General features: G+C 40.7%; 44 protein-coding genes, 1 pseudogene and 1 riboswitch (1 of these 46 running past the window's edge). Of the genes and pseudogenes, 25 read left to right on the forward strand and 20 right to left on the reverse strand.

Translation table 11 applies throughout. The features are described 5' to 3' along the window. Positions 1 to 199 (forward strand): hypothetical protein (locus OOA_RS20950; protein ID WP_008913524.1); only part of this gene is annotated, 199 nt, incomplete at its 5' end. Here the strand turns inward: OOA_RS20950 and murI are convergent. Further along, positions 196 to 1,059, reverse strand: a complete 864-nt coding sequence (gene murI, locus OOA_RS17625; RefSeq protein ID WP_008913525.1) for a glutamate racemase — start codon at positions 1,057 to 1,059, stop codon at positions 196 to 198. The genes OOA_RS20950 and murI overlap by 4 nt on opposite strands. Beyond that, positions 1,004 to 2,911 carry a TonB-dependent vitamin B12 receptor BtuB gene (btuB, locus tag OOA_RS17630; protein ID WP_008913526.1) on the reverse strand — a complete coding sequence of 636 codons (1,908 nt, stop codon included), beginning with the start codon at positions 2,909 to 2,911 and terminating at the stop codon, positions 1,004 to 1,006. Before btuB ends, murI begins: the two co-directional genes overlap by 56 nt. A gap of 72 nt (positions 2,912 to 2,983) precedes the next feature. Then, a riboswitch (cobalamin riboswitch) is annotated at positions 2,984 to 3,279 on the reverse strand. 121 nt (positions 3,280 to 3,400) lie between these two features. Here btuB and trmA point away from each other — a divergent pair. Then, positions 3,401 to 4,486, forward strand: a complete 1,086-nt coding sequence (gene trmA / locus OOA_RS17635; protein ID WP_008913527.1) for a tRNA (uridine(54)-C5)-methyltransferase TrmA — start codon at positions 3,401 to 3,403, stop codon at positions 4,484 to 4,486. A gap of 97 nt (positions 4,487 to 4,583) precedes the next feature. On the opposite strand, the gene OOA_RS17640 is transcribed toward trmA, so the two are convergent. Both OOA_RS17640 and fabR read right to left on the reverse strand, forming a co-directional pair. Then, positions 4,584 to 4,979: a YijD family membrane protein gene (locus OOA_RS17640; protein ID WP_008913528.1), complete on the reverse strand. Its 396-nt coding sequence runs from the start codon at positions 4,977 to 4,979 to the stop codon at positions 4,584 to 4,586. A 13-nt stretch (positions 4,980 to 4,992) separates the two neighbouring features. Next, positions 4,993 to 5,649: an HTH-type transcriptional repressor FabR gene (gene fabR, locus OOA_RS17645; protein WP_008913529.1), complete on the reverse strand. Its 657-nt coding sequence runs from the start codon at positions 5,647 to 5,649 to the stop codon at positions 4,993 to 4,995. A 442-nt stretch (positions 5,650 to 6,091) separates the two neighbouring features. On the opposite strand from fabR, the gene sthA reads away from it, so the two are divergent. Beyond that, positions 6,092 to 7,489 carry a Si-specific NAD(P)(+) transhydrogenase gene (gene sthA / locus OOA_RS17650; protein WP_008913530.1) on the forward strand — a complete coding sequence of 466 codons (1,398 nt, stop codon included), beginning with the start codon at positions 6,092 to 6,094 and terminating at the stop codon, positions 7,487 to 7,489. Between the two features lie 47 nt (positions 7,490 to 7,536). Here sthA and oxyR read toward each other — a convergent pair whose 3' ends face one another. The 5 genes from oxyR to argC form a co-directional block, all read right to left on the reverse strand. Further along, a complete protein-coding gene (oxyR, locus tag OOA_RS17655) occupies positions 7,537 to 8,445 on the reverse strand; it encodes a DNA-binding transcriptional regulator OxyR (RefSeq protein WP_008913531.1) in 909 nt (302 codons plus the stop codon). A 581-nt stretch (positions 8,446 to 9,026) separates the two neighbouring features. Beyond that, positions 9,027 to 10,403 (reverse strand): argininosuccinate lyase, encoded by a 1,377-nt coding sequence (gene argH, locus OOA_RS17660; protein ID WP_008913532.1) that lies wholly within the window; start codon positions 10,401 to 10,403, stop codon positions 9,027 to 9,029. 82 nt (positions 10,404 to 10,485) lie between these two features. Then, positions 10,486 to 11,703, reverse strand: coding sequence for an argininosuccinate synthase (locus tag OOA_RS17665; RefSeq protein ID WP_008913533.1), 1,218 nt, complete (start codon positions 11,701 to 11,703; stop codon positions 10,486 to 10,488). 77 nt (positions 11,704 to 11,780) lie between these two features. After that, positions 11,781 to 12,557, reverse strand: coding sequence for an acetylglutamate kinase (argB, locus tag OOA_RS17670; RefSeq protein WP_008913534.1), 777 nt, complete (start codon positions 12,555 to 12,557; stop codon positions 11,781 to 11,783). A gap of 38 nt (positions 12,558 to 12,595) precedes the next feature. Further along, entirely contained in the window at positions 12,596 to 13,600 is a 1,005-nt protein-coding gene (gene argC / locus OOA_RS17675) for an N-acetyl-gamma-glutamyl-phosphate reductase (RefSeq protein WP_008913535.1), read from the reverse strand. 102 nt (positions 13,601 to 13,702) lie between these two features. On the opposite strand from argC, the gene argE reads away from it, so the two are divergent. From argE to OOA_RS20185, 5 genes are all read left to right on the forward strand, one after another. Then, positions 13,703 to 14,857 carry an acetylornithine deacetylase gene (gene argE, locus OOA_RS17680; protein WP_008913536.1) on the forward strand — a complete coding sequence of 385 codons (1,155 nt, stop codon included), beginning with the start codon at positions 13,703 to 13,705 and terminating at the stop codon, positions 14,855 to 14,857. A gap of 343 nt (positions 14,858 to 15,200) precedes the next feature. After that, positions 15,201 to 16,085 (forward strand): methylenetetrahydrofolate reductase, encoded by an 885-nt coding sequence (gene metF / locus OOA_RS17685; protein WP_008913537.1) that lies wholly within the window; start codon positions 15,201 to 15,203, stop codon positions 16,083 to 16,085. 748 nt (positions 16,086 to 16,833) lie between these two features. Continuing rightward, a complete protein-coding gene (gene gad / locus OOA_RS17690) occupies positions 16,834 to 18,231 on the forward strand; it encodes a glutamate decarboxylase (protein WP_008913538.1) in 1,398 nt (465 codons plus the stop codon). A gap of 105 nt (positions 18,232 to 18,336) precedes the next feature. Beyond that, positions 18,337 to 19,905: a glutamate/gamma-aminobutyrate antiporter gene (gene gadC, locus OOA_RS17695; RefSeq protein WP_008913539.1), complete on the forward strand. Its 1,569-nt coding sequence runs from the start codon at positions 18,337 to 18,339 to the stop codon at positions 19,903 to 19,905. Between the two features lie 387 nt (positions 19,906 to 20,292). Then, on the forward strand, positions 20,293 to 20,508 hold the full coding sequence (locus OOA_RS20185) for an SDR family oxidoreductase (RefSeq protein WP_269078057.1): 216 nt from the start codon (positions 20,293 to 20,295) through the stop codon (positions 20,506 to 20,508). A 211-nt stretch (positions 20,509 to 20,719) separates the two neighbouring features. Here OOA_RS20185 and ppc read toward each other — a convergent pair whose 3' ends face one another. Then, complete coding sequence (gene ppc, locus OOA_RS17700; RefSeq protein ID WP_008913541.1) at positions 20,720 to 23,359, reverse strand: phosphoenolpyruvate carboxylase; 2,640 nt, start codon at positions 23,357 to 23,359, stop codon at positions 20,720 to 20,722. A gap of 1,052 nt (positions 23,360 to 24,411) precedes the next feature. Between ppc and OOA_RS17705 the strand changes: the two genes are divergently transcribed. Next, positions 24,412 to 25,116, forward strand: coding sequence for a hypothetical protein (locus OOA_RS17705; RefSeq protein ID WP_236611269.1), 705 nt, complete (start codon positions 24,412 to 24,414; stop codon positions 25,114 to 25,116). Between the two features lie 357 nt (positions 25,117 to 25,473). On the opposite strand, the gene OOA_RS17710 is transcribed toward OOA_RS17705, so the two are convergent. Both OOA_RS17710 and metB read right to left on the reverse strand, forming a co-directional pair. Beyond that, on the reverse strand, positions 25,474 to 27,915 hold the full coding sequence (locus tag OOA_RS17710; RefSeq protein ID WP_008913542.1) for a bifunctional aspartate kinase/homoserine dehydrogenase II: 2,442 nt from the start codon (positions 27,913 to 27,915) through the stop codon (positions 25,474 to 25,476). A gap of 11 nt (positions 27,916 to 27,926) precedes the next feature. Next, the gene (gene metB / locus OOA_RS17715) at positions 27,927 to 29,087 is read right to left on the reverse strand and encodes a cystathionine gamma-synthase (protein ID WP_008913543.1); all 1,161 of its coding nucleotides are present in this window, start codon (positions 29,085 to 29,087) and stop codon (positions 27,927 to 27,929) included. Between the two features lie 315 nt (positions 29,088 to 29,402). Here metB and metJ point away from each other — a divergent pair, with 315 nt between their 5' ends. After that, complete coding sequence (gene metJ, locus OOA_RS17720; protein WP_008913544.1) at positions 29,403 to 29,720, forward strand: met regulon transcriptional regulator MetJ; 318 nt, start codon at positions 29,403 to 29,405, stop codon at positions 29,718 to 29,720. A gap of 387 nt (positions 29,721 to 30,107) precedes the next feature. Next, positions 30,108 to 30,854, forward strand: a complete 747-nt coding sequence (locus OOA_RS17725) for a hypothetical protein (RefSeq protein WP_008913545.1) — start codon at positions 30,108 to 30,110, stop codon at positions 30,852 to 30,854. Between the two features lie 122 nt (positions 30,855 to 30,976). Here OOA_RS17725 and rpmE read toward each other — a convergent pair whose 3' ends face one another. After that, positions 30,977 to 31,192: a 50S ribosomal protein L31 gene (gene rpmE, locus OOA_RS17730; protein WP_006816263.1), complete on the reverse strand. Its 216-nt coding sequence runs from the start codon at positions 31,190 to 31,192 to the stop codon at positions 30,977 to 30,979. Between the two features lie 548 nt (positions 31,193 to 31,740). Here rpmE and priA point away from each other — a divergent pair. The 7 genes from priA (at position 31,741) to rraA (ending at position 40,492) form a co-directional block, all read left to right on the forward strand. Continuing rightward, positions 31,741 to 33,939: a primosomal protein N' gene (priA, locus tag OOA_RS17735; protein WP_008913546.1), complete on the forward strand. Its 2,199-nt coding sequence runs from the start codon at positions 31,741 to 31,743 to the stop codon at positions 33,937 to 33,939. A gap of 382 nt (positions 33,940 to 34,321) precedes the next feature. Further along, positions 34,322 to 35,350: a DNA-binding transcriptional regulator CytR gene (gene cytR / locus OOA_RS17740; protein WP_008913547.1), complete on the forward strand. Its 1,029-nt coding sequence runs from the start codon at positions 34,322 to 34,324 to the stop codon at positions 35,348 to 35,350. 336 nt (positions 35,351 to 35,686) lie between these two features. Further along, on the forward strand, positions 35,687 to 36,514 hold the full coding sequence (ftsN, locus tag OOA_RS17745; protein WP_008913548.1) for a cell division protein FtsN: 828 nt from the start codon (positions 35,687 to 35,689) through the stop codon (positions 36,512 to 36,514). A 134-nt stretch (positions 36,515 to 36,648) separates the two neighbouring features. After that, a complete protein-coding gene (hslV, locus tag OOA_RS17750) occupies positions 36,649 to 37,179 on the forward strand; it encodes an ATP-dependent protease subunit HslV (protein ID WP_008913549.1) in 531 nt (176 codons plus the stop codon). Between the two features lie 11 nt (positions 37,180 to 37,190). Next, complete coding sequence (gene hslU, locus OOA_RS17755; protein WP_008913550.1) at positions 37,191 to 38,525, forward strand: HslU--HslV peptidase ATPase subunit; 1,335 nt, start codon at positions 37,191 to 37,193, stop codon at positions 38,523 to 38,525. Between the two features lie 418 nt (positions 38,526 to 38,943). Beyond that, positions 38,944 to 39,864: a 1,4-dihydroxy-2-naphthoate polyprenyltransferase gene (locus OOA_RS17760; protein WP_008913551.1), complete on the forward strand. Its 921-nt coding sequence runs from the start codon at positions 38,944 to 38,946 to the stop codon at positions 39,862 to 39,864. 109 nt (positions 39,865 to 39,973) lie between these two features. Beyond that, a complete protein-coding gene (gene rraA, locus OOA_RS17765; protein WP_008913552.1) occupies positions 39,974 to 40,492 on the forward strand; it encodes a ribonuclease E activity regulator RraA in 519 nt (172 codons plus the stop codon). A gap of 336 nt (positions 40,493 to 40,828) precedes the next feature. On the opposite strand, the gene zapB is transcribed toward rraA, so the two are convergent. Further along, positions 40,829 to 41,068, reverse strand: coding sequence for a cell division protein ZapB (zapB, locus tag OOA_RS17770; RefSeq protein WP_008913553.1), 240 nt, complete (start codon positions 41,066 to 41,068; stop codon positions 40,829 to 40,831). A 303-nt stretch (positions 41,069 to 41,371) separates the two neighbouring features. Between zapB and OOA_RS17775 the strand changes: the two genes are divergently transcribed. The 4 genes from OOA_RS17775 (at position 41,372) to OOA_RS17790 (ending at position 49,356) form a co-directional block, all read left to right on the forward strand. Continuing rightward, positions 41,372 to 42,232 (forward strand): MIP/aquaporin family protein, encoded by an 861-nt coding sequence (locus OOA_RS17775; RefSeq protein WP_008913554.1) that lies wholly within the window; start codon positions 41,372 to 41,374, stop codon positions 42,230 to 42,232. Positions 42,233 to 42,256: 24 nt separating this feature from the next. Continuing rightward, positions 42,257 to 43,783 carry a glycerol kinase GlpK gene (gene glpK / locus OOA_RS17780; protein WP_008913555.1) on the forward strand — a complete coding sequence of 509 codons (1,527 nt, stop codon included), beginning with the start codon at positions 42,257 to 42,259 and terminating at the stop codon, positions 43,781 to 43,783. A gap of 202 nt (positions 43,784 to 43,985) precedes the next feature. After that, positions 43,986 to 48,464 (forward strand): hypothetical protein, encoded by a 4,479-nt coding sequence (locus OOA_RS19830; RefSeq protein WP_008913556.1) that lies wholly within the window; start codon positions 43,986 to 43,988, stop codon positions 48,462 to 48,464. A 439-nt stretch (positions 48,465 to 48,903) separates the two neighbouring features. After that, positions 48,904 to 49,356 (forward strand): DUF1097 domain-containing protein, encoded by a 453-nt coding sequence (locus OOA_RS17790; RefSeq protein WP_008913557.1) that lies wholly within the window; start codon positions 48,904 to 48,906, stop codon positions 49,354 to 49,356. A gap of 139 nt (positions 49,357 to 49,495) precedes the next feature. On the opposite strand, the gene mdlC is transcribed toward OOA_RS17790, so the two are convergent. Further along, complete coding sequence (gene mdlC, locus OOA_RS17795; protein WP_008913558.1) at positions 49,496 to 51,127, reverse strand: benzoylformate decarboxylase; 1,632 nt, start codon at positions 51,125 to 51,127, stop codon at positions 49,496 to 49,498. A 322-nt stretch (positions 51,128 to 51,449) separates the two neighbouring features. Continuing rightward, positions 51,450 to 52,634, reverse strand: a complete 1,185-nt coding sequence (gene emrD, locus OOA_RS17800) for a multidrug efflux MFS transporter EmrD (protein WP_008913559.1) — start codon at positions 52,632 to 52,634, stop codon at positions 51,450 to 51,452. 380 nt (positions 52,635 to 53,014) lie between these two features. Between emrD and fpr the strand changes: the two genes are divergently transcribed. Next, positions 53,015 to 53,761: a ferredoxin--NADP(+) reductase gene (fpr, locus tag OOA_RS17805; RefSeq protein WP_008913560.1), complete on the forward strand. Its 747-nt coding sequence runs from the start codon at positions 53,015 to 53,017 to the stop codon at positions 53,759 to 53,761. Between the two features lie 99 nt (positions 53,762 to 53,860). Here fpr and OOA_RS20955 read toward each other — a convergent pair. From OOA_RS20955 to OOA_RS17815, 3 genes and pseudogenes are all read right to left on the reverse strand, one after another. Continuing rightward, positions 53,861 to 54,337: pseudogene (locus OOA_RS20955) on the reverse strand (RNA-guided endonuclease InsQ/TnpB family protein); the annotation flags it as partial. A 75-nt stretch (positions 54,338 to 54,412) separates the two neighbouring features. Beyond that, a complete protein-coding gene (locus tag OOA_RS20960) occupies positions 54,413 to 54,631 on the reverse strand; it encodes a hypothetical protein (RefSeq protein ID WP_236611271.1) in 219 nt (72 codons plus the stop codon). After that, complete coding sequence (locus tag OOA_RS17815) at positions 54,594 to 55,016, reverse strand: DUF805 domain-containing protein (protein WP_008913561.1); 423 nt, start codon at positions 55,014 to 55,016, stop codon at positions 54,594 to 54,596. Before OOA_RS17815 ends, OOA_RS20960 begins: the two co-directional genes overlap by 38 nt. A 53-nt stretch (positions 55,017 to 55,069) precedes the next feature. Here OOA_RS17815 and OOA_RS17820 point away from each other — a divergent pair, with 53 nt between their 5' ends. Both OOA_RS17820 and tpiA read left to right on the forward strand, forming a co-directional pair. Further along, complete coding sequence (locus tag OOA_RS17820; protein WP_008913562.1) at positions 55,070 to 55,684, forward strand: DUF1454 family protein; 615 nt, start codon at positions 55,070 to 55,072, stop codon at positions 55,682 to 55,684. A gap of 464 nt (positions 55,685 to 56,148) precedes the next feature. Continuing rightward, complete coding sequence (gene tpiA, locus OOA_RS17825) at positions 56,149 to 56,919, forward strand: triose-phosphate isomerase (RefSeq protein WP_008913563.1); 771 nt, start codon at positions 56,149 to 56,151, stop codon at positions 56,917 to 56,919. A 353-nt stretch (positions 56,920 to 57,272) separates the two neighbouring features. Here the strand turns inward: tpiA and OOA_RS17830 are convergent, their stop codons facing one another. Next, positions 57,273 to 57,671: the end of a sulfate ABC transporter substrate-binding protein gene (locus OOA_RS17830; protein ID WP_040691906.1), read on the reverse strand. Its footprint extends 603 nt past the window's final position; 399 of the gene's 1,002 nt are visible here — the last part of the coding sequence; its start codon lies off the right edge, out of view — the gene reads right to left on this strand; the stop codon is at positions 57,273 to 57,275.

The raw sequence follows: 57,671 nt of genomic DNA on the forward strand, positions 1-57,671 counted from the left end.
ATCGAGAGTCAAGCTTTTTTTTTCGCTTATCTTTTCAGATTCTCTCGCTGACTACGTTGTGCCTGTTGGCTTGTCACCGCGTTTTGCGTTGACTCATCGTGGGTCAGTGGATGCGCATTATAGGGAGCTAAAAAAATCCCGCAACCCTTTTTTTGCATTTTTTTTTCGCTTGCTCAGCTTTCCAGCAAATTTAACTTAGATAGCTAGTTTTTGCAGCGAAATGAACCCTTCCGCCGCTAAAACAGGTTGTAACTCTTGGACTATTTCCTCCATAAGGAGGCAATATGCAAAATCTTTTTCTTCCGTAGGAATAATTTCGGCCTGATTATTGACCAACCAAACCGTTCTTCTCGCTATTGCTGAGCCTGAATCAATAAATCTTGTACCATTTGGCAAGACTTCCTCTAGTTCTTCTATTAATAGAGGAAAATGAGTACAACCCAATATAACAGTATCAGGGGGCTCAGGCATTCTGATCCAGGGCTTAACAGCTTGAATCACTTCCGCTAAGGGTATTTTTTCACCGTGAAGCTTTCTTTCTGCGAGTTGTACGAGTTCGGCAGAACCCAATGAAACGACTTTGCAGTCTGTCGCAAAGCGTTCTATCAGTTCCTTAGTATATTCACGATTAACCGTACCTTTTGTTGCTAGCAAACCCACGACACCATTGCGGGTCAGTTTAGTTGCGGGCTTAATCGCAGGAACGACACCAACGACAGGGAAACTGAAATGTGCCCTGAGATTAGGTAAGCTCACCGTACTTGCGGTGTTACAAGCAATAATAGCAATAGTCAGTGCATGTTTTTTCGCGATGGCATTAACGATTTGATAAACCCTATCGATAATAAACTCTTCACTTTTTTCGCCATACGGAAAAGCTTCGTTATCGAATGCATATATATAGTGTGCATTCGGAAGAAGCTTTTTGACTTCACGATAAACAGATAACCCGCCCACTCCTGAGTCAAACACAAGAATGGTCGGGCGAATAGATAGGTTGTTATTAGAAGTTGTAGCTTCCTGTAAGGAAATATTCTCTTCCAGCGGTGCGATAACCATATGCGGTCTCATAGTCTTTATCGAACATATTGGCTATTTTACCACGAATTGTTAAATGTGAAGTGATCGGATATGCAGCTGTGATATCCCATAGACTAACGCCGCCTAACTTTAATCGTTGCGAGCTACCATTATCATAGTATGCAGTGTCATAGCGAGAACCTATGTATTGATAAGTGACCCCCATATCTACACTATAAATAGGCCAGTCGAGTTGATACTTAACTTGTTGTTTTGCCCTACGAGCTAACACTTCATTAGTATCTTTATTTCGAGGGTCTACATATTGATAAGTTAATTGATGATGGAAAATACCTGTCTCTAATTCCCCAACCCATTCTATTCCTTTGATTTCAGCTTTCCCTATGTTTTCATAAGTGCTGATTGGATTTCCTGATTTGAATGCAATCAAGTTATCAATGTCATTACGGTAAGCATTTAGTTGCCAAAATAAAAGTCCCGTTGTGCCTTCTAAACCAATTTCCCACTGCTTGCTTTCTTCAGGCTTTAGGTCTGGATTTCCTTTTGTGTTCCAAGCGGGGTTATCTACATACAGCTGGTTTAAATTAGGCGCTTTGTAGGCTGTCGCATAAGATCCAATTAGCTTGTAACCATCATAAAATTCCCAAGCTAAACCTGATTGCCATGTGGTGTGCCAATCAAATTCGGAATGATGGTCGGATCGAACAGCAGCCTCTGCAGTCACTGAGTCAATAAATGCATATTGTCCTGTTATATAAATGCCCGTGTTGTTAACCGTTTCTTTTTTACTTGTCATTGTATAACCACCGGGTTCAATACTTTGACGTTGGTAATCAAGGCCTGCACTGATATTGCCTTTATCTAAGTGATAGTTGTTACCCCACTGAAGATTATATTGCTTTGACTCATCAAGATTTGAATATGAACCATACTGCCCATACCTAGGATCAAAATTGTAATCTTTTACGCGGCTATAACTTCCCATTAAGGATGTGGAGTACTTATCTTGGTGATACTTCACTCCTGCTTCATAGGTACGGCTATATAGCTTTCTTGTATCAACAAGATAGTTATTACCGTTTGAATAATCCTTACTGTAATAGCCATCATAACTGGTTCGATTGTCGTACCCATAAGCACGTGCGTAAGCTAATATTTCAGAAGATAATTGATGCTCAATCCCTAACCATAAAGTTTTACTGAGAAAACCATCTTTATCAGGTTGTGGATGCCCACCTGTATTTCCTCTAGCCTCCACATCAAATCCTGTTGTATGCGTATAAGCACCTGCCGCAGTAACTGTTGTGTTCTCACCTATTTTTTGTTGAGTAGAACCATTATAGTTTTGGTAGCCATAAGAACCGACTCCAGCATTTAGTGTTGTACCGTCATTGTCGCGACGAGTAATAATATTAACAACTCCACCCACTGCATCGGACCCATAAACAGCCGATCTCGCTCCTCGAATAAATTCAATTCGTTGTACTAAAGAAATAGGAATTTGGCTGAGGTCAGAAGATCCTGAAATACCAGCTTGATTTAATCGAACACCATCAATTAAAACTAATACATGTCGAGATTCAGTTCCTCTAATAAAAAGAGAACTTAATTGCCCAACCCCACCATTTTGGGCAACATCCACACCCGGCAGGCGTCTTAGAACATCAATCACGGTATTTGACTGCCAGTGATCAATTTCATCCCGTGTAACCACAGTAATAGGAGCGAGTACAGATGAAATAGGCTGTTCAAAACGGTTTGCAGTTACCACCATTTCATCAGATTGATTATTTGCATTTGCCAGAGAAGAAATACCACACAGCACTGCCACTGTAGCGGCCGATAACGGTAGCAACTTTTTATTATTCATTATGATAATACCCGGAAATCAATTTAATTAAGATTCCGCGAGGTTGGATATTAGATTCGCGCCAATATTCAACTAAGCGATAAAGTTGTGGCAGGTCTTCGGACTTAGAGGAATCCAATTATCTTTCAAAGAGTAGATATGTTGACTAGATTAAGCTGACTGACATATTTCTATATACTCAGGACTACCGTCACTGCCTACTTTCTTAGGCCTTGAATGATTTTATGGATATTTCGATATTTAGAAGCGACTTCCCATCTATTTGACAGTGTCATAGGCTTTCTTAATCCTCATTACCGCTGCGCGTCAGTCTCGGACTTTCACCGAGTTCCCTATTTTTTATTCAGACCACAACGTTATTATCCTAATGGGATTTAATTTTAGTGTCTATGGATGCAGAATCAAAACTGGACATCTGTACCGCTTGCCCTACAATTTCGCCCCTACAAATGCAATTTTTTACTGTTTTATGTTTATAGGGCCATATTGATGCACACTGAACACTATGAACTGCAACTTGCAGAAAAAGTAGAACGCTTGAAAAACATGATGGCCCCTTATGCGGCACCTGAACCAGAAGTATTCGAGTCTCCTGAATCTCATTACCGCATGCGTGCAGAATTTAGACTATGGCATGAAGGTGATGACTTGTTTCACATCATGTTTGATAAAAAAACGAAAGAACGCATTCGTATCGATCAATTTCCTGTCGCCAGCCAGCTCATTAATAATATCATGATAGAAATATTGCCTTTAATTAAGCAAAGTGAGCTATTACGCCATAAATTATTTCAAATTGATTATCTTTCAACACTCAGTAATAAATTAATTGTTTCTTTGCTTTACCATAAAAAATTAGGTGAAGAGTGGGCGGAAGAAGCTAAGCAATTAAAAGCAACGTTAGTTACCAAAGGTTTTGACCTACAACTTATTGGCCGTGCTTCAAAAACTAAAATCATGTTCGATAATGATTTTGTCGATGAAGTGTTGCCAATAAATGGCCGAGATATGATTTATCGCCAAGTCGAAAATAGCTTTACTCAACCTAATGCTCACGTAAATATAAAAATGTTGGAATGGGCAATAGCTGCAACGCAAGGCGCAACAGGTGATTTATTGGAACTTTATTGTGGAAATGGAAATTTTTCGTTGGCATTAGCGCAAAATTTCAATCATGTTTTGGCTACAGAGATAGCTAAGCCATCTGTTGCAGCTGCACAATACAATATCTCAGCGAATAAAATCGATAATGTGCAGATTATCCGAATGTCAGCAGAGGATTTTACACAGGCTATGCGCGGTATTCGTGAATTTAGACGATTAGAAGGTATTAATCTTGCCGATTATCAATGTAATACGATTTTTGTCGATCCGCCGCGTAGTGGGTTAGATGATAAAACCGTTCAATTGGTACAAGCATATGACAATATTCTTTATATATCCTGTAATCCAGAAACCTTGTGCGATAATTTGTCAGTCTTGAATGAAACCCACAAAGTCGAAAAACTCGCACTATTTGACCAGTTCCCGTATACCCATCATATGGAAAGTGGGGTTTTACTCACCCGCCGTTAATGCATTCTGCTTTTCTTGATAATACTACCGCCCTAAAAAACACTAACGCCGCTATTTTGACAACGCGGCGTTTTTATTTGGTAGATGTTGAGACTAACTAAACTTCAGCTTCAGCTTCATTCTCAGCCGCAAGTTCTAATTGCTCTTTTTTGCGCGCTTTCCAACTGGTATAAAGCCACAATGCAAGAATAACAATAATGGTTGCAGGGATAAAGTTAGAACCCACATCAGGATGTTGAACACGTAAAATTGCAGAGTAAGCAAAGAGCCCTAAAAAGAAATTACCCACCACAAACTTAGGTAAACCGATCGGCATTGCATGATTCAAGTAGCGTTGATGTAAGCAATAAACAGCTAATACCAAGCTAATGATTGGAAATATGGAAAATTCTACTAAGGAGTTAAACAGAGCAGAAAAAGTTCCGTGAGTCGATAAGCCTACTACCAATGCAAGTAGTAGTGTGCTTTTCTCATAGCGATTGTATTCCGTCATTTTTTCTCCTTTATTATTTAGTGAGATCAGGATTAGTTCGGTTTTGTTTTTCTTGTTCACGGCGGTACCAGTAATATGCACCTTTTGCGATCATACGCAGCTGTAGCACTAACCGTTCTTCAAGGTACTGCCTTTTTTCTTCATCGATATCAAGAGCTTCAGCGCCTGCACTAAAAACGATCGTGACCATTGACTCTGCTTGCATTTCAGTGAAATGCCGCGGCATACGACTTTCTTGCTCTAGGTAGTCCGCCAGTTCTGCAATGAAATGCTGGATTTCACGAGCTACCGCTGCACGAAATTCCGCTGAAGTTCCAGAACGCTCACGCAATAATAACCTAAAGGCGTTGGGGTTATTACCAATAAACTCCATAAAAGTCGATATTGACGTTCGGATCACACTACCGCCTTTGGCGATACGCTGTCTCGCTTGGCGCATAAGTTGGCGTAGCATTAAGCCGCTTTCGTCAACCATTGTCAGCCCAAGCTCGTCAACATCTTTAAAGTGACGATAAAATGAGGTCGGAGCGATACCAGCCTCCCGCGCAACTTCGCGTAAGCTAAGGCTCGTGAAACTGCGTTCGGCACTTAATTGGCTAAATGCGGCTTCGATGAGCGAACGACGTGTTTTTTCTTTTTGTTTTGCTCTAACGCCAATAATATTACTCACGGTAATCCTGATTTCTATGTCATTAAACGGTAATTAATATATCAAAATTATGAAATTACATTGTGAATGTTTCTTCCCTAGCATACCTGAAATTTATCGAACTGTTTGAGAGAAAAAGCGATTAAGTTTACAGATTGTCTTTTTTCAGAATTAAGCCAATCATTTTTACTATGCTTTTGTTTATTGGCTGGCTACCAGCAATACAGCATCCCCCATCTCGTGCCACATTTCAATTTATAAATAAATGAAAAATAATTTACGCTATGTATTTCGGATTGTGACAAGGCGATAAAGTGAGCTAATCCTTAGGAGCATACATAAGTATGTGACTTGAATAGCTAAATTCATGTCAACAGCGACACTTCTTGAAGTATGACGAGTAAATAACCAACTGATATGCTACCATCTTGGGGTCATTTTGTTTTAGAGCAGGTCTTACCTTATGCAACACATCCATTTTGATGCAATTGTTATTGGTTCCGGGCCGGGTGGTGAAGGTGCCGCCATGGGACTCGTGAAACAAGGAAAAAACGTCGCCGTCATAGAACGCTATGAAAGTGTCGGTGGTGGCTGTACCCACTGGGGAACTATCCCTTCCAAAGCACTCCGTCATGCTGTTAGCCGAATTATCGAATTCAACCAAAATCCACTCTACAGCGATAATTCCCGATCTTTACACTCATCCTTCGCTGAAATTCTTAAGCATGCTGAAAGCGTGATTAGCCAACAAACACGTATGCGCCAAGGCTTTTATGAGCGTAATGGCTGCCAAATGTTTTCTGGTGAAGCAACCTTTATCGATGAACAACATCTTAGTGTGCGTTATCCTGATGGTAGTTGTGATGTTCTCAGCGCAGATAAAATCGTTATTGCAACGGGATCTCGTCCTTATTCCCCATCTGATGTTGATTTCAATCATTCACGCATTTACAACAGCGATACTATCCTCAACTTAACCCACGAACCACGCCATGTGATCATATATGGTGCAGGTGTTATTGGTTGTGAATATGCCTCAATCTTTCGTGGATTAAGTGTCAAAGTTGATTTAATCAACACACGTGACCACTTACTTGCCTTTTTAGATCAAGAAATGTCAGACGCGCTCTCTTATCACTTCTGGAATAGCGGTGTTGTTATTCGCCATAACGAAGAATATGAAAAAATTGAAGGCGTCGAAGATGGTGTAATTGTTCACCTTAAATCGGGTAAAAAAGTCAAAGCTGACTGTTTACTCTACGCAAATGGACGGACAGGTAATACCGATAAGCTAGGTTTAGCCAATGTCGGCATTGAAGCTGACAGTCGAGGGCTTATCAAGGTTGATAAAGCTTATCGTACTACCAATGAGCATATCTACGCTGTTGGAGATGTCATCGGTTATCCGAGCCTTGCATCAGCAGCATATGACCAAGGCCGTATCGCCGCTCGTGCAATCGCTAACGATTTAGGTAATGCGCACTTAGTTGAAGATATACCGACTGGTATTTATACCATTCCTGAAATTAGCTCTGTTGGTAAAACTGAGCAGCAATTAACAGCGATGAAAATACCTTATGAGGTCGGTCGTGCTCAGTTTAAGCATTTAGCGCGCGCGCAAATTGCGGGCATGAATGTCGGCAGTCTGAAAATTTTATTCCACCGTGAAACATTGCAGATTTTAGGCATTCACTGTTTCGGGGAAAGAGCGGCTGAGATTATTCATATCGGCCAAGCTATCATGGAACAAAAAGGGGAAGGAAATACAATTGAGTATTTTGTGAATACGACATTCAACTACCCAACGATGGCTGAAGCATTTCGTGTCGCAGCACTAAATGGTTTAAATCGACTATTTTAGTCACCACGCATAGTGATCGCCGGAATAATCCGGCAATCACTATTAAATCAATTCACTTTATTACTGTAATAGCTATTCATTAAATTATAAATGGCTCCAGCAAGTTGCTGATAGCGGCCACGTAATGGTGATCCTGGGCGATAAGCTAACACTACTGAGCGCTTCGGCTCTGGATTAATACACTTCAAATAACAAACACCATCACGATACCTTTCACTTGGCACAGCCAAATCAGGTAATAGCGTAATACCACTTCCTGCTGCCACCATATTTCTCAGTGTTTCTAAGCTTGTTGCACGGAAATGAGTATCTTCTTTTGCTCCAGCTTGAAAACAAAAGCCCATTGCTTGATCACGAAGACAATGGCCATCCTCCAGCATTAGCAATTTTTCACCCGATAATTCGGCCATTTCGATAGTATCTCGGTCATGCCATGAGTGACCTTCATAAATAGCTAACTTCATTGGTTCTTCAAATAATGGCTCGATAATAAAAGGGTCTGTCTCTTTCACTTGCGCTAAAATTGCACAATCTAACTTACCGCTATCCAACTGGGCGAGTAACTGTTGGGTTTGTTCTTCGTGCAGGTAAATTTCAAGCTTAGGAAATAATTTGTGTAATTCCGGAATAATAAGTGGTAATAAGTAAGGTGCAATCGTAGGAATTAACCCAATATGCAATGGGCCTGACATACTCTCACCTTGTAACGCAGCCATTTCTTGTAATACTTTAATTTCCCGTAGAATTGTTCTTGCTTGTTCAACAAGAAGTAACCCTTGTTGAGTGAATAAAACCTTACGGCTGGTTCTCTCCAACAACATAACACCAAGCTCTTCCTCTAACTTACGGATTTGGCCACTCAGTGTTGGCTGACTCACATGACAAGAATCAGCTGCTCGGCGAAAATGTTTATGCTCAGCCAATGCAACTAAATATTCCAAATCGCGAATGTTCATTTTTTAAGCCTTTTTAATATGAATTGCCAATCAGTATAACAGATACCTAATGCTTATAACTATCAAACAGCATTAATTCGTTCACTTTATCTGCATTTTTTATATTTTACACTTTCATTTTTTATATTTTACACTTTATTGAAACCTATAATAAATAACATGTAAAAACCATGTAAAGACAATAAAATCAATAAATTATAATTACATTGATAATGGTCATGGTATTAATCTTTCAAATGATTTAATCAAAATAGTGCACTATGTCATCAACAATGAATATTGATGATGACATAGTGCAAATAAAACCAGAGATACGACCAATCATAACCGCGAGGAATTCTTCACCATTCGATAGTTGAGAATACGCAATTCAGTCTTTTGATAATTTGAAGATACCCAAAATAATTCGAGTATTGTGTGAGCTCCTCGCAAAGCTAATCCTATAAAAAGTTAAGCTTTCGAGTAATTGAATACGGCGCTATACCTATAACACACGTGAGATGACTTGATATATTGCAGATGTATACCGAAACAGGGCAGATATCATCATGGCGTGGGAGAATCCCACACCATGTTTAACATTATAATCCTAAGCGTGCTTTAGCGTCAGCAATCGCCTTTAATACTTGATTCTTCGATACACCGCCTTTCGCTAAGCGCTTATCTAGACATGACTGCAATGATAGAATTTCATAAACATCTAGCTGGATCGTATTGCTAAATTTTTGTAAATCACTCAGAGCCATCTCTTCGAGCGCTTTACCTTGGCTAATTGCTGTTACCACTGCTTCGCCAACAATATGATGGGCCTCTCTAAATGGAACGCCTTTTGCCACTAAGTAATCAGCAAGTTCTGTCGCGTTTGCATAGCCTTGTTTTGCAGCTTCTTCACAGCGACTATTACGGATTTGAATACCATCAAGCACAAGTACGGCCATATGCATACAGTCTAACCAGGTATCCAATGCATCAAACAAGCCTTCTTTGTCTTCTTGCATATCTTTATTATAAGCAAGTGGCAAGCCTTTCAAGGTCATCATCATGCCAGTTAATGCGCCTTGAACACGACCACATTTTCCACGAATAAGTTCTAATGCATCTGGGTTTTTCTTTTGTGGCATCAATGAAGAACCTGAGGTTACTTTATCTGAAAGCTCAACAAAACCGGCCTCACCGCTATTAAAGAAAATTAAATCTTCTGCAAAACGAGATAAATGCACCATACCAATGCTCGCATCAGATAACAGCTCTAATACATGATCTCTGTCTGAAACGGTATCTAAACTATTACGAGTTGCTGATGCAAAACCTAACCAAGAAGCTAGCTGCTCGCGATCAATATCGTAAGCGGTTCCGGCTAAAGCGCCACAACCTAATGGACTAACATCAAGGCGTTTTAAGGTATCTTGTAGACGACTTTCATCACGCGCTAACATTTCGCTGTAAGCCAAACACCAGTGAGCAAATGTCACAGGTTGTGCACGTTGCAAATGGGTATAGCCTGGCATCACTGCATCTTGGTTATTTTCAGCTGTTACTACCAAAGCTTTTTGTAACTCAGTAACCGCTTCTAATAACAACACAACTTGGTCTTTACACCATAATTTCAAATCCGTTGCCACTTGGTCATTACGGCTACGACCCGTGTGCAATTTTTTACCCAGATCACCTACTTTATCAATCAGTTTTCCTTCAACCCAGCTATGGATATCCTCGGCATCACTTTGTAGAATAATTTCTGGGTTGTCTTGAACTTCTTTCAACAAACTATTCAGCGCTTGCTCTAGAGATTGTTGTTCACTGTCCGATAGCACTCCAACTGTGACCAACGCTTTTGACCATGCAACCGAACCAATAATGTCCTGTTGCGCTAAGCGGTAATCAAAACGCAATGAATCATTAAATTGCTTAAACCGCTTATCGGCTTCTTGACTAAAACGTCCACCCCAAAGTGCCATAACTGATCCCTATCTGATTGATAAAATAAATTTTGCTCCCGGCAGCTAATCGCTGCCGGGGGTCGTACGCTAACAATAATACTTATGCTTTGTTTTGCTCTTTTAACGCACGGATACGCGAAGAAAGAGAGTACAAACGAATAAAGCCACCAGCATGGCTGTGATCATAAACGTCATCTTCACCGAAAGTTGCAAACTCTTCAGAGTATAGGCTGTTGTCTGCTTTTTTCTGGATAGCGGTCACTTGACCTTTATACAGTTCCAGCACAACTTCACCTGTCACATCTTGCGCTAAAGATTCTGCTGCGGCTTGCAGTGAATGACGCAAAGGTGCAAACCAACGTCCGTCATAGACGACATAAGACATCTCAAGACCTAACTGCTCACGCCATTTAAAGCTATCACGGTCAAGAACGAGTTGCTCCACGCCACGCAGTGCTGCCATCATGATGGTACCACCTGGGGTTTCGTAGCAGCCACGAGATTTCATACCCACTAAACGGTTTTCTACGATATCAATACGTCCTACACCATGTTTTGCACCCAATACGTTCAATGTATCAAGGCAACCTAATGGAGAGAGTGCGTTACCATTTACAGAAACAACTTCACCATGTTTAACACCGACTGTGACTAGTTCAGCTTCATCTGGTGCATTTTTAGGATCAACCGTCCACACCCAACAATCTTGGTTTGCTGCATTCCATGTGCTTTCAAGTACCCCACCTTCGGTAGAGATGTGCCATGCGTTCTCATCACGGCTATAGATTTTTTCAAGGCTTGCCGTTGTTGGAATATTACGCTCTTTCAGATAATCCAATAATGCTTCACGTGAACGTAAATCCCACTCACGCCATGGTGCAACCACTTTTAGTTGTGGAGCTAATGCAGTATAAGTGCTTTCGAAACGGACTTGGTCATTTCCTTTACCAGTTGCGCCATGAGCCACTGCATCTGCACCGACTTTCAGTGCAATTTCAACTTGCGCTTTAGCGATAATAGGACGAGCCATTGATGTACCCAGTAGGTAGCTACCTTCATACAGAGCACCTGTTTTCAATACTGGGTAGATATAGTCTTTGATAAACTCTTCACGTAAATCAACGACATAACATTCAGATGCACCTGATTGTAGTGCTTTTTGCTCTACACCAACTAAATCTTCTCTGTCTTGGCCTACATCCGCGACAAATGCAATCACTTCACAATCATCATAGTTTTCTTTCAACCATGGAATAATTGCTGATGTATCTAGACCACCTGAGTATGCTAATACAATTTTTTTAATGCCCTTTTTCATAACTTACCTATCCCAATTCTGCTTAATTAATGAGTTCATTTGTACGGTGTCGGCACTGCCGACCAAGCGCATCATGATTATGATGCTAAAATTCTAGTGCCTATCGCTGTGCCATTGAACAGCGCAGGTAATTGATCAGCATGACGCCAGCTTGCAATATCTACAGGACGCTGGAGTGTTGCAGCAGCGTCTAGCGCAGCATTGACTTTCACTATCATGCCATCGGTAATAATGCCCTGTTCAATCAGCTTTTGCGCTTTTACTGTTGTCATTTCGTCAATTTTTTGGCCTTTACCATCAAGGATGCCGCTCACATCTGATAACAACACTAAATCTGCATTTAATACTTGTGCAATTGCAGTTGCTGCTTGGTCTGCATTCACATTCATCAATAAACCATCTTCAGTGACGCCAATTGAACTAATGATAGGTAAATAACCCGCCCCAAGTAGAAGTTGCAATAATTTTGCGTCACCCGGCTTTGCATTTCCGACATGACCAAGCTCGTCATTCAATTGAGTCACAACAGCACTTTGCCCATCACCTAATGATAATCCAACGGCTTGTAACTGGTATTTGGTCGCCCATGCCAATAATGTTTTGTTAGCCGTTCCTGCTAGTGCACCCGTGATAATGTCTATTTGATCAGCAGGTGTCACACGAAGCCCCTGTTTTTTGACAACAGGTAATTGCAGTTTCTGCATTAATTCATCAACTAAACAGCCACCACCATGCACGATCACCAATGGTCTTTGATGAGACTGACGATAGGTCTGTAATGCCGTAAACAATCTTTCAAGCGCTTCTTCACTATCGAGTAACACACCACCCAATTTAATCACTAATGGTTGCACGGGATTTATCCTTAATAAGTTCATTGACCATGATGGCACTAAAGTAATGATTGTGTTTCGTTAAAATCGAAACGAATGTTCATGCACTGCACCGCTTGTGCAGCTGCGCCTTTTAATAAGTTATCTTCTGTACCGACCAAAATCAGATGTTCGCCTTTTAATACAAAGCCGATATCACAAAATGGTGTGCCGACAACAGCTTTCAGCGCAGGGACGCCTTTATCATATAAACGCACTAATGGCTTATGTTGATAAGCATCTTTGAATGTTTGACGTATTTGCTCATCCGTTACACCTGACTTCACTTTACAGGTGATAGTTGCCAAGATCCCACGAGCAAAGTTACCTAAGTGTGGGGTAAAAATAACTTCTCTACCTAAATGAGTCGCGATTTCAGGCTGGTGGCGATGAGTGAAGATGCCATAAGGTTGTAAACTTACCTCGCAAAAACTGCTCGTCATTGATGCCTTACGACCTGCACCAGAAACACCACTGGTTGCATTAATCACGGGCCACATTTGCTCATCAAGCAAGTTTGCTTCAATAAGTGGTTTAAGCGCCAATTGAGAAACAGTTGGGTAACACCCAGGTACTGCAATGAGCTGCGCTTGGCGAATTTTATCAGCCTGCCACTCAGCAAGACCGTAAACCGCTTGATTTAGCCATTTAGTATTTGTATGTTCGAAGCCGTAATATTGTGGGTAGAAATCTGCTTCTTGAACACGATAAGCGCCAGAAAGATCGAATACGACACACCCAGCCTCTAGAAATTGAGGCGCGATGTCATGACTGACTTCATGTGCTGTCGCAAGAAAGACAACATCAATACCTTGTGCCGCAGCAGCAACATCCGTTAATGGTTGCACAGGAATATCGATAATTCCTTTATACTGGGGATGTAAATCGGAAAAGCTTTTGCCTGCATCAGCACTTTGTGCTGAAACCATCAATCCCTGAAGGTTTATTTCAGGATGACGTTGCAAATAAGCTGCCAATTCTGCTCCAGTATAGCCACTGGCCCCGATAATGAGTGTGTTCAACATAAGCTTTCTACCTTGTACTCGTGACCTAAAAAGTTTAATGTGTATTTTTATTCAAATAAAGTGCATGAATATTGATACTATTAAGGATAAAGGCTGTCAACAGTGAATATTAAATTACCTGCATTTATTGAGATTTATCGTCAATTAATTGCCACTCCATCGATTAGTGCGATAGATTCGCAACTCGATCAGAGTAATAAAGCATTAGTTGAGTTGCTTGGCGGATGGCTAGAAACACTTGGATTTACGGTAAATATTCAGCCCGTACCGGATACTCGTGATAAATACAACTTGTTAGCATCGATCGGTGAAGGTAGCGGGGGTTTAATGCTCTGCGGTCATACCGATACTGTGCCATTTGATGAAGGGCGTTGGAGCAAAAATCCTTTCACACTCACCGAACACGATGGCAGGCTGTATGGTTTGGGGACTGCCGATATGAAAGGTTTCTTTGCCTTCATTGTTGATGCATTACGTGATATCGATACTCGCAAACTGACCCGTCCACTGCATATACTCGCAACTGCGGATGAAGAAACCTCAATGGCTGGTGCGCGTTACTTTGCAGCAAGCACGCATTTACGCCCTGACTTTGCTATTATCGGTGAGCCAACCTCATTACAGCCTATCCGTGCCCATAAAGGACATCTCTCGAATGCCATTCGTATTACTGGGCAGTCAGGGCACTCTAGTGACCCATCACGAGGTGTTAATGCCATCGAATTGATGCATGAATCAATTTCACACTTAATGGTACTGCGTAATACATTAAAGGAACGTTATAACAACCCTGCCTTTATGATCCCCTATCCTACAATGAATTTTGGTCATATTAATGGCGGTGATGCGGCTAACCGCATTTGCGGGTGTTGTGAGTTACATATGGATATTCGGCCACTTCCAGGGCTGACATTGCAAGATTTAGATGAGTTATTAAATGAAGCTCTCGAACCTGTTAGTGCGAAATGGCCGGGTCGCTTATCCATTGAATCAATGCACCCTCCGATTCCAGGATATGAATGCCCAACTGACCATAAAATGGTCGCGGTAATTGAACAGTTACTTGGGCAAAAAGCCGATACCGTAAACTACTGTACTGAAGCACCGTTTATTCAGGAACTCTGCCCGACGCTCGTATTGGGACCCGGCTCTATTGAACAGGCTCATCAGCCAGATGAATATATCGATATGAAATTTATTGAGCCAACTCGTGAGCTGATTAGTCAACTCATTGAGCATTTTTGTCTCACTGAATAAAAATGCGCTTTGTGTAAGATATAAATAGTTCGAGTTGCATCTTGGTGATAAGTAAATGAACACCATCAACAGGGATGCAACTTGAAATATCACCCGCATATTAGATACACCTCCCTGTATAAATATCTTCTCTTCTTGAATACCTATCACATATCTAAGTGAATTTTTCTCCTGTTACTCCTGAAGAACTCTCAATCGTTTATTTAATTTAAGTCTTGACTCTCTATAAATATTTAGTAATCTCTATTTAGACGTCTAAACGTATAGGCGTATATATGGACATAGTAATATACCGATAAATCCATAGTCTTGTTAATAGATCTAAAGTTATGAGGTGCAGGATATGAGTTTTTTTCACGCAAATCACCGCGAGGCACTTAATCAAAATCTAGCCGAGCTAGATGGGCAAATTAATGTCTCTTTTGAATTCTTCCCACCGCGTACTGAAGAGATGGAACAGACTCTCTGGAAATCTATTGATCGACTAAAAACCCTCAAACCAAAGTTTGTCTCTGTTACCTATGGTGCGAATTCAGGTGAACGCGATAGAACTCATACCATCATTAAAGACATTAAAGATAAGACAGGTTTGCTTGCTGCACCGCATTTAACCTGCATTGATGCAACCCGTGATGAACTCAGAGAAATTGCTCGTGACTACTGGAATAGCGGTATTCGCCAAATCGTTGCATTACGAGGTGACTTACCAAATAGCAGCAAAAAACCGGATATGTATGCGACTGATTTAGTTGAATTACTCAAAACGGAAGCAGACTTTGATATTTCAGTTGCGGCTTACCCAGAAGTACACCCTGAAGCAAAAAGCGCACAAGCAGACTTAATTAGTTTGAAAAAGAAAATTGATGCAGGCGCAAACCGGGCTATTACGCAATTTTTCTTTGATGTAGAAGGTTACTTGCGCTTTCGTGATCGCTGCGTTTCAACTGGAATCGATGTAGAAATTGTTCCCGGTATTTTACCTGTCTCGAATTTCCGCCAGTTAGAACGCTTTGCCAAAATGACCAATGTGCGTATTCCTTCATGGATGAGCAAGATGTATGAAGGGCTAGATAATGACCCAGAAAGCCGCAACTTAGTCGGAGCATCTATCGCTATGGACATGGTGAAGATACTCAGCCGAGAAGGTGTAAAAGATTTTCATTTTTACACTCTGAATCGCTCCGAGCTAACTTATGCTATCTGTCATACATTGGGCGTTAGACCATAAATCACTATTGACGTATCGAAACAAAACCCGCTATCACAAGATCTCAGTAAGGCGGGTTTATTTGGTTAAATTATTATTTCCTTCCAGATATACTACTGCCACCGAATGCTCACCATCCCCCCATTTAAACTGCCGTGACTCGGAGAAGAGAGTAATAAACCATCTTATTGCTCATTGTGACAGATTAATAATAGTTAACTTATGGAACGTGACAATAATAAAGATTATACATCGCTAAAACTAGTCAGATATTGCTCCATCAATAAGCGATTGATACTGAAATATTATAATGAAATTTCCGTATACACGTTCAATATACTTAAAAATCACATTACAAAAAAATCAATTTAAATAGAATTCTATTGATGTAAAAAATCAATTTAAAGATCATGATATATTACAATATTCCTAATAAAGTTAATAACCAAACTTTAATTATCTTATTATGTCTATCACTATGTTACCAATGATAAACAGAAATACCTAATGTTAACCAACTGAAATAAAATTAATATTAAAGTTAAAAGCCAAAAACATAACCAACTGAATTATAATAAAAATATCATCACATTGAAATTAAAAAACCCATTTAAAATATACCAAAATCGCACATAAACACATCTAAATTAGACAATCAATTTAAAATTTAAATTATTTTTTGGTCAAATTTGATTGTATGGTTTATATTTAAAAGGAACTTTCATATTAACGCCGATAATTAACACATCGTTATTAAGGACTTTAAGATATGAGTAAGAATTCATTGACACCAAATTATAGTGAACTGGATGATGTTTACGCTTCACTCGACTTATCTCAGTCATTACCAAAAACTCAATTTCCACAAAAAGAACGGGACCCACGTAATGTTTTTAGCGCTGTACGTGATGAATTAATGCTTGATGGTAATTCAAGGCAAAATTTAGCAACTTTTTGTCAAACTTGGGTTGATGAAGAAATTCGTGAATTAATGGATCTCTCTATCGATAAAAATATGATCGATAAAGATGAATATCCACAAACAGCAGAGATCGAAAACCGCTGTGTGCATATGATTGCTGACCTTTGGCATTCACCCGATGCAGAAAACACTCTCGGCTGTTCAACTATTGGCTCATCAGAAGCAGCTATGTTAGGTGGATTAGCATTAAAATGGCAATGGCGCAAAAAACAAGCCGCTAAAGGCAAACCAACAGATAAACCAAATTTAATTTGCGGTCCTGTACAAGTCTGTTGGCATAAATTTGCTCGCTATTTTGATGTCGAATTACGCGAAATTCCACTTGAAGGCGATCGTCTCATCATGAGCCCAGAAGAAGTGCTTAAACGTGTTGATGAGAACACCATTGGGGTTGTCCCCACTCTTGGTGTGACATTCACTTGCCAATATGAACCCGTAAAAGCAGTCCATGAAGCTCTAGACAAACTCCAAAAAGAAACGGGGTTAGATATACCTATTCACGTTGATGGTGCTAGTGGTGGTTTTCTCGCACCATTCTGTGCTCCAGATTTAGAATGGGACTTCAGTTTACCGCGCGTTAAATCTATCAACTCTTCAGGCCATAAATTTGGTTTGGCGCCACTTGGTGCAGGTTGGGTAATTTGGCGTGAAGCGAAAGATTTACCTGAAGAACTTATTTTCAATGTGAATTATTTAGGCGGCAATATGCCGACATTTGCCCTGAACTTTTCACGTCCTGGCGGCCAAATCATCGCGCAGTATTACAACTTCCTACGCCTTGGTCGTGAAGGCTATACAAAAATTCATAATTCTTGTTATGCAACCGCACAATACCTTGCGCGTGAAATCGAAAAATTAGGTCCTTTTGAAATGCTCTTCGATGGCGATAGCCAAAAAGGTATCCCTGCCCTTGCATGGAAACTTAAAGATGGCGCCAAAAGTAATTATTCACTCTACGACATTGCGGATAAACTACGCAGTCGCGGTTGGCAAGTACCAGCTTACTCTATGCCAGCAAACCGTGAAGACTTGGTTGTACAGCGTATTCTTGTTCGCCATGGTGTCAGCTTAGATCTCGCGGCCTTATTGATTGAAGATTTCAAACGTACCTTAGCCTATTTCGATAAACATCCAGTCAGCAAACCACTATCTGAAGAAGAAGGTGGTGGTTTCAATCATAGCTAATTTTTTATATCAATAAATCAGTCAGAGGTATCGAAAACCTCTGGCTGGTCTATGTATCAGTATCATACTGATTAATTTAGCTAAACGTACTTCAGGAGAACGCGTATGGCGACGACAGCAACGGCCCCAGCAGCTAAACAGCTGACCTTACTGGGCTTTTTTGCGATCACTGCGTCCATGGTAATGGCGGTGTATGAATATCCGACATTCGCAACCTCGGGCTTCAGTTTAGTTTTCTTCTTATTACTAGGCGGTTTGTTATGGTTTATTCCTGTTGCGCTCTGTGCTGCTGAAATGGCAACTGTAGAGGGCTGGGAAGAAGGTGGTGTTTTTGCTTGGGTATCCAATACATTAGGTGAACGTTGGGGATTTGCTGCTATTTCATTTGGCTATCTACAAATTGCCGTCGGCTTTATCCCTATGCTCTATTTCGTATTAGGGGCGCTATCTTACATTCTGAATTGGCCAGAATTGAATACTGACCCAATTATTAAAACTATTGCTGCTTTAATTATTTTATGGGCTTTAGCATTTACCCAGTTTGGTGGTACAAAATATACCGCGACCATTGCTAAAGTGGGCTTCTTTGCCGGTATCTTATTGCCTGCATTGATTCTTGCAGGATTAGCAATTAGCTATCTAGCGAGTGGTGCGCCACTGGCAATTGAAATGAGTGCATCAACATTTTTTCCTGATTTTACACAGATTGGGACTCTTGTTGTCTTCGTGGCCTTTATATTGAGTTACATGGGTGTAGAAGCATCAGCAACACACGTCAATGAAATGAAAAACCCGGGTAGAGATTACCCTGTGGCAATGTTTTTATTGATGATAGCCGCGATTTGTTTGAGTTCGATTGGTGGGTTATCTGTTGCATCTGTCATTCCAAATAGTGAAATAAACCTTTCTGCTGGTGTCGTTCAAACCTTCAATGTGTTAGTCCTACATTTCAATTCGACATTTGAGTGGGCAGTGCGCATTATTGCTGCATTACTGTTACTTGGTGTCCTAGCAGAGATTGCCTCTTGGATTGTCGGTCCTTCTCGAGGAATGTATGTTGCGGCACAAAAAGGCATACTCCCTAAAGCCTTTGCTAAAGTTAACAAAAACGGCGTACCTACCACACTAGTCATTTCTCAGTTATTGATTACGACTGTGGCAATCATTGTGCTAACAAATACGGGTGGTGGCGGTAATATGTCATTCCTTATCGCGTTAGCGCTGACTGTTGTCATTTATTTATGTAGCTATTTCATGTTGTTCTTAGGCTATATCCACTTAATTCGTAAACAACCTGAGAAAAAACGTGCTTTCAAAATTCCGGGTAGTAAAGGTTTCAAATTAGCGGTTGCTTCGGCAGGTTTGATTATCTCTATTCTGGCATTTATTGTATCGTTTTTCCCACCAAGTTCTTTACCGAGTGGAGGAAGTGATGAGACTTATGTCACTCTGCTTGCGGTAAGTTTTATCATTATTTTCTTACTGCCATTTGTTGTCTATGCATTCCATGATAAACGCGGTAAAACAACCAACGTATCATTGGTGCATATCAAAACACACAATGCTCCAGCTAATCACTTCTTTATTCATCCACGTGCGCGTTCGCCCTATCATCTTGTTCATGATGATAAACAAGCCGATACCGTAGCAGGTAAACACAAGACTGAAAAATAACTCATTTAGTGTCTTAAGCAATAAAGGCTGCCAAATTGGCAGCCTTTCTTTTTATCACCACGCCTCAAAATACATCCCATAAGTGACTGTCTACATAGCTCTGAACAATCGATTTTGGCATGACTCAATTCTATTTTTTTAAACACAGCATTTTTTTGTAATCCCTGTGTTAAAAGCGAGCATAAACGGATGAAAATAAATAAAAACAAACATGCTGATATGCTTTTGATTATGCACGCTTCTGACTGATTACGATGAGTTTGAGTCAGAGAGACCAGTAATATTGAGGGAGATCTGTCAACATAACACCGCGATTGATTGCAAACCAGATGAATGGCGCAAAATTATTGAGGTTAATTTAAAAGGCATTTTCTTTGTTGCCCGAGTATTCGCGTCAACTCAATTAGTCCTGGATATATCAGAACTGAGATGACCGCAACTGTGAGACAAGATTGGCAAGATGAGTGGATTAATATGATCCCATTCAAACGCATGGGAACGTCAGAAGAATTAGCAGGCGCAGTTATTTATTTACTATCTGATGCGGCAAGTTATACCTCAGGTGCTGATATCATCATTGATGGATGCTTCACTGTCGTCTAATCCAGATAAATAAAAAATACGCCATGGTTAATTTAATACTGGCGTATTTTTATTCGCTATTTTAGATGAGATAACAATCAAGACTCTCACACTGAAATAGATATCTCATCAGAAAAAAATCCGCGATATTAAAATCAATATCGCGGATTTTCGTCTATCAAGAGGCCAGTTTCTCTTGGGTTAAGATTAGCCGGCCTTTGTTAAATACTTTTTAGCCCGTATTACGCATACCTGCCGCAACACCAGCAATTGTCACCATCAACGCTTGCTCAACACGCGGATCCGCTTGCTCTTGTTGACGTGAACGGTGCAACAATTCAGCTTGCAATACGTTTAATGGATCAGTGTAGACATTCCTCAAGGCAATCGACTCTGCAATCCAAGGCAAATCAGCCATTAACGCTTCATCTTTAGATACCGCCAGCACACTCTTGATATCTTCTGAAAGCTGCTCACGCAATTTTAGACCTAATGGCCACAGACGCTCTTCAACCAAGCGATGGTCATAATATTCCGCCAACCATAAATCTGCCTTTGCATAAACCATCTCTAACATCGCAATACGCGTGTTAAAGAATGGCCATTGTTGCCACATTTCATCCAATACCGCTTGTTTACCTTCTTTCCCAATAACATGTTTCAATGCAGCACCTGCGCCTAACCATGCTGGTAACATTAAACGGTTTTGTGTCCATGCAAAAATCCATGGAATGGCGCGCAATGTTTCAACACCACCGGTTGGGCGACGTTTTGCAGGTCGAGAGCCTAACGGTAGTTTTGCTAATTCCAATTCAGGTGTTGCCGCACGGAAGTAAGGTACAAAGTCAGGTTGTTCGCGAACATAATCGCGATACATATCACAAGAGACCTCTGACAATGAATCCATCACTGATTTCCACTCTTGTTTCGGCTCTGGCGGTGGAAGTAAGTTCGCCTCTAAAATCGCACTGGCATATAACGCTAAACTGCTAATAGCGACTTGTGGCAAACCAAATTTAAAGCGGATCATCTCGCCTTGTTCCGTCACACGCAGGCCACCTTTCAAACTTCCCGGTGGTTGAGACAGTAATGCAGAATGCGCTGGTGCACCACCGCGACCAATTGTGCCGCCGCGACCATGGAATAACGTTAACGTCACACCTTCTTTATCACATAATTTGATCAGGGCATCTTGAGCGCGATATTGTGCCCATGATGCAGCCATCACACCCGCATCTTTCGCTGAGTCAGAATAACCAATCATCACCATTTGGCGAGAATCAATCAGTTCGCGATACCACTCGATGCTCAATAATTTTTTCATCACACTTTCAGCGTTATTTAAATCTTCGAGTGTTTCAAATAGTGGAGCGACTGGTAAGCGGATACATGCGCCAGCTTCTTTTAGTAGTAACTTAACAGCAAGTACATCAGATGGTACTTTTGCCATTGAGATCACATATGCTGCAACTGAATCATTTTTAGATTCGGCAATCACCCGACATGTTTCAAAAACTTCTTCCGTTTCTGGACTTGGTTGCCAGTTACGTGGTGTTAGCGGACGGCGAGATTGTAACTCAGTCAATAAGAACTCTTGTTTTTCATCTTCCGACCAAGCCGCATAGTCACCTAAACCGAGGTATTGCGTTAACTCAGATAATGCTTCCGTATGGCGAGTGCTTTCTTGGCGCACATCGATACGCACCAGTTGTAAGCCAAAACTGCGTATACGACGCAATGTATCAAGCAGTTGACCATTCGCAATAATCGTCATCCCACAAGCGGTTAATGACTGGTAACAGGCATACAACGGATCCCACAATTGTGCGTTATCAGTCAGTAAATCAGCAGGAGGTAGTACTTGCTCGCCTTTTACGCGAGCTTCTAAATATTCCAACGTTGAATATAGCTGGCCGCGGAGGTTTTTAGCTATTTGACGATAAGGTTCATCGACTTCATCACCACCCGCAAGTGCGCGTAATTCTGGGGTAGCTTCAGTCATTGATAGTTCAGAAACGAGGATCTGAATATCTTTTAAAAATAGATCCGCAGCTTTCCAGCGGCTGAGCAGTAATGCATGGCGGGTGACTTCTGCGGTCACATTTGGATTGCCATCACGATCTCCCCCCATCCATGATGTAAAGCGGATAGGATTCGCTTCAACAGGCAACATGATCCCAACGGACTCTTCTAATTGCTCGTTAAATTCACGCAGAAAAGCAGGCACACCTTCCCACAATGAATTTTCAACAACAGCAAAGCCCCACTTAGCTTCATCAATTGGTGTTGGACGTATTTTGCGGATCTCATCCGTGTGCCATGACTGTGCAACAAGTTGACGCAAGCGACGCATAATATTGTTACGTTCATAATCTGCAATATCATCATGATCGAGCTGAGATAAACAGGTATTTACCTCAACCAATTTATGGATCAAGGTACGACGTGCGATCTCAGTTGGGTGAGCAGTTAGCACTAGCTCGATCGACAGTTGTTCGACGGCTTTATGGATATCGCCATTGGTGAAATTCTTATCTTTTAAACGACTAAACAGATTTTTGAGCGCAACCGGATTACTCGCGGCTTCACCATGAGGTGAAATGCTGTGATATTGCTCTGCAACGTTTGTCAGATTTAAAAATTGGTTAAATGCTCTTGCGACGGGTAATAGCTCATCATTAGAGAGATTTTGCAGCGTCATTAATAGCTTTTGACGTTGCACTTCATTGCCTGCACGGGATGATTTTGAAAGCTTACGAATAGATTCAACTTTATCGAGGATATCCTCCCCTAAAGCTTCCTTGATTGTGTCGCCAAGTAGCTTACCCAACATACTAACATTACTGCGCATTGCGGAATATTGCTGATTCATGAGACTCCTGACCTTGTGCTTAGGCAGAATGCCGTACCCTTATCTAGAACCCATCATAATTCAAGTCGTGTCGTTGTTGACTTCATTAGCTCTAGCGTTTTTTATCGATGTAGCTTCACTTGCCGCTTAGATGCATCTTGAATTTATTTGGGTGTAGCTAACAGTTAACAAACTGCAATTCAAATATCCTGTAATTAAATTTCAGCCTACTGCGATGGAGTTGTTGTTTTGTGATACAGCAGCCAAATTTTACCCTTGTGTCTATATAGATATCAGAAAAAAAACAATTTGGGGGATTTTTCTGAAATTTAATTACAGCCCTATTTTTATTAGTTTTGCTTATTTAAGTATTGTTTCAGCGCAATATATTGTCGATTCAGCGCTTTCAAGACATGAATATTGCTTAAGAATTAAATCATCAGAATAAAAGTACAAAAAGTAGTTAACTGAGTGATGCCTTTTTGCCATTTGAACTATTTATTCTCGTCATTAAACTCTTTAGCTTTAGCGTTATTTCACCATATCAGATTCTATTCTCATCTTTTACTCGATGTATGACCATTTACCAATAGTACAAAAATTGGGCTTTTACCAATCAGTAAGCGAAACCCGCGCAAATGCTCGTATATTGGTGCTTAGGATATCCAATCTTTATAGAGGTGAATGGCTGCTCACTAGATAACACAAAAAACTCAGTAATTTAATTAAACAATTAGAAAAGTGACTAAATAAAAACACCCATTATGATTCTGTGCATTATCATTCATTTACTGAAGTATCATTAAATAACGGAATATCCTCTATATTTACGATGATTTTGACGAAAACAAAACAATTAAATATCATTAATTATATTTATGATACTCTTCATTCATTCTCATAAAACTTGGTAACAATAAAAATAAAATTAAAAAAATGAAGAGGCATTGATGATAAAAAAATCCTAAGTGTGTTAATAACATCATTCTTAGTTAACGTTACCGTTAAAGCCGATATTACAGCTCCAATTATTTATCTTGATAATGCGATTCCTACCGTATCGTTGAATATTAATGGAAAAGAAATTAATAAAATCGCAATTGATACTGGAGCATCCAGTGCTCTCTATATATCTCCATCCCTTTTTGATTCAATTTTTTTTGAGCAAAGCCCTCGTTAGATCCAGTGATATTTTTGGTACAGAAAGCTCTTCTATAGCAGCGAAAGAAACCAATATTATTGTTAACGGCAAGAAGATTTTCTCAGTTGATATTGAGGTTTTTAAACCTTGGGGAAATGGGATGGTAGATGATAAAGGCATACCTATCATCAATGGGGTATTAGGTCTGGGGATTATCAAAAATAAAATACTGATTATCAATTACATATCGAAGATGCTGACAATAGCCGATGATTTTAACTCTCTTCCAGAGAGCTACCATTGGAAAACCATCCCCTTTACTCGAACTGAGAACGGAATAGAACTTAATATCTCTTCTGCTGATGATAAGAAAGTCTATCGTATGCTTATTGATACAGGTGCAAGCCATACGCTACTGTTTACTCGTTCAAAAGTTGGATGTGTTGAGCTTTCTCTAGCTTGCCCTAAAAAAAACCTGATTACTCCGGATGGGAATAAACTCTCCGCTCTTCTTTTTTTTATTGATGATAACCGAATAAATTTTGATGGGCTGCTAGGTGAAGATTTTTTTTCTAACAAAATTATTGTCATATCAAATGATAAGCTATTAATTAGCTTAAATAATAAGCTTAATTAAAAATTATAATGACAGTTGATGTGAGAGTTAGACGACTAACCGCTTTACATATTTATCAAATAATTGGAATTTAAATCATGTCACAATAATTTAATCTTGCATATGGTTAGAAAGAAAAACTCAAAAAAACGTAACGTACTGAAAAAAATAAGAATAATTCCCAATTGAATATAAATTCACAATGATAATAATAATTTTTCACTGAAAAACGTGACATGTCACGCTGCGTATTTATTTATAAAATTGTGTTTTTTACATCAATATTTTGATTTCAATCTCTCACAGTTTCATTCCAAGTATAACAACTGAAAAGCTGCTGACCTTTCAAGATCAACAGCCCCTATACTAGGCAAAGAATTACAGCAACTGTGAAAGGCGATTAAGATCTGATTGAATAGCGCCCGCTGTGACATCACGACCTGCGCCTGGACCACGGATCACAAGTGGGTTATCACGATACCAACGGCTTTCTATGGCGAATACGTTATCACCGGGTAATAGTGATGCTAACGGGTGATCAGGTTTAACGGCCTCGACTCCAACACGTGCACGACCTTTTACTGCATCATAGCGTGCCACATAGCGTAGTACCATGCCCATCTCTTGGGCAGCCTCTAAACGCTGTTCCATTTGTTCGTTGATTAATGCACTATTTTCAAAAAACTCATCCAATGAACCCGCTTCTGCTTCCGCAGGTACTAGTGACTCAACACGAACATCACTTGGCTCAATTTCATAACCCGCCTCACGCGCCAATATAATCAACTTGCGCATCACATCTTGACCCGATAGGTCAATACGTGGGTCGGGTTCAGTGAGACCTTGTTGCCATGCTTGTTCCACTAACTCGCTAAAGGGGACTGAGCCATCAAACTGTAAAAATAACCAAGATAATGTGCCAGAAAATATCCCGCTAATCGCTAGAATGGTATCGCCACTCTCTTTGAGGTCACGTACCGTATGGTTAATCGGTAATCCGGCTCCAACTGTCGCATTGTATAACCAGTGACCCCCTGTTTTCGCGAAGGTATCGCGAATTTGCCGATATCGCTGTGTTTGCGCAGCACCAGCAATTTTATTTGCGCTAATCACATGGAAACCGTAGCTAGCAAAATCAACATAGCTATCAGCAAGTGTTTCACTCGCCGTGACATCTAGGATAATCAAATCATCGTAAGGGTGTGAACGCATCCATAAGAATAAATTTTCATCTTCATGTTCAACCGCCTCATCATCAAAGAAAGCTAAGGCGCGGCTTGGGTTGATACCTTGGTAATTCAGCAAGCTGCGGCGACTATCAACCACTCCTGCAAGCACAAAATCAAAATCACTACGCGCAGACAAATTGGGCTGTTCTGTAGCAAATAATTCCAACCAACGAGCACCAATGTTACCTTTACCAAATAACATTAATCCAATACGTTTTTCTGCACGAAATAGGCTTTTATGCATGCCTTGAATTAAATGGTCAGTTTGATTAGTACGCAATACAGCGACTAAGCTAATACCATCTTCCGAATGCCAAACAAACTCAACAGGTTGCTCTTTTAACTCTTCATAAAAGCGATGGCTATGCAGTGGGTTTTTACACACACCTGCGCCCACTAAAGCCACCAGCGAAAAACCTTCTCGAAGGGATAATGTGCCGGGAAGTGCCGCCTCTTCAAGTACATTCAACGCGCTTTCAACAATTTCCGCAGTATAGCAAAATTGTAATAGGTGCCTATCATGGTGAATACCCTGAGCTAATGGGCGTAGCTGAACACGCTTAAGTAATAAATCGATATCTTTATAAATCTGATGAAAATTGCGGTCCGGTGAAATTCTGAGTTCAATTATGCATACTTCATCATGACTGGTAACTATCTTAGCGCCAGACCCTGATGCTAGAACGCGCTCAATTTTTGTTGAGCCTTGCTCTGGTTGATAACTACATCTTAATTGCAATTCAATATTACTGACGGAAACCGGTTGCAATGTGCGAGTATGCAATACAGGAGCTGCAAGGCGAGCTAATTCACTTGCCTCATCGAGTCGCAATAACGGCAGTAAACACGCATCCTTGATTTTACGTGGGTCGGCGCTATATACACCTGCGACATCGCTCCAGATAGTTACTTTTTCAGCATCCGCCAATGCCCCAACTTGGGTTGCGGAATAATCGCTACCATTACGACCTAAAAGGACGGTTTCGCCCACTTGGTTACGCGAAATAAATCCTGTGACAACAATACGATGCTTAGGATATTGAACTAAAATTTGTTGCAATAATTGGCGTGATTGAGTTTCATCAATTTGAGGCTGAGCCGCTCTTTCCGCACGTAAAAAAGTACGTGCATCCAGCCAAGTACTGGTCATATCCGCTTCTTGTAATATTGCAGACATCAGACGTGCAGACCAAATCTCACCATGGCCTACCACCTCAGCATAAGAAGCATCATTGATCGGTTGATCTAACAAGCCACTTAAACGCTCTAAATCCTCAACAAATAAGCGTTTTAAATTATCCGCTTTATCCGTTGGTAATAATTCAGTAATTAAATCTTGTTGATAGCGGCGTAAATATTGCTGAACTTGATGAGCTGAAATGCGATCAATTTGGCTCAATTTCAACCAATTAATCAGTTGATTGGTCGTACTACCCGCGGCGGAAACTACCATTAAGTCGCCCGGTTTACTGTAACTCGCCATGATATTAGCGACTCGCTGATAACATTTTGCATCAGCTAAACTGCTACCACCAAATTTATGTAACTGGCGGTGACATGGCTCCGCCTCAACTGCTGTCAGTACACTCATCAAATACTCCGCTAGTGTTGCGCTGCTATCTTAAATGCATTATCTAAGTCTGCGACTAAATCTTGAGAATCTTCAATACCTACAGACACTCTTAATAAGCTATCAGTAATTCCTGCTGCTGCCCGAGCTTCTGCTGACATGCCAGCATGTGTCATGGTGGCGGTATGTGAGATTAGTGTCTCAACACCCCCCAATGACTCTGCAAGTGTAAATAATGTTAATGTACCGAGAAAATGTCGCAACTGTTGCTCGTCACCATTAAATTCAAAACTCAACATAGCACCGAAACCTTTTTGCTGTTTCACTGCGATTTTATGACCTATATGATCTTTTAACGAAGGATAATATAATTTTCCAACCAAAGGCTGTGTTTTAAGATAATTTACGATTTCCTGTGCGTTACTTTGTTGCTGCTTTATTCGTGGAGATAGCGTTCTAATTCCTCTTAACAACAAATAACTATCAAATGCCCCCCCCGTCACACCGATATTATTGGCCCACCAAGTTAACTCTGTTGCCCATTTCTCTTCTTTGGCAATCACCGTACCTGCAATAATATCAGAATGCCCATTAAGATATTTTGTACAAGAGTGCACGACAAAATCAGCACCAAGCGCAATAGGTTGCTGTAAAATAGGGCTTAAAAATGTGTTATCTACCACCACAAGTGCACCTGCATCATGAGCCAATCGAGCTATTTTTTCGATATCATAAATGCGTAGCAATGGATTACTTGGAGTTTCAATCAAGATTAGCTTTGGTTTTTTATCTAATGCAGCTTGCAGTTCAGCTTCATTATTTTGATCAACAAATTGAACCTGATAGGCTCCACGCTCATGTTGACTATTGAATAAACGATAGCTTCCACCATAGCAATCATGAGGAGCAACCAGCAAGTCTCCCGGCTGTAAAAAAACGGTACATAAAAGATGCAAGGCTGACATACCACTGTTAGTCACTACCGCACCACTACCGCCTTCAAGCTGTGCAAGTGTCCTTTGCACAATGTCACGCCCAGGGTTTCCTCGACGAGAATAATCATGACTGCGTGGCTCATTAAAATCAGTAAAATTATAAGTACTCGATAGATAAATGGGTGGGACGACGCAGCCAAACTGCGAGTCTTCATTTAGCCCATTATGAATGGCGATAGTTGACGGTTTGTGAGCCATGAACGCTTCTCCTGGTAGATGATAAGCCAAATAATACCCATCAGAAGTATAGACGTCAACCTATCTAGACGTCTAAACCTCTTTACGTTTATATAAAGTAATGGAATAATCATCCTTAATGATTATGTGTAAATTAATTGCAATTTACACAAAGTAAATTAACTCATTAATTTCAATACGAAATTATGATAATTTATGTAACGCTTATTCTAACTTATATGTCGGTTTTAAATCTTAAGTAACAAATATTTTGTTTCTCAGAAAGATTACAGACATATTATTTTTTATTATTGATGAAAATAATCAAGGTAACTCATGGCTGAATGGAACGGTGAATATGTCAGTCCGTATGCTGAACATGGCAAAAAAAGTGAGCAGGTAAAAAAAATTACAGTATCGATTCCATTAAAGGTACTGAAAATTTTAACTGATGAGCGTACTCGCCGCCAAATCAACAACTTGCGTCATGCAACTAACAGTGAACTACTCTGTGAAGCTTTTTTACATGCATTCACTGGACAGCCGCTGCCAAACGATGATGATTTGCGCAAAGAACGCAGTGATGAAATTCCTGATGCCGCAAAAGATATTATGCGCGAGCTTGGCATTGATCCTGATACTTGGGAATATTAATCTTTGCTGCCTTCTTTTCATATTAAATCGGGAAGCTTTCCGCTATCGGCGAAGATAAACCAGTAATTAATAAAGACGTTAGTAATTACTCGGTTAATGCAATGCTAGTGCATAAATAATTTCGGCGACAAGTGCCGCTATTCCGATAAAAGCCCGATGAACATAGCTCGATTTATGTGATTCGGGTAATGAATAGCGATCAGTGACCATACTCTTGGAGTATGGGTATCGTTATTCATTTAACATATTGAAACTAAAAATTTTTAGGATGGGAAGATTATTCCTATTTGTTTTTATTTCGGATTTCCCCTCAGGCTTTATTGCTTGTCTTTATTTAAACTTCAGATCATATCTGCACTGAAAATAGAATAAATAAAGGTTAATGCGATGAATTTATACCCCAAAATTACTATAGCCCTACTCGGTGGAGCATTACTGCTTACCGCAGGTTGTTCTACTTATCCACACCATTCAGTAGACTCCAAAGATAAAGTTGAGAAAACATCTGCTCCAGCAGCAAGAATACTTGGTACGAAATGGGGGGAGAATATTAATTCTTCTGTCAATAATGTCAGTGCAACCCGACTGACCCAAACCCCTCATGATACCGTCACTATTCATTACCGTGGGGAGCGTATTCCAAGTCATGTTTATACCCAATCTTATATTCCTTTATTACCGATTGAGGTGAAAGTGATTGGTGAGAATGGGCAACCAATGCCAATTTATCGTGATCGCGAAGGTCAATACATCCTGCCAGCGAATGAAGGCATGCGTTATGCCTTGCATATTACGAACAACGATAAAATAAAAAGCTTTGAAGTGATAACTACCGTAGATGGTCTTGATGTTCTTAATGGCCAAATAGGGTCTTACCAGAATAGCGGCTATTTAATTCGCCCCGGTAAGCAGCTTGAGATCGAAGGTTTTCGTAAGAATAGTAACCAAGTCGCCGCATTCCGTTTTGCCGCACCTGAAGCTTCATATGTGAATCAAAACATACAAGGTGACGAACGTAATATTGGTGTGATTGGTGTTGCTATTTTTGAAGTGCGTGAAGAGTTACCGGATTGTGAAGCTAATCCATTTCCAGCAGAAAATGATTATGCTCCTGTACCATGCCGCAAACGCTAAAAGCAAAAAACCCATTCAAATTGTGAATGGGTTTTCCTACATAAGACGCCGAATTAACTTCGGCGCTTACATTCAGCTTATCCAAAAAGAGGTCACTTACGTGCCTTTTTTCGCAGGCTTGATTACTTCTTAGCGCCTGGGATACTGAAACGCTGATTAAAGCGATCAACACGACCACCAGTAGCAACATCACGCTGTTTACCAGTATAAAACGGGTGGCAGTTACCACAAACGTCCAGGTTCAGTGAGTGACCTGCAGTTGAATTGATTTTCATAACGTTACCGCAAGAACAAGTTGCAGTAATTTCTTCGTATTTAGGGTGAATACCTTTTTTCATGGGAAAACCTCTATTAAGGCCGTGTCGCCATTCCAGCCCTGACGCCGGACACCACACGTCGTGTTGATTAGAAATTATTACTCTTCATAATTGAAGCTGCATAGATGTTATCATCACTTAGCTACCCGAATCACATACTTATGTATGCTCAACAGGACATCTTCGCTTGATGACCACATGCAACCCGAATTATTTTGAGTAGCTATTGGTAAAATCGTTACCAAAGGCGGCGGATCATACAGAAAATCCATTTACCGTGCAATGAAAACCGCATGCTTTTTATGGTACTCTATAGGCAGATGACGTTTACTTATTATTTTTAAAGCAATTTGTTTGATTAAAAAAGACTCAAAATGGTTATTTTACGTATAGGCTAATTTTAATTATCATTCTTTAAAATAATAACTTTGATTAAAAGGCATTCCATTCATTTTTCTCTACGCTGAAAGTGCCTCGCCTAAGTTACTAAGGACTGTTGACCTTTGAGGGTCAACAAACCTAAAAATAACTTACCCATAATCGCACAAAAAAAAGACGGAAATACAGCTATGATCGTCGTTCAGGTGGCTTTACCTGTTCCTTTAAATCGAGTATTTGATTATCGGTTATCTGATAATATGCCCATTCCCCCGATTGGTAGCCGAGTCATGGTTCCTTTTGGCAAACGGCAAGCACTAGGCGTTGTTGTCAATCATAGCCACACAAGTGAACTTTCTGAAGATCAATTAAAAACAATTGAACTTGTGCTCGATAGCGAAACATTATTTCCTGATGACTTGTGGCAACTCCTTCTATGGTCTTCACGATATTACCATTATCCAATTGGTGAAGTCCTTTTTCACGCGTTACCCATTTTGTTACGCCAAGGTAAACCTGCTGAGTTTTCCCCTATTTGGCAATGGCAAGTTACTCAACTTGGGCAAGAAGCTGATATTAATGAATTAAGGCGTTCACCTAAACAACAACAAGCACTTGCTTTAATACGCCGCCGTGCTGTTTATCGCCACCAAGTGAGTGAGCTTGAATTAAGTGAAAGTGCATTACAGGCACTTAAAAAGAAAGAATACATTGAGCTTCACCCAGTACAACCTATCACCGAAAAATGGCAACCTCATTTTTCAGTCAGCGGCGAGCGTTTGCGCCTTAATAGTGAACAAGCAACAGCCGTCGGTGCCATTCGTGCTGAAGATGATACATTTTCACCTTGGTTACTTGCTGGTATTACTGGTTCAGGGAAAACTGAAGTCTACCTTACCGTTTTAGAAAACATTTTAGCGCAAGGCAAACAAGCATTAGTTTTAGTACCTGAAATTGGTTTAACACCACAAACGATTAGCCGTTTTCGCGAACGCTTTAATGCTCCCGTTGATGTTCTACACTCAGCCCTTAATGATAGTGAACGCCTCGCCGTTTGGTTACGAGCAAAACAGGGGGCAAATGCTATTATCATTGGTACACGCTCAGCTTTATTCACGCCTTTTTCCTGTTTAGGCATCATCATTATCGATGAAGAACACGACAGTTCCTATAAGCAACAGGATGGCTGGCGCTACCATGCGCGCGACCTCGCAGTTTTTCGTGCAAAGAAAGAAAATATTCCGATTATTATGGGAACCGCTACGCCTTCTTTCGAGACATTGTGCAATGTTCAGCAAAAAAAATATCGTCAGCTGAATTTAACACTGCGCGCAGGTAATGCACGCCCAGCGACTCAACACCTAATTGATCTTAAAGGCCAACCGCTAAAATTTGGTTTATCCCATTTATTAATTAAGCATATCCAAGACCACCTAGCGCAGAATAATCAGGTTATTTTATTTTTAAACCGCCGAGGTTATTCACCTGCATTGATTTGCCATGAATGTGGCTGGATAGCAGAGTGTCAGCGTTGCGATCACTACTATACATTGCATCAAAATTTCCATCAGTTACGGTGCCATCATTGTGATAGTCAGCGTCCTGTACCACGTCAATGCCCAACGTGTGGCTCGACTCACCTAGTCCCTGTCGGTATGGGAACGGAACAGTTAGAAGAAGGTATCAAGGAACTGTTTCCGAACACCCCTGTAACCCGTATTGACAGAGACACGACTAGTCGTAAGGGTGAGCTTGAGCAGCATTTAAATGAAGTACATGAGGGAGGAGCTCGCATTTTAATTGGTACACAAATGCTGGCAAAAGGGCATCACTTTCCTGATGTAACATTAGTGGCTTTATTAGATGTTGATGGCGCGTTATTTTCTAGCGATTTCAGGGCTGCTGAACGTTTCGCACAACTTTATGTGCAGGTTTCTGGTCGTGCTGGACGAGCGGGCAAACAAGGTGAAGTATTCTTACAGACCCACCATCCTGAACATCCACTCCTAATGACGTTATTAGAGAGCGGTTATGACGCATTTACCCATGAAGCGATGGAAGAGCGCCGTATAGCAATGTTACCGCCCTTCACCAGTCATATATTGATTCGCTCGGAAGATCATAATAATCAGGATTCACGCCAATTTCTTCAAAAAGTCAGGCAATATATTTCTGAACATCCAAAAAGCGATTCCCAGCTATGGATTTTAGGTCCTAGTCCTGCTGTGCAAGCTAAACGCGGTGGTCGTTTCCGTTGGCAGTTATTATTACAGCACCCGTCTCGCGCTTATTTACAGCAATTTGCAGCACACATTTTACCTGAGTTACAAAGCCAACCAGAAGGCCGAAAAGTAAAATGGAACATTGACGTCGATCCAACAGATGGCTAAGTACCGAGTGTGGTTATTACAAAGGCTAATTTTATCGTTTTTATTCAACAGACCTGTATATAAGCTCGATGATAATAGATGAATATCAGCTTCGGGCAGCTAATACATATCATTCATTTTATTATTATCTATAAATAAATCATCTGTTATCACTATAAATCAATAGTGATAACTCTTTTCGTGGGTATTGATAAATGCGTTTGATAATAACTATTTTCAATATTTGAGAACCAGCTCTAAAAAATGATGCAAGTCACAGTTTTTATGCAAACTAGGTAACAGATATTATTGATGAACTCTTTAAAATAACCTGACTTGAAATGATGACGTCTTTACGCCATTCAAAAAAAGCAATCGATTAACTAAAAGTAAGGAAGGCGTTGTGGAAGAACAAAAACAACATGGCTCTGCGACCATGAAAGATGTTGCTAATGCCGCGGGCGTATCGACAGCGACTGTTTCCCGAACATTAATGAATCCTGAAAAAGTCTCTTTGCAAACACGCCAAAAGGTAGAGCAAGCCGTTATGGATGTTGGTTACTACCCTCACAACCTTGCAAGAAACTTTAAACGCAATGAATCAAAAATCATTTTGGCGATCGTTCCAGATATCAGCGATCCTTTCTTTAGTGATGTGATCTGCGGCCTTGAAGAAGTGGCGGCTCACGAAGGTTATTTTGTGTTAATCGGTGACTGCAAACATCAGCAAAAACAAGAAAACGCATTTATTAACTTGATCATAACTAAGCAGATTGATGGTATGGTGCTACTAGGATCAAATCTTCCGTTTAGTATTTCAGCTGAAGAACAAAAAAACCTGCCGCCTATCGTGATGGCCAATGAGTTTTCACCTGAACTCAAGTTGCCAACTGTGCATATTGATAATCTAACCTCAGCCTTTAACGCTACACATTATTTGCAAAAACAAGGTCATAAACGTATTGCTTGTATTGCAGGACCTGCACATATGCCTCATAGCGAATACCGTTTAGAGGGCTACAAAAAAGCGATGCTACGTACCGGTGAAAGATTACGTGAACAGTATATTATGAGAGGTGATTTCACTCATAAAAGTGGTGCTGAGGCGGCAAAAACCTTACTATCACTTCCAGAGCCACCTACTGCGATTTTTTGTCATAGCGATATTATGGCGATTGGCGCCATGTGGCAGGCTAAGAAATTAGGATTAACGCTACCTGATGATCTTTCTATTGTCGGTTTCGATAACTTAGAACAAGCTAAGTATACGCTTCCGGCATTGACGACGATTAACCATCCTCGCAATGAAATAGGTCGTCAAGCAATGTTATTATTGCTTGAGCAACTACAAGGAAATAATGTAACGCCAGGTTCCCGTCTCCTAGATTCTGATCTAATCATCAGAGAGAGTACAAAAGCACCTAAGAGTTAGGGGTTGTTGACCTTTGCTGATTATTTTTACTGCATTAAATGATCAAAATAACAGCTGTTTCATCATATTATGTCTTGGCGTGATTAAAAAAACATCACCCCAAACCCAAACTATGAACGAAAAATGCCCTTCGAGTTCGATTAAAAGCGATTTTTCGCTGTGTTGAGCGGTTCGTGCCTAGCCCGCTAGGCGAACCACTTACCTTGGTCAAAAGACGTTTGATTCGAATGAAAATTGACCTTCAAAGGTCAACAGCCCCTAGGCAAAATCGTTCAGGTTAAGTAACATGTGAAACTAAATGATAACGGACTCTCAATAACTTAGTGAATTAACAGCGTGGCACAAAAAGATTATGTAGCTCGCGGGCAATCATCTGCTCGCCGTAAAACAAGTAAAGGCAAAGCGAAGAAAACGCAAGGGCTTCCAATACCGACATTAGTCGCCGCTATTGCTGTTGTCGCTTTATTTGTTGGTGGCCTTTTCTATATCACTCAAAATAAAAAAGAGTCGCCACAAAGTATCAGCACTCATCCACCTTCAGCGCCGGTAAATACATTACCGCCAAAGCCTGAGGAGCGCTGGCGTTACATTAAAGAACTTGAACGCCGTGGTGTTGATGCACCTAATATTCCGACGCAGAATAGTGGTGGTAATATTCTAGGCCAATCTGATCTAACCGCAGAGCAACGTCAATTACTCGAACAAATTGATTCTGATAGACGTCAACCTGTGACAAATTTGCAGGAAGTTCCTTATAACGGGCGCTCAGTACCTCGCTCACAAGTCATTATCAATGAGCCGACTCAACCAGTAAGCCCACCTGTACAACGTAAGCCAACAGCTCCTGTAGAACGAAAACCAGAGCAACGTCCTGTACAATCAACGCAACCGGTAGCATCAACTCCGTCTGCGCAACAAGAAAGTAAGCCAGCAAATAATTTACAAAATATGTTAGTTCAGTGTGGCTCTTTCCGTGAAGCTGAACAGGCAGAATCTGTTCGAGCGACACTTGCTTTCTCCGGAATTGAAAGCCGAGTTACTGCTGGTGGTGGTTGGCATCGTATTGTGCTTGGCCCTTATTCCAAAGCGACTGCTGAAAAAATGCGCGATCGTGCAAGTAGCGTTGGTGTTTCTGGTTGTATTCTTCGTGCCTCTGGGGGTTGAAAAGTATAATCCCCTCCCCCATGTACTACTTTAACGTACTATCAAGAGTGGCAACTTCAAGTTACCGATTAACAAAGTCGGTAACTTGAAAAATAAAACGCCGCATTTTTTGTAATAAAACCAGGGGCTAACTCATGACAACAATCGTAAGTGTTCGCCGTAATGGCCAGGTCGTAATTGGTGGTGATGGACAGGCGACGATGGGTAATACCGTCATGAAAGGCAATGTCCGCAAAGTTCGTCGCTTATATAACGATAAAGTCATTGCCGGATTTGCCGGTGGCACCGCAGACGCATTTACACTTTTTGAACTGTTTGAGCGCAAGCTTGAACTACATCAAGGCCATTTGACTAAGGCCGCTGTCGAGCTAGCAAAAGATTGGCGTACTGATCGTATGCTGCGTAAGCTCGAAGCTTTGCTAGCTGTTGCTGATGAACACACATCTCTTATCATCACTGGGAATGGCGACGTCGTTCAACCAGAGAATGATTTAATTGCTATAGGTTCAGGTGGTCCATATGCGCAATCTGCCGCACGTGCTTTACTTGAAAACACCGAATTAAGTGCACGTGAAATCGCTGAAAAAGCACTCGAGATTGCAGGTGATATCTGTATCTATACCAACCATAATGTCAACTTTGAAGAAATTTCTTCAAAATCATAAGGATTGTAAGTATGTCCGAAATGACTCCACGCGAAATTGTTAGCGAACTCGACAACCATATTATTGGTCAAAATAATGCTAAACGCTCTGTTGCGATTGCCTTGCGTAACCGCTGGCGCCGTATGCAGTTGAATGAAACATTACGCCATGAAGTTACACCAAAAAATATTCTGATGATTGGCCCAACTGGTGTGGGTAAAACTGAAATTGCTCGTCGTCTAGCAAAATTAGCTAACGCACCTTTCATCAAAGTTGAAGCAACAAAATTTACTGAAGTCGGTTATGTCGGTAAAGAAGTCGACTCGATTATTCGTGATTTAGCTGACTCCGCAATCAAAATGGTCCGCCAGCAATCCATCGAAAAGAATCGTTATCGTGCAGAAGAACTTGCTGAAGAACGTATTCTTGATGTGTTGATCCCACCCGCTAAAAATAACTGGGGTCAATCAGAGCCTGTTGATGAACAATCACCTGCTCGCCAATCATTCCGTAAAAAATTGCGTGAAGGCCAGTTAGACGATAAAGAAATTGAAATTGAAGTTGCGGCATCCCCAATGGGTGTTGAGATCATGGCTCCTCCAGGTATGGAAGAGATGACTAATCAGCTGCAATCTATGTTCCAAAATCTTGCTGGGCAAAAACAAAAAGCTCGCAAGATGAAAATTAAAGAAGCTTTTAAACTATTAGTGGAAGAAGAAGCCGCTAAACTGGTTAATCCAGAAGAGTTGAAAGAACAAGCTATTGAGTCTGTTGAACAGCACGGTATCGTATTTATCGATGAATTCGATAAAATCTGTAAGCGCGGTGGTCAAAGCTCTGGCCCTGATGTTTCTCGCGAAGGTGTACAGCGTGACCTATTACCACTGATTGAAGGTTGTACTGTTTCAACTAAGCATGGCATGGTCAAAACAGATCATATTCTGTTTATTGCTTCTGGTGCATTCCAAGTTTCCAGCCCATCAGATTTAATCCCTGAATTACAGGGGCGTCTGCCTATTCGTGTTGAGCTGCAAGCACTGACCACTGAAGACTTCGTACGCATCCTTACCGAGCCAAATGCTTCGTTAACAGAACAGTACAAAGCGTTGATGGCAACTGAAGGTGTAACAATTGACTTCACGACAGATGGTATTCGCCGTATTGCAGAAGCTGCATGGCAGGTTAACGAGTCAACCGAAAACATCGGCGCACGTCGTTTACACACCGTTTTAGAGCGCTTGATGGAGGATATCTCCTATGATGCGAGCGAATGCAGCGGACAAACGATTCAAATCGATGCGGAATATGTTAAGCAGCATTTAGATGAACTGGTTGCCGACGAAGACCTAAGCAGATTTATTTTATAAGCTTATTAATTATCAGGTTTTCATGTATCCTTAATGAATCTGTTATAAAGTGCAGCGACTTATTATATATCCGTTATTATTGAAAGGGCTTGATTTTGAACATTTGAAGATCACGCCTTCTACTTTAAATAATTCAAGATGCAGCTCGGTAATAAAGATATGAGTCACTCGTTAAATACATAACTACGTGGCTCTTTTTAGTAAACCGAAGCAACTACACTGCAACTTGATGAATAACGGGTATCGCTGTACTTTATATAGAATACAAAAATATTTAGCCTATCGTTTCGAAACCACTACTATACGATTGATGAGCTGGCGCTTGATTCAAAACGCAAACTCATTAGCAAACTATGAGTAGCCTCGAATCTGAAGGTCATTAATGATACTGAACATAACAAACCTGTGAAATTATTGAATGAGCTCATCTACCTCAATTAGCCGTAAGCAGGCCTGGCTAGAAAGTTTACGCCCTAAAACCTTACCTTTAGGGGTTATTGCGATTATTACTGGCTCTGCACTAGCGTATTTAACTGGCAATTTTAAATGGCCTGTCGCCCTATTAGCACTTATCACCGCAGGTTTACTTCAAATACTGTCTAATTTAGCCAACGACTATGGTGATGCCGTAAAAGGCTCTGACACTGCCGAACGTATTGGCCCTTTGCGTGGTATGCAAAAAGGGGTTATTACTCAGGAAGATATGAAAAAAGCCTTAAAAATTAATATCATCGCTGCTTGCATTTCCGGTGTATTGCTCATTGTTGTTGCTTGTGAGAAACCTGAAGATGCCATTGGTTTCTTAATGCTAGGTCTAGTGGCAATTGTTGCCGCAATCACCTATACCGTGGGTAAAAAGCCATATGGCTATCTTGGGTTAGGCGATATTTCAGTTCTGATTTTCTTTGGTTGGCTCAGCGTTATGGGTACCTATTACCTGCAAGCTAACACATTAAATATGTTTACGTTCTTGCCGGCTACTGCGTGTGGATTACTTTCTGTTGCCGTGCTCAATATTAATAATATGCGTGACATCGTGAATGATGTAAAAGCCGGCAAAAATACATTCGCGGTACGTTTAGGCCCACAAGGTGCGAGGATCTACCATACAATTATTATTATTGTTGCTATCCTTTGCCTAGCCTTCTTTAATTTACTGTATCTTCATGGCTGGACTGGCTGGTTGTTTTTACTCGCAGTCCCAATGCTAATGAATCATATTCGACGTGTTCTTAGCGATCCAACACCTGAGGGCATGCGTCCGATGCTAGAAAATATGGTCAAAGCGGCACTATTTACTAACGTTCTCTTTTCCATCGGTGTAGTATTAAGCAAATAATTGCTTATTTTTTGACTTAACCCCCTTCTTTTTGGGCGGTGAATTTTGCCAATCACCGCCCAAAAGGGCTATACTCTCTCTCTCTGGCAGCAAATAAAGACCTAATCCTATGAAATATGATACATCCGAACTCTGCGATATCTATCAAGAAAGCGTTAATGTGGTAGAACCACTTTTCTCCAACTTTGGTGGGCGTACTTCATTTGGCGGTCAGATCATTACGGTCAAATGCTTTGAAGATAATGGCCTACTGTATGATTTGCTCGAAGAAGATGGCCAAGGCCGTATTCTATTAGTTGATGGCGGTGGCTCTGTACGCAAAGCGCTTATTGACGCTGAACTCGCTAGACTTGCATTTGATAACCATTGGGAAGGCATTGTTGTTTACGGTGCGGTTCGCCAAGTGGATGTACTGATAGAGCTAGACCTTGGTATTCAAGCTATTGCTGCTATGCCTGCTGGTTGTCCTGATGAAGGGGTTGGCGAAAGCGATATTCGTGTCAACTTTGGCGGAGTTACCTTCTTTTCTGGTGACTATATCTATGCGGATAACACGGGCATTATTTTATCAGAAGAGCCGCTGACGACTCAGGATAATAATGAGTTTGACGAGCCAGAAGATGTCTAAGATTTTTCGAGCATCGTTATCAAGATGATGACAAAAAATTCCAAATAAATAAGGGCAGAAAGTATCTGCCCTTATCTTACTGCTTTCGTTTTGCTGTTCTAGCAAGATGGAGAATAGAAAAATAAAAAATCCAGCTTGTTTCTACCACGTAAAAGTCATCATCATCTTGAATGAAAAGTTTTTATCTTAAAAAATTCAAGCTGCTTTATATCCTAAATAATTCGTATTGCAGCTAGGCGACAAGTAAATGAGTCGCTAGGAGCATACACAAGTATGTGACTAGTGCGAATGAACGCAGTCAACAACGCTGCGGCACGAAGTATGACGGATATAATTTTAGACCTCTTCCATCCGACCTAACAACCCACGCAAACGCTCTTGCCATGATTGCAATTCTTGTTTCAGTTGTTCATTTTCACGAACTAGCGATTCTGTACCAGATTTCGCGTTATCAATTTCTTGAACAAGCGAACTGTTTTTATCTTTCAGTTCTTCGATTTCCATCTGTAGTAAAGTGATGGTATCAATTGCTTGTTGAACTTTGGTTTCTAGTTTCTCAAATACTTCAAATGACATTCTTCTGGTCTCCCTTGTAAGCTTTTCATCGATTGTAAGTAGCATGATCCTTTGTGTCCAGCGACTTAGTTTCAATTCGCTTAATACCTTTGTTTAAAACACTGGTCAGATCACACAACAAAGGTCGACTGTATCACTATTTTTGGTCGTTTTTTTTCGCTTTGGTGATATAACACACATTTTTCAATTTCGATATTTCTCGTTTTCGCTCATTAACGATAAATTTACACTATAGGTTTTCACTTTGAAAATCTTAACTTGAAAAATATTACAATAATTTTAATTTTCGTAGGATAGAAAGATATGAGCCAAACGACCTCGACTACACTCACCGGTCAGTGCATTTCTGAATTTTTAGGAACGGCACTTATCGTTTTCTTCGGTTTAGGCTGCGTTGCAGCAGTCCGTATTGCAGGGGCACAATTGGGCCTCTGGGAAATCAGTATTATTTGGGGCTTTGGTGTTGCACTTGCAGTATACCTTACTGCGGGAACTTCTGGTGCCCACCTAAATCCAGCCGTTACAATTGCATTATGGTTATTCGCTAGCTTTCCACGACATAAAGTTGCACCTTATATTATTGCACAAATGCTCGGCGGCTTTTTTGCTGCTGCTCTTGTTTATGCTATGTACTCTCCTGTATTCATTGACTACGACCAAGTTCATCATATCGTTCGCGGTACACAAGAAAGCCTATTTACTGCGGGGGTATTCTCAACATATCCGGCACCACAACTCACCGAATTTCATGCCTTCTTCATTGAAGTCGTCATTGCTGCAATCCTTTTGTGCCTAATTTTAGCGCTAACAGATGATGGTAATGGTATTCCGCGTGGCCCACTAGCACCATTATTAATTGGTATCCTGATTGCCGTTATTGGTGGATCATTTGGTCCACTCACAGGCTTCGCATTAAACCCAGCGCGTGACTTTGGGCCGAAGGTCGTCGCATATTTAGCGGGTTGGGGTGATATTGCCTTGACAGGTGGGCGCGAAATTCCTTATTTCTTAGTTCCACTCACTGCGCCAATCGTTGGTGCTTTAATAGGTGCATTTGCATACCGCACTCTGATTTCTCGTCACTTACCTAGTTTCATTCATGCTGCAAAAAGTGAAGCTAAAAAAGACGAAAAATCATCCAAAACATCTCGTAAAAACGCTTAATCATTACCGGGGCAGGTTAAAATTATGACAACAGAAACAAATATCGAGAAAAAATATATTGTCGCTCTTGATCAGGGAACAACCAGTTCACGGGCCGTTGTACTCGATCATGATGCGAATATCGTCAGCATTTCTCAACGTGAATTCACACAAATCTACCCGAAGCCAGGCTGGGTAGAACATGACCCAATGGAAATTTGGGCATCACAAAGCTCCACATTGGTTGAAGTATTAGCAAAAGCAGATATCCGTACAGATGAAGTCGCAGGTATTGGGATCACAAACCAACGTGAAACAACAATTGTTTGGGAAAAAGCGACAGGCAAACCAATCTATAACGCAATTGTTTGGCAATGCCGCCGTACTGCGGATTTCTGTACCCACCTAAAACAAAATGATCGGGATATGGAAGAGTATATTCGCCAGAATACGGGCTTAGTCGTTGACCCATACTTCTCAGGCACCAAAGTTAAATGGATTTTAGATCATGTGGAAGGTGCGCGTGAGCGCGCTGAAAAAGGCGAGTTACTATTCGGAACAGTTGATACATGGTTAGTGTGGAAAATGACACAAGGTCGTGTTCACGTTACCGATTACACTAATGCCTCACGGACAATGCTGTTTAATATCCGTAACTTAGAATGGGATGATAAAATTCTTAAAGCACTGAAGATCCCACGCGCCATGTTACCTGAAGTCCGTCCATCCTCTGAAGTTTATGGTCAAACTAACATAGGTGGTAAAGGTGGTACTCGTATTCCAATCTGTGGTATCGCGGGAGACCAGCAAGCTGCACTCTATGGCCAGCTATGTGTTAAATCAGGCATGGCAAAAAATACTTATGGTACAGGTTGCTTCTTGTTAATGAATACAGGTGACACTGCCGTCCGTTCAAATCATGGCTTGTTAACCACCATCGCTTGTGGTCCAAGAGGTGAAGTCAATTATGCTCTCGAAGGTGCAGTATTCGTGGGTGGAGCTTCAATTCAATGGCTACGTGATGAGCTTAAATTAATCGATGAAGCTACTGACTCTGAATACTTTGCAACCAAAGTGAAAGACAGTAATGGTGTGTATGTGGTTCCAGCCTTCACGGGCTTAGGTGCGCCTTATTGGGACCCGTATGCACGTGGTGCGATTTTCGGTCTAACACGAGGTGCTAATCGTAACCACATTATCCGTGCAACACTGGAGTCTATTGCTTATCAAACACGCGATGTATTAGATGCAATGCAAGCTGATGCAGAAACACGCCTTGCTGCACTGCGTGTTGATGGTGGTGCCGTTGCTAATAACTTCTTGATGCAGTTCCAAGCAGACATTTTAGGTACTTCTGTTGAACGTCCTGAAGTCCGTGAAAGCACTGCTTTAGGAGCTGCTTATCTTGCAGGTCTTGCCGTAGGGTTCTGGCAAAGCCTTGATGAACTACAGAAAAAAGCCACAATTGAACGTGTTTTCAAACCGGGTATTGAAACCACTGAACGTAATTATAAATATGAAGGTTGGAAGAAAGCGGTGGCTCGAGCTCAAGAATGGGAAGACCGCGCTTAATACTCAAACTCATCATTTAAATTAATCATAAAGGCAACACTTTGGTGTTGCCTTTTTATTTTAATTAAAAAAAATAATTACTTATCTAATGGTTATCATGTTTCCGTACAAATAATAAATTAGACTTTGTATTCACACCATTGGAAAATACGCTAAATAGTTAAGATATATTAACGTTATTTTAATAAAATGGAGAATAGCTATGGATAGCAAAAGCACTATATCAAAAAACCTTAATAATGAAGTACAAAACATACTCAATGATGAGGTTAATAAAGGGCATTTGAAGTTTAATTATTATCATTCGCGGGGACGAGTCGCGGTCATCAAAAAAAACTCATTATTATTCAATGCACTAAATGGAAATCCGAATCAATCTGCAAGCAGCCATGCGGCTTTTTTGATGATGAATTGGTTAACAGGCAAACCACGGACAGCAAATAACCATACGAATAATTTCCTATTAAGCACCGTTAGTACTGATGTATTGTCAGGCAATAAATTACATCCTAACCAAAACCTATTTATTGATAGTTTTGATTCCCCACATCAATGGGATGAGGATGAAACTCGCGCTTCACAACAACTTGCTGATGCATTACTCCCTAGCGGCCAGTGGCATCGACATTATGATACTGTGGTGCTTTCCTCCCAAGCAAATAACGAACAGGTTAGATTAGTTCGTCATTGGATGTCATTGACAGGAGGAAGCGCTTTAATTTTACAAGAGGATAATACCTCCCCTTCACCTGCAATAAAAAAGCTGATTAAGGCCATTACACCTAAAAATCATAAAGATACTCAATCTACACCCATTCCCATCGCTAATGTAAAACAAACAAAACCGGGTATCGCTGTGTATGCTTACCCTACAAATCATAAGCCAGCCGATATTCAATCTGCTTATGTCATGACGTTAACGCATCTACAAGCTTCACAAACAACCTTACCGGCACGACAAGTCGATACCGTGTGGATTTACGATACCATCGTCAAGGCACCTACAAAGGGTAGATTCGCTTTTTCAGTTGATTTTTCTAAAATACACAATGATATTCAGCTTGAAGTCGAGACACAAAAACTAAAAATAAAAAAAGGAGAGCGTCCTACAAGTATCACATTCAAAAATTTGGAAGCAGGTCAAAAAAGTTCTTTGCGAATTACCACTACCACGGATGGGTTACCACCAGAATTAAAGCTTTTATGGGTGTTACCGAATACGCGTACCTTATCAACGATCCCCAAAAATGCCCTTCAATATAACTCACCATTGCAAAATGATATCCCAATAACTTCAGCATCAACAAAACTTGCATCTTATAAAGGTATGCCACTAGCCGATGTTATTAAACCTATCGATTTATCTCAAAATATACAACAGGTTGTGAAGCTGCCATCGACTGCAATTAACCAATTTCGTTTAACTGATAACTTAGCCAAAGAAGCCGAATATTTTTCAATTACCATCAAAGACAACAACCGAAAACAGCTATTAAAGTTGGATGATATTCCGCTGTCAGGTCAAGTCTCATGGGATACATTGACGAAAGAAGTGGAGCAAAAAATAAATGAACAGCTAAAACCGCTATCTCATCGTATTTCTATTAATTATGAAAATCGACAGATGAAAATTAAAGGTGATGGATTAACATTTACACAATTTCAACTCAAAAAAAGTCATAAAATCACATATGTCGAAGGTCTGAATCCGGTTGATACCCAGCAAAAACAAAATATAACAACTCATCGCATCAGTTTTGAACCTGAGCAATTAAACTGTTTTACGCATATATCCATTTCTTTAAAAGACCTTTATGGCCGCAATATAGCGCTAAATCGTTCCGTATTTAAATCACCAAAAACGCAATTTTCTTCACCAGATGAGTTTGCTCGCTATTTACAGCACCACCTTCGCCACCAAAGCGGTGATAATTCATTGAGTGTTGCTTGGGATACTTTGAAACAACAATTAGTCTTCACTGATTCATTGAATAGAACACATGAAAAAATCAATTTTGGTTACCAAGATCAAATATTACCTTTCGTGATTGCAGAAAATCCACAGGAACTACCTAATACGCTAACGGTGGGGGCGGTAATTGGGCAATTACCTCAACATTCAGATATTAAAGCTTATCGGTTACTTGAAAAACCAAAATCAGGTTTTGTGGGACTTAATCACGATACCGGTGAATGGCGATACCGCCCTAATAGTCATACTCCTTTTACAGGCTTTGACCAATTCGATTTTGTCGCCGTTATGGAAGATGGTAACGAATCTGCACCGATATCGGTTCAAGTACAAACAGATAATGCTCCCATCGTTTCATATCCGGGAAAACGCACCTTTAGCATGCAGGACCCAATCTACCATCCACCAGTAGCCTGCCACTATCGCGCTCCATCGGATATGCAGGTGCATGATATATCCTTAACTCAAACCCATCAGCAGCACCTTGACTCACCTTATTTACGCTTAGTTGCCAATCGATGGGCATTAATAAAAGTGGATATCACTAGCCAAACGGGAGCAAATGCACCTGATATTGTCGCTATTGTCAGTGATAACCAAGGTCATGAGATCGGTCGAATGCAATTAACTGGACCGCAGCAACTTCCCCAGCAGCTAGCACCTCTTCCAGCGGAACCTGATGTTTCTGGCAGAATCGCGAACAAACAAAGTTATACCGCACCACTAAAAGGAAACTGGATAAAACCCGATATTCGTATTCGCTTAATGGCAGATAATCGCCCTATCATCCAACCTTATACTGATAATAATGGTTTTTTTTCACCAGCCGTCAATCCTGAAAATCATCTGGTTACACACGTCTCAAATACCAGCCTATATCAGAAAGGGCATGGTATTTATGCCTATTCACCATTCAGTTGGGGTAAAGAAGCTGCCGCTAAACTACCAGTAACAAAATTTACATTGTATAACAGCCCGTCAATAGAAAGTGAACCGCCGTTATTAGGCTACACAACACCTACGTTAAGTCATTCTTCATTAACCATGCCACAATATGACAAGCTAGATCCATTATTAAACACAGGAACAAAACAAATTGGTTGGGCATACCAACAAGGTGAAATATACCGAAAGGCCAATGCAAGTAATAATGAATTACACTATATGTCGATTAAACCATCTGTTTATCGCCCATTATTAGGATTAGGTTCTCCTAATTATGGTGGTGGTCTCGCACGACCTGATGTTATGTGGCATGAAATTTTGGGGCATGGGCTAGGTTTAAAACACACAACTGATCAGGGTTACCCCTATTCAAAAGACAGTAATGGTCCCCATGTTGCTTATGACCAATCTCGCCAGTCCTATATTACTTATCGGTATTCACCAAGGGGTCAGATAGAAGAAATTAAGCCCGCAATGTACCCTTCCGCAGGCGAAAAGAATAAAGCAAAATTTGATGCTTTTATTCCCCATTCAGCCTATTACAACTATAAAATTCAACGCTTTCTAGCCAATCAACCTCGTTCCAGTAAAGTGCAAAACGACGTTCCTGTATATTGGGTTGGGGGGAATATTATCACTCTACCCGGCGGGCAAACTCACGCATATAGCCATCTTCAAGTAAAACGAACTATAGGTAAACTCCCTACTTTATCGCTTAATTCACAAAGTAAATTTCGTCGTGACATGTCACAATCGTACCTATTAAATGCAGTTTACGCCACTGAAAATGGTTTAACACCTTGGCAGCATGCTATTGATAACATTAATATTATTAGCTTAAACATCCCCGACAAAGGTGAGCTAGTTAGACTTGAAATTATATCAGGCGATAGCACTAAATCGCATGACAAGCCCATTTATACTTATAAAAACCCAGACGCCCTTGCAAATCGGTTATTTAGCCAATGGGATAAAAATACGCATCTTGCGCCAATCACGCTTGATAACTACTGGCATGGCGGCAAATTATTTTGGTCAGCAACCGATCCTCTTCTCGTCGATTTTTTAACTGGCGTTATTGATAAAGATTTACTCAAGGAAGATAGTGCTCTTTGTGCTAAATGGGTTGAAAATGGCCAACTCCATCAACAGTATTTCGCACTTAATGAACCTTGGGGGAAGGCAAAAAATGTTAATACATTACAACCTTTCTTGCCGATAAATTATCTGACATTACAAAAAGATAAACACACGACAACACTGGCTGATTACTCGGTAAAATCTGACTATCCACTACTATCTGATACCTATATCAATCAAACTGTCGATATCTCAGCATTAAAATTACCAACAGATAAATATAGCTATTGGGCGACGTTATTAGTGAAAGATAAACAAGGACAAGTACAGGAACAAATACCTTTGGAACAGTGGCAAATTACACAACAGGGCAATCAATTGTCGGTTGTTGGTACAATTGATAGTACTCCTTCATTAAACATTGCCGGACTAAAAATATATATCGATACGCATTTACAAGATGAACAACCACCAATTTCTGTAACGCTTATGCAGCAAGGCTCTGCAAGGGTTACGGAAAACACTAAATTCCTTAATTATAATAATCCAGTTATTTTCAATACTATTGAGCAACAACCTGAATTGATAGCAAGCATAAAAATGCCTGAAAGCGGTTATATTCAACAGATTTCTACAGGTTCACAAACCGCATTAAACACCTTCGCCGCACCACTTCTGGTATAAAAGCAGCACAGGCGACATTATGTCGCCTGTGCTTAATAGCAATGTGAACCACATGCCTTTCATTAAGCTGTCTAACTGATTCTGTTTATTTATTATTTATACAGCTAATCGTTATTAGCCAAAAATTCAATGTTTGGGATAAATCACTTAAAAATAGAATTTTACGGCTCATCTGATAAAACATCCGCATTATGTTATCACGCATGCTCAATCTCACTATTGACAGCATAATGATTTAAAAACATTTATAGTTTAAAATTAAATGATGTTAAAAACTGACTCAAGCACCTTCACACTATTCTAATCTTTTTAAATTAGGATTTTTTGCATAGAAACGTGCTGGGCAACGCTAATCGTGTTTAATGGGCAATTTATATGAATAAATATGCTCGCTAAACACAGTGGTTCTAATTCGCAACAATAATTGTAAGTGCAGAATGTGAAAATACTTTTTTCTATCGCGTTAACAACCGCTATTCTTTCATCGATATGGGCATGGGTAGCGAATTCATTTGGCTTAATTGGTTGGATTGGTTTTTTGGGGTGCACCTCGTATTTCGCCTATCCTAAAGATGGAATAAAAGGTTTATTAATCACCTTTCTCACTGTGATCAGTGGAGTGGTTTTTGGGCTAATAATTATCCATAGTAGCGCCTACTTAAATGACTCATCCTCAATATTTGAATACGTCATCACAGGCATCATCGCATTCCTGATGTGTATCCAAGCAAAAAATATATGGCTGTCATATATTCCTGGCACTTTCATCGGCGCATGCTCTATTTTTGGTGCCGTGGGGGATTGGCAAACAACAATTTTATCATTAATTATTGGGATAGCGTTCGGCTTTTCGATGAAAAGAAGTGGGTTATGGCTATCTGAAAAATGGTAATTTAATGAGTAAATTCAATTAGCTATTTTTTCACACGAATATGGGAGAATAGCTGAATTTGGCTTCAATATCCGGAATATAATCTAGCATACTGCTGATACTCATCAATATCAGCAGTAAATTTAGGGCAGTGCGATCGCTAGATTAGTGGTGGAATTGTTGGTTGAATAGGCACTTCAATTACGGTAGGCCCTTTCCTGTTAAACGCATCTTTACAAGCAGCAATTATCTGCTCTTCTGTTTCAGCTTTAATTCCAACACAACCATAACCTTTCGCTAAAGCAACAATATCTAATCCTGGTAATTCTAAGCCCGGAACATTCGGTGTTTCTTCTAAAACGGCGAATGATTTTAAAATTCCATATTCACTATTTCTTGGCACAATAAACACAATAGGTAATTCATGCTGTGCGGCACTCCATAATCCTTGGATAGAGTATTGGAATGAACCATCGCCAATAATAGCTATAACTGGACGATGAGATTGTTTATCTTTCTCTGCTAAAGCGACACCAACACTAGCAGGCAAGTTCCAACCCAAAGAACCACTTGCGAAAGTATAATAGCTATCCGGTGTATCAATTGGCCAAGCTGTATGCAGTTCCGCAAGGTTTGATGGCGATTCCTCAAGCAATATTGTCTCTTTTGGTGACACCGCACGTAATATTTTGAAAAGCTGTAATGCCGATAATACTGAGCTTTCAGGATCATCACCTGATGAAATTGGATGTGGTGCCATATTATGAGACGGTTTAGCGACGTTTCTTATTTCCGTGCTATGCGGCTTAACAAGTTCTGTTAGTGATCCTATCGCTAGCACCGGATCGCCTAATAAACTATCGCCCACAGGTGCGCGAGCTGATTCTGACGGATCATCGGTAATATGTAGAAGTTGTAGACCTTGCGGTAAGTAGTCACCTTTAACATACGGATAATAACGAAATACCGGTGCGCCAATAATTAATGCCACATCGTGTCCCGCTAACTTATCCGCCAGCGGTTGTATTGCGAAAGGAAGGCCACCAGCATAAAGTGGATGAGTTTCTGGAAAAGGTGTTCGTTCAGATGCAGGGGCAGCAAAAACAGGAATATTTAATTTTTCCGCTAACGCAATTCCCGCTTCCCATCCTGAACCTCTGACAATCGATGAACCATAAATAAGAACAGGGTTCTTCGCTTTATTAATTAAATCTGCAAATTCTTTGAGGCGCTCAGGGTCAGCAGCAATACGCTGAGAGACAGTACGAATGACAGGTGTCTCTGGTAATGCAGGTTTATCCCAATCATCCAATGGAATAGATAGAAATACTGGGCCTGCTGGTGGCTGCGTCGCTATCGCATAAGCTCGCATAAACGCCGCTGGCACATCTTCAGCTCTCACCGGTTGATAGCTCCATTTAACCCAAGGTTTTGGTAACATTTCTGGTTCAATATTCGTTAACCAGGGTTCCATGAGCAGCATTTCTCTGGTTTGGTTGCCTGCCGTAATGATCATCGGCGTTTTATTCATATAAGCAGTTAAAATATTACTCATCGCATTACTTAGACCTGCGGATGTGTGCACATTAACCAATGACACTTTTTTCATTGCTTGAGCATATCCATCCGCTGCACCAACCGCAGAAGCTTCTTGTAAAGTTTGGATATAACGAAAATCGTCTGGAAAATCTTTAAGGAAAGTTTCTTCTGTTGATCCCGGATTGCCGAAAACGGTGGTGATATCTAACTTTCTCAACATCTCAAAGGTGACTTCACGTATTGTCTTTTCCATAAACGTCTCTTTTATTCAGATTTAAAAACCACCTTACATCGCGGTGGACAGCAAAAGTTGGCTCTACCAATAATATTACTCGTGGGGAATTTATGCTTATTAACGACATAATTTATAAAGACTTAGCCGTGAGCACACAGAAGAAATAATTGCATGTGCTATATAATTGTCAATGCTAGTGAGTATCAACACGTAAACATCACTGTAAAATATGGTGAAATCATCGAAGAAAGGATGTTGGCTAGCAGATTAGAACTGTAAATAGTGCAGAAGAGAAGTGATGAAAAATGAGGCGACACATCATATCGCCTCAAATTGATAATTAAATGGTGTGTTCAGTTCTATTCATTCGATGGGCAAGTGGTAACCAACATAATAGGACTAATATCGACATCAAGAACATCAACAACCCTAAACTAAACTGGCCATTTTGCGGCAACAAAGCGGAAACCCAAGTTGCCACACCAGAACCAACATTTTGTAAACCACCGACTAATGCACCAGCCGCTCCCGCTAAATATGGAAAAGGTTCCATAGCACCCGTGGTCGCAAGGGGAAATAACATTCCTGCACCAAAGAAAAATACCGATGCAGGTACTAACAGTGTCCAAATATTCATCACGCCAAACCAACTTGGGATCCACATCATCAGCCCTGCTATCAAACAACAAATGACCGAATGCCACATCAAGGTATAAAAGCTTTTGCTATCACGTCCTGCATACCAAGCACCAAAAAAAGCCGCCGGAATAGGAATGATAAATAAAAGACTGACAGAAATACTGTTAAAACCGAGGACGCCTCCCATCAAAACACCACTACTTGCCTCGAAAATAGCAATGCCAGCCAAAGCACCGATCAGCATCATCAAATAAGAAATAAAAGAACCGTTCGACAACAGCTGGTGATATGAGGCCAGCATTTTATGTTTTTCTGGCGAAACTGGGCGAGTTTCAGGTAACCAACGATACATGCTTAGTAGTACTGAAGCGCCAAGAACAAAGAGGAAAAAATAACATGCATGCCAGCCCCAAAAGAAGGCCAATACACCACCAAACATAGGTGCTAATAGCGGGCTAACCAAGACGCCCATGTTAAGTATGCTATTTGCATGACGTAATTCCGTTCCTTTAAAGAGGTCACGGGGCATAGTCCGCACCATCACTCCTGCCACTCCCGTTCCCAGACCTTGCAAGCCACTCGCAATGACTAACGTATCAAGTGTTGGGGCAAAAATAGCGAGGGTTGTTGAGAGTAAAAAAATCAACATTCCGGCTAGAATAACTGGACGGCGACCAATACGGTCTGATAATGGACCATAAATCAGCTGAGAAAAGCCATAAGTAAATAGGTAAGCCGCCATAACGCGCTGTACAGAACCTGAGGGCTCACCAAAATAAACCGCAATATCTGCAATGACTGGCACATAGACTGTTTGTGTCATCTGCCCAACCGCAGCCAATGCAATTAGCATAATAATCACATTGAAGTTTTCCAGTTTTCTCATTTTATTCTCAAATTAATTTATCATTCCGAAATGCATAACCAAGCCATGTAATTAAATACTCATAACATGGCGGTTTAATTTTTGGGCAATTGAGCAAGTGATGATTCGCTGTGGTAATCAGCAAAAATAATCCATCGCTATTGCGCGACTAAGATAACAAAACTAAAATTTTTTTCGAGATAGGACAGCATTTTAATTAATTCTTTATCGTCAGTAATATTCTCCAATATTGGCAATAAAACTGTACATTAAATTTACTTACTCTCTATTTGAAAGAATAATCCACTAGGACACATTATCGATAAGCGCAAATAGTGAACTGATTTAGTATTAAACTCTGATAAGCAGGTAGATTTGAAAAATTTCAGAGGGAAATATATATGGCAAATTGGGTTACAGGAACGGTTATCGAAGCAACATTTTGGACAGAATCCTTATTTAGCCTCGTCATCAAAGCCCCGATTAAACCTTTTAGCGCTGGTCAGTACGCAAAACTTGCATTAGAAATAGAGGGGGAACGCGTGCAACGTGCTTACTCTTATGTCAATGCACCAAGCGATGATCATCTTGAGTTTTACTTTGTAGTTGTTCCTAATGGCAAGCTGAGTCCGAAATTGGCTCAATTAGGCCCTGGAGATACATTACAAATCACTGATGAAGCCGCCGGTTTCTTTGTTTTAGATGAAATACCCGAATGCCAACATTTATGGATGCTCTCGACAGGTACCGCGATCGGCCCCTTCCTTTCGATCTTACAAGAGGGCAAAGATCTCGAACGATTTGAGAAAATTATCCTTCTACACGCGGTTCGTTATCAAAGAGATCTCAGTTACTTACCACTAATGGAAGAATTGGCTAAGCGTTATCCTGAAAAATTACGTCTGATTACTGTGGTGAGTCGTGAACAATGTGAAGGTTCTTTATATGGTCGTGTACCCGCGTTGATTGAAAGCCAAGCACTTGAACAAGCGGCAGGGATCTCGTTGGATGCGGTCACCAGCCATGTCATGTTGTGTGGTAACCCTGAAATGGTCAAAGATACGCGCGATATGCTAAAAAACACGCGTGATATGAATAAGCATTTACGCCGTAAGCCTGGCCATATAAGTAGTGAGCAGTATTGGTAAGCCACTACGACGTTAAACTGTATCGTTGTTATTGACATCCTCCCCGCCCTTTTGAAGTGACCCCTTCAATTTAGACTAAAAGAGTCCAACTTTATGGGGTCACTTCAAAAGGGCGGGGATTCCTACAGTTAGACGGCGATGCCCCGCCGCGAGGATGTTCTTTGCGGCGTTTACGTCGCGGTCATGAGTGGTTCCACACTCACAACAAGACCATTCTCTTATTCCAAGACCTGCTCTACCTTTCGGACTGCTGGCGGATATTGCCCCGCAACACGAACAAACTTGGGTGGAATAACTTTCGTTGACCACTGCAAACACCACTGACCGCGCTATTGCTTTATATCCCAGTTGGGTTTTGAGCATTGACCAGCCTGCGTCTAAAACGCTTTTAGCCATTTTAGTTTTAGCTAAATTGCTGGCGCTCACGTTGCCTACGAAGATTGCAGCATTGTGTTTAACCAATGCTGTGCTGTATTTATGTAAGGCATCTTTACGGCGATTTTTAATTTTTGCGTGTATGGCTCTCACTCGAATTTTTTTATTCGCCCGCTGTGCCTTACCTAAAGCTGGCTCTAAATCGCGGTAGAAGTTTCCTCACGCTAGCTTTTCGCCGTGGGATGGTGTGGTATCGTCTTTCAGTCCTAAATCAAGCTATACAGCAGTTTTTCCTTCCGTTGGCTGGCTTTCTACCTGTACACAGATATTAAAATACCCGCGCCCACGACTATCCTCAGAAAAACTACCCGCACGGAATTTATAGCCACTCATTCCGTGACTCGAACTGTTATTCTTCAAGTTGCTGAGTGATTGGCGACATTCAGCCAAGAAATTATTAGGAGAGATAATCCACAGATTGCGTTTTCTCACCATATTGATTTTCAGAGTCCATCCCTAGAAAAACACCGCAATCCAATACCATAATCATGGTTATCAGGAGAGGTAAAAAGCGCCCAATCCCCCACTGCCAGACAGGTGCTAATTCGCTGACATCAATAGAAAAGAGTGCAAATGCAAGGATCACCAATGCAAACCATCCACCCGGTTTTCCTCTGTCATGCAAGCGTTTAGTAAACACCGCAGCGAGTGGGTACAACAATAAAAAAAATAGCACAATCACGACAGCATCAGAAAATTCAAATGCATTTTGAAATAGCACGATGACCGTCATTAATATAAAACATGATGCGACACCAGCCCAAAATGGTCGACGACCGATTCGACCTTTGAAGGAAAAAGCCCATTGTTGTAATGTCATTACACCTGATCCTGATACAATATTAGAAACCATAACATGAGTGGCAAAAATAAATGAAACAGCCTGCACTCCGTTTAATTCACGTCATCATAACCGTTTTTGTGCTTAGTTTGCCACAAATGGCATTCGCGCAAAAAATACCAACATTACCAGATACTAATTTTGAGGTTGCTTATTTGGCGCCTGATGCGCCCTCTTTTGACCTGACAATCCCGCAATTGCGTAACCAATTTAACCAAGCTAACCCTGAGTTACCATTACATGAGTATAAAGTGATTGCGAGCCAAGATATTTCTGCACCTTATATTCGTGCAGCCTCTCGCATCAATCCACACATTTATTCTTCCGCGGTACTTGAGCGCGGTAGTGAAAAAATTAAAAGCCTACAAATCACGCTCCTGCCAACAGACGGTGCCACAGATAACAATACCGATAGAGTTCTCATTGAACGCTATATTATTGCTTTTATTAAGCAATTTGACCCAACTAAATCATTGGATAACGCCCCAGAACTGACAGCTGAAATTAATAAATTTATGGCAGATAAAAATCCCACGCTGGTGGAGGAGGCACGTTTAGGAGCCTTGCGCTATATTTTAGTAAAAAGTGACAATAATGTGCTTACTTTTGCTGTTGAACCGATTAAGCTAGAAACAGAGACACATTAAGCAGATCATGATCACAGCAATTATCATCTGCGTGATAAAAAGCAAAGCTATTGTTAAGTATTGTCTTTATACTTAAAGCCTATCCGAATAGGCCTTATATCCAGAGAATTCAACAAACCGGTGTAGGTGAGCGTGTTTATTTGCCTTACAGCCACGGTAAACTGAGTGCTTCAAGTCGTTGAGCGCAATCAACACCGACTTGAGGTATGACGGATATAATTATTGAATTCAGTTTGAATACAGGTAGCACAGAAAAACCGAAGCATGCACTAAACGTTAGAATTTTTTGGCTTACCTAGATTCAAAACAACGAATAAAAATAGCCTAATGGGATAGGTTCTTAGGCTCACACTAAGATTTTTAGGATGAGTAACAACAAGATTATTTTCTCGTTGCGCGAAATTTAAACCGCGGCGAGTCATTCATTGATTAATCATTCAAACTCTCTGGTTGGAGGAAACAACATGCGACATCCATTGGTAATGGGTAACTGGAAACTAAACGGCAGCACTCTTATGGTCAATGACCTGGTTGCTGGTCTACGCAATGAACTTAGCAGTGTTGATGGCTGTGACGTTGCAATTGCACCACCAGCTATCTACCTGAGCCAAGCTAAGCATGCTCTTGCGGGTAGCCGTATCGCGTTAGGCGCACAAAACGTTGATGTGAACCTTTCTGGCGCATTCACTGGTGAAACATCTGCAGAAATGCTGAAAGATGTTGGTGCAAAATATATCATTATCGGGCATTCCGAGCGTCGTACCTACCACAACGAAAGTGATGAGTTTGTCGCTAAAAAATTCGCTGTATTGAAAGAACAAGGTTTAATTCCAGTTCTGTGTATCGGTGAAACTGAAGCTGAAAACGAAGCGGGCAAAACAGAAGAAGTTTGTGCACGTCAAATTGATGCAGTGCTGAACACATTAGGTGCTGAGGCATTCCAAGGTGCTGTCATTGCTTATGAGCCAATTTGGGCTATCGGTACGGGTAAATCAGCAACTCCAGCACAAGCACAGGCAATTCATAAATTTATTCGTGACCATGTTGCGAAGAAAGATGCGGCTGTCGCTGCACAAGTTATCATCCAGTACGGTGGTTCTGTGAATGCAAGCAATGCGGCTGAATTATTCACTCAACCAGACATCGATGGTGCTCTTGTTGGTGGCGCTTCACTAAAAGCTGATGCATTTGCGGTTATCGTAAAAGCGGCGGCAGAAGCTAAAAAAGCAAAATAATTTATTCTTGTTTCGTAAAACCGCTATTCATTGGCGGTTTTTTTGTTTTTATTAAAAATTTCCCGCCCCAATTCTCCAGTAATAACTCATTATCTTTAAAATAATTCATGTTACAGCACAGCTTCACCAACCATACCGTCCAAAAAATAACAATGCTGCATATTGAAATTTAAGATTTGAAGTTTGAAGTTTGAAGTTTGAAGTTAAAATTAAGAATATAACAGTTATCCCCTAAATAATTCGAGTTGTATCTCGGCAGCAAACGAAGCTATCCCTAGAAGCATACACAAGTATGTGACTAGAATGGCTAAGAGCAGCCAACACCGATACAACTCGAAGTATGACAAGGACCATCAATCACGGCGATTTATCTCATCAAACACACCACCATTCGAGAAATGAGTTGCTTGTGCTTTTGTCCAACCACCGAAATCTTCATCTACCGTTAGCAATTTTAATTGTGGAAAGCGATCTTGATATTTTTTAGCGACTTCCGCATTGCGTGGTCGATAGTAATTTTCAGCCGCGATCTCTTGCCCTTCAGGCGAATACAGATATTCCAGATAGGCTTGTGCGACTTCTCGACGGTCACGTTTATCAACTGTTTTATCTACCACGGCTACCGTTGGCTCTGCTAAGATTGATACACTCGGCGTCACAATTTCAAACTGACCGCTCTCGCCTAATTCATTGATAGCTAATAACCCTTCGTTTTCCCAAGCAATCAACACATCGCCGATACCGCGCTCAAC

Origin of the sequence: Providencia burhodogranariea DSM 19968, from assembly GCF_000314855.2 — a bacterium.
GTDB classification, from domain to species: domain Bacteria; phylum Pseudomonadota; class Gammaproteobacteria; order Enterobacterales; family Enterobacteriaceae; genus Providencia; species Providencia burhodogranariea.

Excerpts from the sequence above, each read along its gene's own strand:
- btuB (WP_008913526.1), bottom strand. The coding sequence starts at position 2,911 with ATGAATAATAAAAAGTTGCTACCGTTATCGGCCGCTACAGTGGCAGTG.
- rpmE (WP_006816263.1), bottom strand. The coding sequence starts at position 31,192 with ATGAAAAAAGGTATTCACCCTAAATACGAAGAAATTACTGCAACTTGT.
- fpr (WP_008913560.1), top strand. The coding sequence starts at position 53,015 with ATGGCAAATTGGGTTACAGGAACGGTTATCGAAGCAACATTTTGGACA.
- rraA (WP_008913552.1), top strand. The coding sequence starts at position 39,974 with ATGAAATATGATACATCCGAACTCTGCGATATCTATCAAGAAAGCGTT.
- metB (WP_008913543.1), bottom strand. The coding sequence starts at position 29,087 with ATGGCTCACAAACCGTCAACTATCGCCATTCATAATGGGCTAAATGAA.
- OOA_RS17710 (WP_008913542.1), bottom strand. The coding sequence starts at position 27,915 with ATGAGTGTACTGACAGCAGTTGAGGCGGAGCCATGTCACCGCCAGTTA.
- emrD (WP_008913559.1), bottom strand. The coding sequence starts at position 52,634 with ATGAGAAAACTGGAAAACTTCAATGTGATTATTATGCTAATTGCATTG.
- hslV (WP_008913549.1), top strand. The coding sequence starts at position 36,649 with ATGACAACAATCGTAAGTGTTCGCCGTAATGGCCAGGTCGTAATTGGT.
- OOA_RS20960 (WP_236611271.1), bottom strand. The coding sequence starts at position 54,631 with ATGGTGAGAAAACGCAATCTGTGGATTATCTCTCCTAATAATTTCTTG.
- oxyR (WP_008913531.1), bottom strand. The coding sequence starts at position 8,445 with ATGAACATTCGCGATTTGGAATATTTAGTTGCATTGGCTGAGCATAAA.
- argH (WP_008913532.1), bottom strand. The coding sequence starts at position 10,403 with ATGGCACTTTGGGGTGGACGTTTTAGTCAAGAAGCCGATAAGCGGTTT.
- OOA_RS17820 (WP_008913562.1), top strand. The coding sequence starts at position 55,070 with ATGAAACAGCCTGCACTCCGTTTAATTCACGTCATCATAACCGTTTTT.
- OOA_RS17775 (WP_008913554.1), top strand. The coding sequence starts at position 41,372 with ATGAGCCAAACGACCTCGACTACACTCACCGGTCAGTGCATTTCTGAA.
- OOA_RS17665 (WP_008913533.1), bottom strand. The coding sequence starts at position 11,703 with ATGAAAAAGGGCATTAAAAAAATTGTATTAGCATACTCAGGTGGTCTA.
- trmA (WP_008913527.1), top strand. The coding sequence starts at position 3,401 with ATGCACACTGAACACTATGAACTGCAACTTGCAGAAAAAGTAGAACGC.
- tpiA (WP_008913563.1), top strand. The coding sequence starts at position 56,149 with ATGCGACATCCATTGGTAATGGGTAACTGGAAACTAAACGGCAGCACT.
- gad (WP_008913538.1), top strand. The coding sequence starts at position 16,834 with ATGAGTAAGAATTCATTGACACCAAATTATAGTGAACTGGATGATGTT.
- mdlC (WP_008913558.1), bottom strand. The coding sequence starts at position 51,127 with ATGGAAAAGACAATACGTGAAGTCACCTTTGAGATGTTGAGAAAGTTA.
- hslU (WP_008913550.1), top strand. The coding sequence starts at position 37,191 with ATGTCCGAAATGACTCCACGCGAAATTGTTAGCGAACTCGACAACCAT.
- zapB (WP_008913553.1), bottom strand. The coding sequence starts at position 41,068 with ATGTCATTTGAAGTATTTGAGAAACTAGAAACCAAAGTTCAACAAGCA.
- OOA_RS17640 (WP_008913528.1), bottom strand. The coding sequence starts at position 4,979 with ATGACGGAATACAATCGCTATGAGAAAAGCACACTACTACTTGCATTG.
- murI (WP_008913525.1), bottom strand. The coding sequence starts at position 1,059 with ATGGTTATCGCACCGCTGGAAGAGAATATTTCCTTACAGGAAGCTACA.
- OOA_RS19830 (WP_008913556.1), top strand. The coding sequence starts at position 43,986 with ATGGATAGCAAAAGCACTATATCAAAAAACCTTAATAATGAAGTACAA.
- OOA_RS17705 (WP_236611269.1), top strand. The coding sequence starts at position 24,412 with ATGGAAAAGAAATTAATAAAATCGCAATTGATACTGGAGCATCCAGTG.
- metF (WP_008913537.1), top strand. The coding sequence starts at position 15,201 with ATGAGTTTTTTTCACGCAAATCACCGCGAGGCACTTAATCAAAATCTA.
- priA (WP_008913546.1), top strand. The coding sequence starts at position 31,741 with ATGATCGTCGTTCAGGTGGCTTTACCTGTTCCTTTAAATCGAGTATTT.
- argC (WP_008913535.1), bottom strand. The coding sequence starts at position 13,600 with ATGTTGAACACACTCATTATCGGGGCCAGTGGCTATACTGGAGCAGAA.
- metJ (WP_008913544.1), top strand. The coding sequence starts at position 29,403 with ATGGCTGAATGGAACGGTGAATATGTCAGTCCGTATGCTGAACATGGC.
- sthA (WP_008913530.1), top strand. The coding sequence starts at position 6,092 with ATGCAACACATCCATTTTGATGCAATTGTTATTGGTTCCGGGCCGGGT.
- glpK (WP_008913555.1), top strand. The coding sequence starts at position 42,257 with ATGACAACAGAAACAAATATCGAGAAAAAATATATTGTCGCTCTTGAT.
- OOA_RS17725 (WP_008913545.1), top strand. The coding sequence starts at position 30,108 with ATGAATTTATACCCCAAAATTACTATAGCCCTACTCGGTGGAGCATTA.
- OOA_RS17815 (WP_008913561.1), bottom strand. The coding sequence starts at position 55,016 with ATGACATTACAACAATGGGCTTTTTCCTTCAAAGGTCGAATCGGTCGT.
- gadC (WP_008913539.1), top strand. The coding sequence starts at position 18,337 with ATGGCGACGACAGCAACGGCCCCAGCAGCTAAACAGCTGACCTTACTG.
- OOA_RS17760 (WP_008913551.1), top strand. The coding sequence starts at position 38,944 with ATGAGCTCATCTACCTCAATTAGCCGTAAGCAGGCCTGGCTAGAAAGT.
- ppc (WP_008913541.1), bottom strand. The coding sequence starts at position 23,359 with ATGAATCAGCAATATTCCGCAATGCGCAGTAATGTTAGTATGTTGGGT.